General features: G+C 45.2%; 40 protein-coding genes, 1 pseudogene and 1 other annotated feature. Of the genes and pseudogenes, 9 read left to right on the top strand and 32 right to left on the bottom strand.

Annotated elements, in window-relative coordinates:
* Positions 1-192: 192 nt before the first annotated feature.
* The 12 genes from B5G33_RS18330 to B5G33_RS18275 form a co-directional block, all read right to left on the bottom strand.
* Complete coding sequence (locus B5G33_RS18330; RefSeq protein WP_087418675.1) at positions 193-1,341, bottom strand: MucBP domain-containing protein; 1,149 nt, start codon at positions 1,339-1,341, stop codon at positions 193-195.
* Positions 1,338-2,117 carry a hypothetical protein gene (locus B5G33_RS18325; protein WP_087418674.1) on the bottom strand — a complete coding sequence of 260 codons (780 nt, stop codon included), beginning with the start codon at positions 2,115-2,117 and terminating at the stop codon, positions 1,338-1,340. The genes B5G33_RS18330 and B5G33_RS18325 overlap by 4 nt, the downstream gene beginning before the upstream one ends.
* 25 nt (positions 2,118-2,142) lie before the next feature.
* Entirely contained in the window at positions 2,143-2,772 is a 630-nt protein-coding gene (locus B5G33_RS18320) for a hypothetical protein (protein ID WP_087418673.1), read from the bottom strand.
* Positions 2,769-3,266, bottom strand: coding sequence for a signal peptidase I (locus tag B5G33_RS18315; RefSeq protein ID WP_087418672.1), 498 nt, complete (start codon positions 3,264-3,266; stop codon positions 2,769-2,771). Before B5G33_RS18315 ends, B5G33_RS18320 begins: the two co-directional genes overlap by 4 nt.
* Positions 3,267-3,302: 36 nt before the next feature.
* A complete protein-coding gene (locus B5G33_RS18310; RefSeq protein WP_087418671.1) occupies positions 3,303-3,905 on the bottom strand; it encodes a TasA family protein in 603 nt (200 codons plus the stop codon).
* 39 nt (positions 3,906-3,944) lie between these two features.
* Positions 3,945-4,628 (bottom strand): SipW-dependent-type signal peptide-containing protein, encoded by a 684-nt coding sequence (locus B5G33_RS18305; RefSeq protein ID WP_087418670.1) that lies wholly within the window; start codon positions 4,626-4,628, stop codon positions 3,945-3,947.
* A gap of 48 nt (positions 4,629-4,676) precedes the next feature.
* On the bottom strand, positions 4,677-5,171 hold the full coding sequence (locus B5G33_RS18300; protein WP_087418669.1) for a signal peptidase I: 495 nt from the start codon (positions 5,169-5,171) through the stop codon (positions 4,677-4,679).
* A gap of 41 nt (positions 5,172-5,212) precedes the next feature.
* Entirely contained in the window at positions 5,213-5,791 is a 579-nt protein-coding gene (locus tag B5G33_RS18295) for a hypothetical protein (RefSeq protein WP_087418668.1), read from the bottom strand.
* Between the two features lie 14 nt (positions 5,792-5,805).
* Positions 5,806-10,344, bottom strand: a complete 4,539-nt coding sequence (locus B5G33_RS18290; protein ID WP_158229653.1) for a SpaA isopeptide-forming pilin-related protein — start codon at positions 10,342-10,344, stop codon at positions 5,806-5,808.
* Positions 10,334-10,531 (bottom strand): hypothetical protein, encoded by a 198-nt coding sequence (locus tag B5G33_RS18285; protein ID WP_087418666.1) that lies wholly within the window; start codon positions 10,529-10,531, stop codon positions 10,334-10,336. Before B5G33_RS18285 ends, B5G33_RS18290 begins: the two co-directional genes overlap by 11 nt.
* 210 nt (positions 10,532-10,741) lie before the next feature.
* Positions 10,742-11,218 carry a hypothetical protein gene (locus B5G33_RS18280; protein ID WP_087418665.1) on the bottom strand — a complete coding sequence of 159 codons (477 nt, stop codon included), beginning with the start codon at positions 11,216-11,218 and terminating at the stop codon, positions 10,742-10,744.
* 21 nt (positions 11,219-11,239) lie between these two features.
* Positions 11,240-12,493, bottom strand: coding sequence for an AfsR/SARP family transcriptional regulator (locus tag B5G33_RS18275; protein WP_087418664.1), 1,254 nt, complete (start codon positions 12,491-12,493; stop codon positions 11,240-11,242).
* A 291-nt stretch (positions 12,494-12,784) separates the two neighbouring features.
* Here B5G33_RS18275 and B5G33_RS18270 point away from each other — a divergent pair, with 291 nt between their 5' ends.
* Genes B5G33_RS18270 through B5G33_RS18240 form a run of 7 tightly spaced genes read left to right on the top strand, consistent with a single transcriptional unit; the run spans position 12,785 to position 17,690 of the window.
* Entirely contained in the window at positions 12,785-13,741 is a 957-nt protein-coding gene (locus B5G33_RS18270; RefSeq protein WP_087418663.1) for a transglutaminase domain-containing protein, read from the top strand.
* 44 nt (positions 13,742-13,785) lie between these two features.
* The gene (locus tag B5G33_RS18265; protein ID WP_087418662.1) at positions 13,786-14,835 is read left to right on the top strand and encodes a type II secretion system F family protein; all 1,050 of its coding nucleotides are present in this window, start codon (positions 13,786-13,788) and stop codon (positions 14,833-14,835) included.
* Between the two features lie 12 nt (positions 14,836-14,847).
* Positions 14,848-15,177, top strand: coding sequence for a hypothetical protein (locus B5G33_RS18260; protein WP_087418661.1), 330 nt, complete (start codon positions 14,848-14,850; stop codon positions 15,175-15,177).
* 3 nt (positions 15,178-15,180) lie between these two features.
* Positions 15,181-15,684 (top strand): DUF4860 domain-containing protein, encoded by a 504-nt coding sequence (locus B5G33_RS18255; protein WP_087418660.1) that lies wholly within the window; start codon positions 15,181-15,183, stop codon positions 15,682-15,684.
* Positions 15,681-16,130: a type IV pilus modification PilV family protein gene (locus B5G33_RS18250; RefSeq protein ID WP_087418659.1), complete on the top strand. Its 450-nt coding sequence runs from the start codon at positions 15,681-15,683 to the stop codon at positions 16,128-16,130. Before B5G33_RS18255 ends, B5G33_RS18250 begins: the two co-directional genes overlap by 4 nt.
* Positions 16,127-16,573 carry a hypothetical protein gene (locus B5G33_RS18245; RefSeq protein ID WP_087418658.1) on the top strand — a complete coding sequence of 149 codons (447 nt, stop codon included), beginning with the start codon at positions 16,127-16,129 and terminating at the stop codon, positions 16,571-16,573. Before B5G33_RS18250 ends, B5G33_RS18245 begins: the two co-directional genes overlap by 4 nt.
* Before the next feature lie 37 nt (positions 16,574-16,610).
* Positions 16,611-17,690 carry a type IV pilus twitching motility protein PilT gene (locus B5G33_RS18240; protein ID WP_087418657.1) on the top strand — a complete coding sequence of 360 codons (1,080 nt, stop codon included), beginning with the start codon at positions 16,611-16,613 and terminating at the stop codon, positions 17,688-17,690.
* Positions 17,691-17,725: 35 nt separating this feature from the next.
* Here B5G33_RS18240 and B5G33_RS18235 read toward each other — a convergent pair whose 3' ends face one another.
* From B5G33_RS18235 to B5G33_RS18195, 11 genes and pseudogenes are all read right to left on the bottom strand, one after another.
* Positions 17,726-19,282, bottom strand: a complete 1,557-nt coding sequence (locus tag B5G33_RS18235; RefSeq protein WP_087418656.1) for a GGDEF domain-containing protein — start codon at positions 19,280-19,282, stop codon at positions 17,726-17,728.
* Positions 19,283-19,352: 70 nt separating this feature from the next.
* Positions 19,353-21,053: an amino acid ABC transporter ATP-binding/permease protein gene (locus B5G33_RS18230; RefSeq protein ID WP_087418655.1), complete on the bottom strand. Its 1,701-nt coding sequence runs from the start codon at positions 21,051-21,053 to the stop codon at positions 19,353-19,355.
* Positions 21,050-22,801, bottom strand: a complete 1,752-nt coding sequence (locus B5G33_RS18225) for an ABC transporter ATP-binding protein/permease (RefSeq protein ID WP_087418654.1) — start codon at positions 22,799-22,801, stop codon at positions 21,050-21,052. The genes B5G33_RS18230 and B5G33_RS18225 overlap by 4 nt, the downstream gene beginning before the upstream one ends.
* A 30-nt stretch (positions 22,802-22,831) precedes the next feature.
* The gene (locus tag B5G33_RS18220; RefSeq protein ID WP_087418653.1) at positions 22,832-23,230 is read right to left on the bottom strand and encodes a YbaN family protein; all 399 of its coding nucleotides are present in this window, start codon (positions 23,228-23,230) and stop codon (positions 22,832-22,834) included.
* A 184-nt stretch (positions 23,231-23,414) separates the two neighbouring features.
* On the bottom strand, positions 23,415-23,567 hold the full coding sequence (locus B5G33_RS21445; RefSeq protein ID WP_158229652.1) for a hypothetical protein: 153 nt from the start codon (positions 23,565-23,567) through the stop codon (positions 23,415-23,417).
* 112 nt (positions 23,568-23,679) lie between these two features.
* Positions 23,680-24,474, bottom strand: coding sequence for an ABC transporter ATP-binding protein (locus B5G33_RS18215; RefSeq protein WP_191386038.1), 795 nt, complete (start codon positions 24,472-24,474; stop codon positions 23,680-23,682).
* An 8-nt stretch (positions 24,475-24,482) separates the two neighbouring features.
* On the bottom strand, positions 24,483-25,421 hold the full coding sequence (locus tag B5G33_RS18210) for an ABC transporter permease (protein ID WP_087274672.1): 939 nt from the start codon (positions 25,419-25,421) through the stop codon (positions 24,483-24,485).
* 183 nt (positions 25,422-25,604) lie between these two features.
* The gene (locus tag B5G33_RS18205) at positions 25,605-26,630 is read right to left on the bottom strand and encodes an ABC transporter substrate-binding protein (RefSeq protein WP_087274595.1); all 1,026 of its coding nucleotides are present in this window, start codon (positions 26,628-26,630) and stop codon (positions 25,605-25,607) included.
* 114 nt (positions 26,631-26,744) lie between these two features.
* The gene (locus B5G33_RS22795) at positions 26,745-27,095 is read right to left on the bottom strand and encodes a sterol carrier protein domain-containing protein (RefSeq protein WP_442856623.1); all 351 of its coding nucleotides are present in this window, start codon (positions 27,093-27,095) and stop codon (positions 26,745-26,747) included.
* A 348-nt stretch (positions 27,096-27,443) separates the two neighbouring features.
* A pseudogene (locus B5G33_RS22665) lies at positions 27,444-28,724 on the bottom strand (GNAT family N-acetyltransferase); the annotation flags it as partial.
* 166 nt (positions 28,725-28,890) lie between these two features.
* A complete protein-coding gene (locus B5G33_RS18195; protein ID WP_087418652.1) occupies positions 28,891-30,990 on the bottom strand; it encodes a sodium-translocating pyrophosphatase in 2,100 nt (699 codons plus the stop codon).
* Positions 30,991-31,219: 229 nt separating this feature from the next.
* On the opposite strand from B5G33_RS18195, the gene B5G33_RS18190 reads away from it, so the two are divergent.
* The gene (locus B5G33_RS18190; RefSeq protein ID WP_087418651.1) at positions 31,220-32,449 is read left to right on the top strand and encodes an MFS transporter; all 1,230 of its coding nucleotides are present in this window, start codon (positions 31,220-31,222) and stop codon (positions 32,447-32,449) included.
* 78 nt (positions 32,450-32,527) lie between these two features.
* Positions 32,528-32,786: a binding site (T-box leader), on the top strand.
* Between the two features lie 141 nt (positions 32,787-32,927).
* Positions 32,928-34,616, top strand: coding sequence for a carbon starvation CstA family protein (locus tag B5G33_RS18185; protein ID WP_087418650.1), 1,689 nt, complete (start codon positions 32,928-32,930; stop codon positions 34,614-34,616).
* A 24-nt stretch (positions 34,617-34,640) separates the two neighbouring features.
* Here the strand turns inward: B5G33_RS18185 and B5G33_RS18180 are convergent, their stop codons facing one another.
* The 9 genes from B5G33_RS18180 to B5G33_RS22100 form a co-directional block, all read right to left on the bottom strand.
* Entirely contained in the window at positions 34,641-35,975 is a 1,335-nt protein-coding gene (locus B5G33_RS18180; protein ID WP_087418649.1) for a D-serine ammonia-lyase, read from the bottom strand.
* Positions 35,950-36,594 (bottom strand): PD-(D/E)XK nuclease domain-containing protein, encoded by a 645-nt coding sequence (locus B5G33_RS22485; RefSeq protein ID WP_330396743.1) that lies wholly within the window; start codon positions 36,592-36,594, stop codon positions 35,950-35,952. The genes B5G33_RS18180 and B5G33_RS22485 overlap by 26 nt, the downstream gene beginning before the upstream one ends.
* Positions 36,591-37,676, bottom strand: coding sequence for an AAA family ATPase (locus B5G33_RS22480; RefSeq protein ID WP_330396742.1), 1,086 nt, complete (start codon positions 37,674-37,676; stop codon positions 36,591-36,593). Before B5G33_RS22480 ends, B5G33_RS22485 begins: the two co-directional genes overlap by 4 nt.
* A 76-nt stretch (positions 37,677-37,752) precedes the next feature.
* Entirely contained in the window at positions 37,753-38,625 is an 873-nt protein-coding gene (locus B5G33_RS18170; RefSeq protein WP_242974763.1) for a LysR family transcriptional regulator, read from the bottom strand.
* Between the two features lie 35 nt (positions 38,626-38,660).
* Positions 38,661-39,263, bottom strand: a complete 603-nt coding sequence (locus tag B5G33_RS18165; protein ID WP_087418648.1) for a hypothetical protein — start codon at positions 39,261-39,263, stop codon at positions 38,661-38,663.
* 101 nt (positions 39,264-39,364) lie between these two features.
* Positions 39,365-40,201 carry an SDR family oxidoreductase gene (locus B5G33_RS18160; protein ID WP_087418647.1) on the bottom strand — a complete coding sequence of 279 codons (837 nt, stop codon included), beginning with the start codon at positions 40,199-40,201 and terminating at the stop codon, positions 39,365-39,367.
* 181 nt (positions 40,202-40,382) lie between these two features.
* Positions 40,383-40,781, bottom strand: a complete 399-nt coding sequence (locus B5G33_RS22110) for an MATE family efflux transporter (RefSeq protein WP_242974765.1) — start codon at positions 40,779-40,781, stop codon at positions 40,383-40,385.
* Positions 40,782-40,832: 51 nt separating this feature from the next.
* Complete coding sequence (locus B5G33_RS22105; RefSeq protein WP_442856357.1) at positions 40,833-41,186, bottom strand: hypothetical protein; 354 nt, start codon at positions 41,184-41,186, stop codon at positions 40,833-40,835.
* Between the two features lie 74 nt (positions 41,187-41,260).
* A complete protein-coding gene (locus B5G33_RS22100) occupies positions 41,261-41,683 on the bottom strand; it encodes an MATE family efflux transporter (protein ID WP_242971393.1) in 423 nt (140 codons plus the stop codon).
* Positions 41,684-42,041: the final 358 nt, after the last annotated feature.

The raw sequence follows: 42,041 nt of genomic DNA, 5'->3' as shown, positions 1-42,041 counted from the left end.
TATAAACAGATAAGTAATTCGACAGCCAAAAAGCAGAAGTTCCGACAAGACAATTATACATATCTGTTTCTTATCAAAGAAGAATTTTTCCCATAGACACAGAAAATTTTACGCCCTCTAGTAAAAAGCCGTTAAAACCAGTACTTCTCGTACATCGTTTTAACGGCTTAATTACTTTTTCATTGCAGTTGATTATTTTCTGCGTCTAATGAAATAATAGATCGCACCGGCTGCTGCAACGACTACTACAACACCTGCTGCAACAAGGGGAGCAGGATTCATGCCTTTATCCTGGCTGCCTTCATCTACATTAATATCTCCCTGAGGCACATCTTCATCCTCTATCTCCGTGGTTCCTTGCTCGGTATCCTGGTTTTCATCCTGTTCATCCAGATCTGTCTGTCCTAACGGCACTTCCTCGTCTCCGATTACAGTAGTGCCTTCGTCTGTCTGTGTGCCAGTTCCGTCATCTGCAGCGGTTCCATTCTGATCCGCACCCGGCTGCGCTGCAGTACCTGTTCCGGTTGTATTATCTCCGGCTCCGGCTGCTGTTCCAGTACCTGCTGTTGTCTGTCCGGCAGTACCAGTTCCAGTGGTTGTTCCTGCAGTTCCAGTTCCTGTACCGCCTGTTGCTGTTCCAACTCCCTGATACTCTGTAATTGTTACATTATCTCCCGGTACTGTTTCCGTCCGTGTGATCGTATCACCCGGTGTCTCAATAATCTGTGTCTGAGGCGGTACCTCCTCTACATTTCTCGTATAAGTAAAGGTCATGGTGTTCTCTCCGCTGGTCAGGGTCATTGTCTGAGAACTGTCACCGGAAAGAGTATAGCCATCAATTGTCTCTGCCACATAGGGAACTACCTGATCAACATTTCCCTGGGCAGTGATCGGGGCTGCAACTTCTTCTCCACTTTCGGCATCAATAAATTCTATACGATATGTAACGCCTTCTACTAACGCTGCATAATCTACTACATATGACTCACTCTGATCGGCTGTGATGCTTTCGCCTGTCAGGAAAGAATCGTCTGTGTTTACAACATATCTGCCCTGATACTCCTCTTTTATCTGGACATCAGCGGGATTTGGAAGCTGTACTGAGGACCCTGCCGGGACTTTCAGTTTTACACTTCCTGTTCTTTCGCTGACAGAGCCTCCGGCTGCTTCACATTCCGCAATGAAATCTGCTGTAAACTCTCCAACTTTTCCCGGGCTGAAAGTAATATTATATGTTTGCTGCTCTGCAGCATAAATCTCCAGAGGCGCTGCTGCAAGAAATGCAGATATGGCAAAACAGGCTGCTGCTTTGCTGCCCCATACGAATTTGTTGTTTTTCATAGGTCATCCGCCTTTCTGCTTTTCTTCTTTCCAACTACAATAATGATTCCCAATGCTGCAATTCCTGCTGCTGAAAGAGCTAAGATCGGAGCTGTATCGCCTGTCTTTACTCTTCTTACAACACGAGTGACTACATCATCACCTTTCACAGTCCTGGTAACATATTCTGGGTCACCCTTCACATACTGGGGAATGATCTCTGGTTCTGCCTGAGGCGCCGGTGATGGAAAATCTACTCCGAATTCAAACTGAAAGGTTCCTAATGCATTCTGATAATCATTGGTGTTGGACTCTCCGTCCAAAGCAACCATCATTTCTAAGGAAGCTGTTTCCTGAGGCTGAAGGGTTGTAAGGAAAATCCAGCCGTCAATGGCCTCATTCAGATTGCCGAGACCTACCTCATCTCCGCCGATCCTGGCGCTGTTATCTTCCTCAGTTCCTCCGAAAAGGGTGTATGTATCATCCTTTGTATGGAGCTTCAGGGAAATATTATAAGCAGCCCCGCTGGCATTAACTGTCTCTTCAAAAGACTGGAGCACTGAAGGCTGAAGGTAAAACTCCACATCCCTGTCATCATTATTCTGAATGACTATTTCCTGGGTACGGCTCTCTCCCGGATACATATCGGAAAAGTTTTCTGCGAAATTTTCCATTCCCTGATACTGTATCGCCTCTCCATTGAAGGAGACATTAAGTGTTCCTGCTGCAAAAACAACCGTATTCATACTCAGCAGCAGCAACGCAGTTATTATGATAAATGTTCTTAACTTTTTCATGCTGTCCTCCTCTTTTCTGATACGGTTATTCTTCAATGGCAATAATCGTGCCGTTTTCATCTATATCTGCCCCGATACCCCATTCTGAAAGCATAGCATCTTCCGCGGCATAAGTCTGCACTGCGTCTACTTCAACTTCCAGACCGATTCCTTTATCTGCATACGAGTTATCAAGATCGGCTTCAATCTTCAAAGATTTCAGGATATCCACAGGTTCCGTTCCAGGTTCAATGGGATTGCGGTAATAATATACGGAAGTCTCACCACCATCTCTGGCATTCTCATCTTCCAGCCATTCTCCATTGACTTCCAAAGAAATCTTATCAGTATCCTTACTGTAGTCTTTGGTCAGTTCACTGCTGTCTGCCCCATAGTCACCCCAGTACTTCCGGATCGTTACCCGGGCGTAAAGCGGAGTATCCGCTGTATTTTCAATCTTGATATCCTTGTCAATCACACCACCGGGCATGGCATTTTCCAGATAAAGATTACCTTCCACAGCTCCGCTGCCTGTCAGTTCAATGTTTAACGATCTGGTATTGATATCCTGCCGAACATCTTCTCCATTTACCTGAATAGCTGCTAAAGAACCACCTATGATTGTTGTTGTAATGAGAGCGGCTGCCACGCCCATAAGCATATATTTCTTCTTCACTTTCTACTCTCCTTTAACTTTATCTTTTCCGCTGCCTTCCACAGTATAAAAGCCAGAAGGAACACCGCTATACAAGCTGTGGTTCCAATTCCTGTACGAAGGATTTGGGAAAATCTGCCAAGCCAGGGAAGCATACCTACTACCCTTCCCTCAAGCTGAGAAAACCGTATTGGTTCTATATCTGCTGAGGTGTTGGCATCTCCTTTGGTGATAAACTGCTGTTTTTCAGTGTCAATTTCTGTTACTCTATGGGTCGTGGTCACATCTGTACCTGAACCCATACGATATGTTATTACATCCCCAACCTGAATCTCTTCCGGGCTGGCAGGCTTAACATAGACTACACAACCCTTTGAAAACTCAGGCTCCATGCTCTCTGTCAGGATTCCGTAAATCTGGAATCCCAACAGCTTAGGCACAGTAAGGGGTAAGGCCACCAGAATGACCGCTGCCATCAAAAGAATTCCCATAAGATTTAAAATTTTTGACAGCATATGTACGGTTCCTCCCTGGTATCACAGTTTTATTACTTATTCATTGTATGTCTCGGCAGTGATATCTTCTCCTTCAGAATTAACCCATCCTGTGATTACACCATTTGCTTCTTCTGGTGTAAAGTTATCTGCCTGGATAGCTTCTGCGGTAATACCGATTGTAAAAGTTTTATCGGTCATTTCATTTCCCCATTCTTCAGGAATAGTCACTGTATCAAAAAGTTTAAATTTCTGATCTACGCCTGCTTTTCCTACAGCGTACTGGTAGTAATAATATCCATCATCACTTAATACCCAAAGAGAATCATCAATATTGATTCCTTCTAATAACTCAGCATCCCAGTTAGGCTCTAAGCCGTTAATCTGAACTTTAGCTCTTAAATAGCAGCTTTCGGAATCAGCTTTTACTGTAATAGTTGGGTCTTTTGTAATGGTCTGGTTTGGTGTTACATTCTCGATTGTATTGTTTTCATTTTCTGCACTGAAAATGGGCTCGTCTAAGTCAATATCCACATGCCCCATTGTTACAGTGTTTAATGTGTTATCTGTATCTGTGAAGTAAGCCAGTGTTGCTCCAACTCCTACAACACCTACTAATGCTACAGTACCTGCTAATGCGATAATTCTTTTATTTCTCATAACTTTATTCTCCTCTTAAAAATACAACTTATTTTTAGTTTACTGTGCCACATAACCTAATAATTTAAGGCCTTCTGCCTGAGCATCAGCAATCTCAATGTTAGAAGCCTGTACGGCTGAAGATTTGACAACAATATCACTTAACTCCTTAGTTGCATCTGTCAAATCGGTTGCAATATCAACATTTTTAAACAAAGCGATCAAATCCTGAGGATCATCACTCTTTCTTACCACTTGGGGAGTATTTGCCGTTTTATCCCAATATACATAATATTTAATTGTATATGCTCCATCAGCGTCACTTCCGGCTGTTTCTATTCCGTCTAGTGCTTTCCATGAATCACTTATAGCAGTAATTGTATTTTTTGCATTATTATATGTCTTAATGCTTGCATATACATAACAGTCTACAGAATTAGCTTTGATTGTAATAGTTGGGTCTTTATACACATCAGCTCCTGGCTGAAGATCTTTATACTGATTTCCAGCACCATCTTCACCTGCTACCACTTTAGCTGCATCAAGATCCTGGTCATATCCTCCATTTCCATCGGTTTTAACACCTGACTCCCATAATTCCATTTCAATTCCCTGTTGTGCCATAGTAAAGGTGTTTGTCAATTCATTTGTACTGTCGTTGAAGTATGCCAGAGTACCGCCAATTCCTACAACTGCAACTAAACCTAATGCTGCAACCATGCTTAATACTTTTTTGTTTTTCATAACCTTATTCTCCTTGCTTTTATTTTTTATAAATGGCCTTTCGGCCAATTATTTCTTTTTTTCTTCCTCACTGCTGAAAATATCCGGCAGGAAGTTAAGAAGTATGATAACAATTAAAATACCGCATCCCACTGCTATACCCAAAGGAGTCTTGATATATATGCTGATGTATCCAAGATACGGCACATGATATTTTACTTGCCCCACTACATTGGAGTAGGGAACCGGTGAGCCGTCTACGTTGTCGTTTGCATCACCTTTGGTTGTAAATGTCTGTTCTTCCTCGTTGATTTCTGTAATCCTATGGGTCACTCTGGTGTCTTCTCCCAACTGATATGTGATAACATCTCCCACTTCCAGTGACTCGGGATCCACCGGTTCTGCATATACAATGGAACCCACAGAAATCTCTGGCTCCATACTGCCGCTGAGGACTGCCAGGCTTTGCATACCCAGCAGCCTCGGCACAAGCAGTAATCCCGCAATTACCAGTAATCCGATTATCAGAACTCCCAGAAGAAAATTACAGATTTTCCGAAACATATGGTTCTTCTCCCTTCTGCCCCATCCTGTATGCCAAGAACTTAGTTCGTACCTTTAAATTTATTCCATACTTTCATAGCTGCATCCTGGTTATATGCTCCATTTACTAATGCAGATTCACCATCTACAGACGCTGGAGAAGCTTCCTGGTAGAGAGTTATAGAGAAATCAGGATATTTCTTTAAAAATGCTGTCCATTCCTCTAACGTCGATACTGTGCCAGGAACTCCGTTATTTAGAGTAACCTGTGTAAATAGAGCCTCGGTTTTTCCATCTACAGGCAGCACACCTTGATAATAGTAGAATCCATCTCCGCCAGCTTTCCAATTTGTTGTATCATAGTTTAATACAACCCCTGCATTTTCCGGTGAGATGTTAACTCGCATTCTTACGATACATTCGGAAGCCCCCGTGTTCTCTATGGAAGGAGCTTTCTTTCCGTTGATCCCTGTTTCCTCCTCAATCTCAGTGTCAATATTACTGCCGGAAAAGGTATTCGTTAATGCCTGGGTATATGCGCTGTAGTAAGCAATGGTTGCACCGGCACCAATTACAACAAGGAGGCAGACTGCAAGCAAAATTTTCTTATGGGAATTCCATACTGTCTTTAATTTTCTCATTCTCTTCTCCCTCCTTATTCATTTTCATTGGTTCCAGTTAACTCATCCGGAGTAATGACAACCTTTCCGTTTTCTATCTTGAAACGGTTCACAATAATATCATTGTCTGTGTCTGTACTGTTTCCAGAATGTTTATTGTTAACGCTTACCAAGCCGTTTCTGGTGTCAATACGGTCCCTGTCTCCATCCTTTTCTAGACCAATAAGCAATCCGTTTCTGACTATACATCTTAATGTATCGTCTGTGTTTACACTATAAGCCACATCGCCATGCTGTTTAAACTGTAAGGATCCACCATTTACCTCTTCTACGGTATAAGTACCTTTAGGAAGATTTTCAAAGGTTACTGTCTTGGTACCTGTCCCTGCTTTAATATCTTCTTCCGAAAATTTAACGCTTTCATACCAGGACTGTGTCTTACCCTCATAAGTCCGGGTTAATTTAAAGGTAAATATGGGTTCTCCCTGATAACCTTTCACCTCAGTTGGATCAATATGTTTCGTTACCTCAACTTTTCCTGCCACCACTTTGATTCCATACGTACCATCAGTAGAAACTGTAATAGGTCTATCATTATTATTAGCTGTCAACTCAGTTCCTACTGGTTCTCTATACGTTAGATCTCCGTTAATCTGGTTCTGACGTTCCTGAACAGTTTTTGATGTATACTCCACGGTCATCACATACTCTTCAACGTTCTCTTCAATACTCTCTCCTACTTTATCTATCACATGTTCTTCTAGGTTTCCCTTTGTAGCATCGAAAGTAAAGGTGAAGGTTCCGATAACGTCATTCGGGTTTTCCTGATAACTATAGTCTACAGTGGCTGTCATCTTATTAGGTTCTCCCTCCACTGGACCCCATCTTAAGTTATCCACGTTCAAATTAGGAATAGTTTTATCTCCATCCATTTTTAACGTTTCTAAGAGTTTCTGACTAATTCCCTCTATATCTGACGTATTCACTGGATTGATAGTATCTCCTAAAAAAACCTTATTTTCGGAATCCGCCATTTTCAAATTCAAGAGTTTTACATTAACCGTAGGCTTGGGGAATTCTGCTTTGCCCTTGTCTCCCAAGTCTATGCCTGATCCAGCCCCGTTGGTAGGAATCATATTTCCTCCGATGAAATCATCTTTGGCTTTAATCTTTAAGTCATATGCCCAGCCATGAGAATTGTCCTCACCTTTAGACGCTATTAAAGCTGCAGGACCTTTCCAAGTAATTATGGTAGTACCATCCTCATTATCATCATCAATGATTATACAATCTTCCTGAAGATCATTCTTGCTTTTGAGTTCCTCATTTTTTGTCCTTAGAGCATCTTTTGTCTCTTCTGTAAGCTCAAATCTGGCATCTATGACATCCACAATCTCATCTGCCTGAATACTCAAGCCTTCGGCTACATCACCAGCAATTTCCTCGAAAAGATCGGTAAGATCATCTGTCTCACTACTCGTATAAGCTTTTCCTTCTGTAGCTAAACGATTCAGATAAGCTGCACAGGAGATTTCTACCTCTTTTTCCCGTTCATCATCTGGGTCATCCCAGTCAAACGAATCTTTTGTAGCATTTCCATATGCTATGGTATAGTGAGTTGCAATTCCCTTAATCAGCTTTGCCTGTTCATAGGCATCTTCCGCAGTCGCTCCTCCTTCCCCACTATATCCAGGAGCACCGTCTGTAAAGGTTATTACATACTTAGCACTATTCTGTGCATCTTCACTTATCAATTCATAGGCATCTTCTAACGCTTCATTCAAATATGTAGAACCACCTGCATTTAAGTCATCAATACTATTTTTTATTTTCTCAGCTCCTAATTGCGAACGCCCCCAACCGGACTCATACTCCTGGCTAAGCGTAAAAAACTCACCTTTAGAGCTATTGGTAGAAAAACTCACCAAAGCAATCTCACTATTTGGTGATAATTCTAAAGCTTTGTCTACAAATGCCTTTGCCGCATCTCGTAGTTTCCCCATACTACCGCTCTCACCCATGGAACCTGATCGATCTAACACCAATACAATACTTGCATTCTGCCCCTCAGTTCCCTCTGTATGGGATAAGGAATCGGCTGTAAGGTGAATGGTATATTCTCTCCCATTTTGCTTATCATCTGTTACCCATTTATCATATACTAAGTTCCTTTCTATCTCTTCCTGCTGGGTATAATTGACAATCTGGTATCCATTCTCTCCAGGTGTGTATTCTGTTTCCCCGTCAGATAAATACATCTTGGCTTCCGCTGTTTCGTCATCTTTTGCTGTCACTTTTATAACCCAGGTATTCGAAGACGGAAGTATATAATCATTTGGTGCCTTTGTCTCCGTTAATGTATATGTACCCTCTCTCAGTTTTGTAAAACTAACATTTCCACTTTCGTTAGAAATAGCTGTTTGAGTTGTCCCTGTTTCCCGGTTTACTAATTCAAACTCTGCTCCTGGAAGTCCGATACCTTCACTATTAACCTTTGTAAGTTGAAAATCTGCCATAGGAACTTTTGACACTTCAACAATCTCTGCAGAAGGAAGTGTAAAGTTCATAGAACAGTTAGATTTTCCAGCCCCACGCTCCATATATAAAACAGTAAGCCTATGCTCTTGGTTCTTCTGCGCCTCTGAAAGTTGTTCCGGGCTACCATCTGGACCAACTATATAATCCCATAAGTCTACACTCGCTTCAGCTGCATTGTGAATACCACCCAAATCGATTACAACTGTTTCGCCATCTAAAACAACCCACAAATCGTCATCACCAGAGAAATTGTAATTTAGAGGTCCTATATAATCTCCTATCTTAAATGTCACATCATAACGCATTCCAAAATAAAGATTATGTTTCTTTCCATCATCTCCCGTTGTATTAGCGCTTTCATAGTCGACGCTAACATTATCTAAAGGATAGAAATTTGAACCTGCGGTGGCAACCTGAGTACCCCATCGGTCATTTACAGATACTAATGTATATGTATCACCTTCCTGGTCAAAATTCAGAGTGTAATTATTATAAAAATGTCTTAAATATCTTCTTTCTCCTCTAATCCATTGTGTAGCATCGCTATCTTCAAAGAATCCCGGTTCTGGATAGTTAAACTCCACATCTCCAGTTCCGCCATCAGTTACCCCTTTTAAAAGACCATGTACAACTTTAACATCTTCTCCATCACCCGGGTTGCCAGTCCAAGCATTTGCATCAGCCCCGTCTGTATAAACGTGATATTTATAATTCTCATAATTTTGATCTGCCGTACCTGCTGTTAATTTTTCTTCGCGATCGTTCGGTTCATCTCCCAACATATTAAAGGAATAATAGGTTTCCTCTCCCCAAGACCTGGTTTGCCCTGCTTTTACCGTGTAATCATAAAATTTAACTTGTCCTGAGATTTCTGATTCCTTGGGCTTATAGTAGATCTTAATCTCACTGTCCTGCGTAACCTGAATCATACTAAATTCATCTTTTGAAATCTCTTTCTCATTTACAACAACCCTGTCAACCTCCCAATTCGTTGCCTTTGCATAGTTATTAATAGTTTCTCCAACATTAAGGCTAAGATCATCATCTGAATATATTTTTTCGCCATCAAGGTTTAGATGTTGAATCTTGATTGTAACCGCTTCATCTCCCTCGTTCACAATGACATACGTTGAAAAATGAGTTGTATCAAATACTACCTGACCTTCTGTATCGACAGCCCCATTCATGTCTTCCACTGTCGTGTCATCCTTAAGATGTAGTACAGAAGCTTCCTGTCCACTGGCAATTTCCGGAGCATCTACAGTTACCTGTACGGTTCCTTCTGGCTGTACCTCGGTGTCTCCCACCATAAACTTGATATCATAGGCAAGAATGTTTTCAATAGAGAATTTTTCTTCTATGGCTTTTTCTTCCACTGCTTCCTCTATTTTGTCCATATCTTCCTGAGCTGTTATTTCACTCACAAAAAGGACTGCTTCTTCTGGAAGTGTTCCTTTAGGTGCTTTCACCTTTACTAAGGTATCTCCCACCTGTTGAGACCACTCCTGTTCCTCCAGGGTATTTGTATCCTGAGTTTCCTCCACATTCCCTGCGGCCTCATCTCCAGTCATATCCTCAAGATTCTCACTATTCTCTGTCCCCGTATTCTCGGCACTTCCTGTACTTTCAGCAAGTCCCTCTGTAGGCTCAGTGATGTCCGTAGGCGTCTCTCCCGTCACTTCCTCACCGTTTTCCTCCGGTACAGTTTCTGGCGTATTCTCTTCTGTCCCAGGTTCTTCTGTAATCATCTCTTCAGTCTCTGTCCCTGAAGTTCCTTCTGTCTGCCCCTGAGTTTCTTCTTGTCCAGGTTCTTCCGTTTGCTCTTCAGTCGGTTCCGGTACTGTCTCTCCCGTCTCCTCCAGAGCCTGTGTCTGAACCTCTTCGGTCCCAGTTCCTTCCTGGGAGGTACTCTCATCCTGAACAATTTCTTCCTGGGACTGGCTGGCATCGGCAGCCATAGTAAAGGTATTTGTTCCCAGAACAAGTGCCATGCACAGAATCAACGCTAACAGCCTTTTTGATTTTTTAATCTTCATGTTCTGTCTCTTCTCCTTCCTTTTTTTCATATACATCAAAAGCACTTTCTATCAGCTTGATCAATTCCAGAGTACTGCGGAAATTATGCCGCTGTCGTCGATCCACCCAGGTTACCGTCCCCTGCCAGGTGGCGTTTTGATGGTTCTGTATGTTCAGCAGAAATGTTTCCTGATATCGTTGTTTCATATTCTCCGCACCTCCTTTATCATATTTTCTAAATGTTTAGAAAAATTTTAGCAAATTACCCATTACTGAAAGCATTACCAATCCGCTCAGGAATAGAATTTTATGATTTATTTGAAAAATTTCTGCATACAAAAAAACAGAGGAAACATTTTTCACATAGCAAATGTTTCCTCTGTTTTTTGAACAGTCTTTTATTTTTATACTTCTTTTTCACCATTTTTCTCTGGTCTTTTCTCTGCTTTTCATAAACAATGCATTATCTATCAGTATCAGCAGTTCCAGAACGCTTTTGAACTTTTCCTCTTTCTTTTCTTCCACCCAGTATATTTCTCCCTGCCAGGTGGCGTTCTGACGGAATCTTACGGCAAGTAGGAAGGTAACATGTTCTCCTTTATTATTAAGAAGAGTCTCTGCATCTAAAAGCTTCCGGATGTCTTCGCTTTTCCCAGTATCCTGTTCCTCTTCTTTTGCAAAGCCTCTCAGCTGCATAGAGGACTGGGGAAAGGATATACGGTTATAAAAAGCTTCCAGGTTCCGGATCATCTGGACTATATTATCGAAGTTTTCCGGCTCCCTGCTGTAACGGCTGTAAATTCTCCCTCCGATCTCACCGTCCTGGTTCCTGTCAATACATAAACATACCAGATTCGGCAGTTCTCTTTCTAAAAGCAGTCTGCCTTTTTTCACACTTCCTCCCCTCCCTGCTGTTTATTTCCAGTGAAAATCATTTCCTCGGAACCGAATCCTCGACTGGTTGCTTTCTACCTCAGCCAGCGAAGATGCAAAATATTTCAGATAGTTTTTCCAGGTCCTGTGCTCCATGGAAAAATTATTTACAATCCTTTCAAAGATCAGTCTGCAGTTTTCCTTGTTGGTCCCCACAAGAAGGATCAAAAACTGAGAAGTGCTGTATTTTGTAAAAGAGTCGCCTTTTCGAAGACTTTTCTGGATTGCGTCATGGAGCGCTTTCGAATACTCTTCTTGTTTCTTTGTACTTTCAGCAGGTCTTCCCTTACTGTCTACCATAGTGATCACCATAAGGTAGGCTGACTGACCGTTTCTTTCCAGTATCCTCTGAAGAAGCCGGTAGCTGTCGCGGAAACTGGGCAGGCTCATATAAAGGGCTCCGGATTTTTCCTCTTCTTCCTTCAGCTTCTTTTCTATCTCTCCTGCCGTCTGATAGCTGCTGGTCATTTTGGCGCTCATCTCGTCAAAGAGCTTCATGATCCTGGAAGAAGGGCTGATACCCAGTTCTTCGAAGAACATTCTGGCCGTTTCCTCATAAAAGTCCATTGCTTCTTTATAACGGTCCAGGCCCATCAGAGCTTCGATCTTCATAGCCTGCCACTCATCGAAAGGATAGATCCGTACAGCCTCTGAAGAAATTTCCAGCATTTCCTCATAATTTTGTATATACTTCAGATACTCCCATACCCCTGACAGCGCTATAGAAAACTGCTTCTTATAGGCAACGCTGTTAATGATCACCCAGTCTTCACCGGACAGTTCCGGAAGAAAATCGCCCTGATACAGGAGACAGGCGTGCCTGAACAGCCGGTATCTCTCTGCTTCATTGGTCTCTGCTTCGCCTTTCTTTACATATTCTGAGAAGTCTATCACATCTACCCAGGTAGGCATAGGACTTCTCCATTTATAGATTCCATCTTCTATCTGTATATAATCGTAGTCCGGCAGGATGGTGTCTGCCAGCATTTTCTTTAGTCTGTGTACCGTGACCCGGAGATTATTGGCTGCATCGGAAACTTCTTCTCTTCCATACAGGTCTTCCAGAAGCTGACTTCTGGAAATGCCGCCTCTGGCTCCGCTGTAATGCAGAAGAATCTGCAGCAGTTTCAGTACTTTTGTAGCACTGTTCCTTTTAAAAGTCACAGGCCGGCCTCCATATACCATGGAAAACTTCCCCAGCATATAAACCTTTAAATCCGCTTTTCCTTCCTCCATAAATAACTCTCCATTTACTTTAAGACTCTCTATTTGATGACACTGAAGCCTAGACTCGGCTCCAACGTCTATCCTTAATGTTATTCTCATCGCTAAAAAAAGTCAATATGACATTTTGCTAATTTCCAATTTTTACCAATCCTGTTCGGTATTCTTTTTTCCTGACAAAATTTTTTTCTCACAGGAACAGTTTCTGTATTCTTTTTCTCTGAAACTCTTGTCACTTCTCTATAGAAAATGGTAAGATAATCTGGAATATATTAGTTATTAACTACAGGAGGAGGACTGCAAATGAAAAAGTCCCGGAATTTCCGGCTGATCTCCTGTTTTCTCACGATTTTTCTTCTTCTGGGAGGGTGCAGCGGCCAGTCCGCCTCAGCTTTGCCTCAGGATAAGAAAGAAAAAGCATCGGCTCCTTCTCAGGAGGAAAGCTGGGACAGCCAGCCCAAGGTTCTTACCCCGGAGGCCCCTGGTACTGTTCTTATGGGGAATTCAGCCATTGAAATAGATGTATCGAACATTTCCCAGGGCTATCTCATGGCCCGATATGTAGGGAATGCCGCCAAAGTAAAATTTTTTATTGAAACTCCCGACCAGGTCCGCTACACCTATGACCTGAAGCCTTCCCAGACCTTCGCCCCGCTGCCGCTGACTGCTGGAAACGGCACCTATACCCTGGATGTCCGGGAGCATGTGGAAGACGACCTTTATTCCAATCTGTATAAGGATACTGTGGAAGTCCAGATAGACAATGAATTTTCTCCTTTCCTCTATCCCAACCAGTATACCTGGTTTACAAGTGAAAGCCAGACAGTTGCTCAGGCGGCCAGTCTGACTAAGGGAGCTCAGGACGGACTGGAGGCTGTGGGAGCAGTCTACGACTATGTGATCAAAAACGTCACTTATGATGAAGAAAAGGCAAAAACAGTCCAGAGCGGTTATCTGCCCGATGTAGATGAAACTCTGGAAAGCGGCAAAGGGATCTGCTTTGACTATGCGGCCCTGATGACTGCCATGCTCCGTTCTCAGGGAATCCCCACCAAGCTGGAAATCGGTTATTCCGGAGAAGTATATCATGCCTGGATCAGTACCTGGCTTGAAGAAAAGGGCTGGGTAGAAAATATCATTGAATTTGACGGAGAAAGCTGGTCTCTCATCGATCCTACACTGGCTGCTGGAAACAAAGCTTCCTCTGTAAAGAAATATATCGGCGACGGCTCTAATTATACCGTCATGTATTCCCGGTAAATCCAATACCGGAAGCCGGATTTTTTTGAAAGGATGGTTGAAAAATGAAGAAAACTACAGGAAAAAACCTTTCTTCCGCTGAACTGGCCTCTTTCTGTTCTCAGATCTCTTCTGTTCTGAAGGCCGGGATTTCAGCTGGGGAGGGAATTGCCATTATGCTGGAGGATACCTCGTCTTCCCAGGAGCGTGAGATTCTGTCTGCCATACAGGAGACACTGAATTCCACCGGGGTTTTCAGTCTGGGACTGGAAGACGCAGGGGTATTCCCCCAATATATGCAGAACATGGTCCGGCTGGGAGAACAGGCCGGACGTCTGGACGAAGTCATGGAAGCTCTGGCAGTTCATTATGAAAGAGAATCGGATCTGGCCGCTGCTCTGAAAAGCGCCGTTACCTATCCCTGTATCATGATCGGTATGATGGTGCTGGTAGTGCTGGTGCTGATCACCAGAGTCCTTCCTGTATTCGAACAGGTATACGCCCAGCTGGGACAGAGCATGCAGGGTCTATCCAGAGGCCTTCTGGATATGGGCCAGGCTCTGAACCGATATTCCCTGGTACTGCTGGCCGTACTGGTACTGCTGGCCCTTCTCTGCCTCTACTTTGCCAAAACTTCTTCTGGGCGAAAGCAGGCGTCTGCGATCTTTTCCAGACTGCCTTTTACCAGGAATTTCTCAGATAAAAAAGCCTCCTGCAGATTTGCCAGCGGTATGTCTCTGGTCCTGAAGAGCGGTCTCACTCCTGAAGAGGGAATGGATATGGCTGGAGAGCTTACAGAAAATTCTCTGTTCCGTGAAAAGATCAGTCAGTGTAAAAAGCTCCTGGAGGAGGGAACTCCTCTGGCTCAGGCTTTGTCTCACTCAGGGGTCTTTACCGGAATGGAGGCCCGTCTTTTGATGGTAGGGGACAGGACTGGATCCATAGATGACGCCATGGAAAAAATTGCCTCCCGCTGTCAGGACGAGCTGGATGATGCTATGGGAAACGCCGTTTCTATTATTGAACCCACCCTGGTGGCTATTCTTTCCATTGTTGTGGGCCTTATCCTTCTGTCTGTGATGATGCCTCTGATGGGAATTTTGGCCGGAATATAGGAGGGCGCTGCTATGAAACGATTTGTCACCCAGAAGCAAAGATCACCCATCAGGAGTTTTATTCTGTCTCTGTGCGTCTTTCTTCTTATTATGTTTTTTTTCCTTACAGGCCTTTCCTCATTGTCCGGGGTTTCAGGCCGGGAGGAGGAAGATACGCTCCGGCAGGCTCTGGTAGAAAGTGCCGTCCATTGTTATGCTTTGAACGGCTATTATCCGGAAAGCCTGGAAGCTCTCACTGAGGACTATGGGATCACTTATGACAGCCGCCGCTTCCTGGTGGATTATCAGCCCCAGGGAGAAAATCTCATGCCTGAGATCACTGTTATCCGGAAGGAGGAATAGGGATTGAACCGATATTTCCGAAAAAGCCACTCTATTGACCTGATTTTTACGATTTCTCTTTTCTGTGTATTTGCCTTGTCCGCTCTTGGAGTGACAGCGGCAGGAGCTGTCCTTTATCAGAAGACAGTCACTCAGGAAAGACAGGATTATAACCTGTATACTGCCCTTTCCTATCTTGAGCAGAAATTAAAAAGCTGTGATCAGGAAGGAGGGATATCTCTGGCTAAAGGACCAGACGGAAATGCTCTTTGTCTGAGCCAGAATGTCAATGAGGTTCCATACCTTACCTATATTTATGTCTATGAAGGCCATTTAACAGAACTTTTTATACGGGAGGACCAGGAGCCCGATTTTTCCGGAGGGACACCTCTTCTGGAAATAGATAGTATGGAGCTGGAGCAGACTTCCACAGGACTGCTCCGCCTGACTCTTACAGAAGACGGAGGAAACTCTCAGACTTTATGCTGGCAGCCCAGTGCTTCTGAGACAGGAGGGGAGACGTCATGAGAAAAGCCCCTGCGAAACGTTCCAATCTTTTTCTGCTGGAACTGATATTGGCTATTTTTTTCTTTGCTCTGGCAGGCGCCGTCTGCCTGCAGCTTTTTGTTCAAGCCAGGACCCTGTCCCAGCAGACCCACGCCCGGAATCAGGCTCTGGTCTGCGCTAAAAATGTATCTGCTCTTTTTGAAGCCGGTAAAGGGTCCTTCTCAGAAATCCTCCGGGAATATCCCGACGCCCAGCAGAGAGATTCCCTTCTGACAATTTATTATGATGAAGAATGGCAGCCCTGCACTCTCGAACAGGAAACCTACCTTCTGACCCTTACTCTTTCGGAGAGTTCCTGGGAAGAACATCTCCTGAAGGGTGAAATCCAGGTAACAGATAAAGAAGAACCCCTGTGCACTCTGGATGTAAGCTGCTATATTCCTTTAAAGGCTGGTGAAGGATCATGAAAAAAAAGAAAATTTTTCCTATAGTAAATGCCGGGACTGCCTCAATCCTTACAGTATTTGTGATTCTGGCCATGGTAGCTTTTGCTCTCCTGGCTTATATGAGTGCTAGAAGAGGCGCTGTATTCTGCCGGCAGTCTGTCCAGGAATCCCAATCCTATGAAGAAGCAAAGGCTCTGGCACTGGAAGAGATTGCCTCTATTGATCATGAACTCCATCAGGCCTATGAAGCAGGTACCTTTGAACAGCTCCTGGAAGATCAAACCTATGATTTTTCTATTCCTATTGAAGGGGAAAAGGCCCTTCAGGTAACTCTGGTCCCGGTTTCTCCTGAAGAAAATGAAGGACAGCTTTACCGGGTTACTTCTTTTAAACAGGTAAGCACTGGAGATTGGGAGGATAAAAGCTCTCTGAACCTTCTGGATCCCAACGCTCTGTCTGAGTAGCAGGAGCTTAAAAGCCCCAGAAAGGATTGGCATATTTATGAATGAAACAATAAAAAAAGAAACTCAGGAAATCTTAAAGGAGATTTCACTTTTAAAGGCCTCAGATATCTTCGTTGTTGCAGGCCGTCCCCTGTCCTATCGTTTAAATGATCAGATCCTGGAGTATTCCCAGGAACGGCTTATGCCGGAAGACACTATGGGATTCATTGAAGATATCTATGCTCTTGCATCCCATCGCAGCATGGCGTCTCTCACCGAAAAGGGAGACGATGACTTTTCCTTTGCTATCCCGGGGGTCAGCCGTTTCCGGGTAAACACTTATATGCAGCGTGGTTCTGCTGCAGCGGTGATCCGCATTATCTCTTTTACTCTTCCATCTCCCCAGGAGCTGGGAATTCCGGAGGGGATCATACATCTGGGAGACTTAAACAAAGGCATGGTCCTGGTAACCGGAACTGCTGGAAGCGGAAAGTCCACTACTCTGGCCTGTATCATCGACTACATCAATAAACATCGCGAAAAACACATTATCACTCTGGAAGATCCTCTGGAATATCTGCACCGCCATGAAAAGAGCATTGTCAGCCAGAGGGAGATCACCACAGATACTGTCAGCTATATTTCTGCTCTCAGGGCCTCTCTCCGTCAGAGTCCTGATGTGATCCTCCTGGGGGAAATGCGTGACTATGAGACTATGCAGGTAGCCATGACCGCTGCGGAGACCGGACATCTGATCTTCTCTTCTCTCCATACTATAGGAGCAGCCAATACCATCGACCGTATTATTGATGTATTTCCTGCCAATCAGCAGAAGCAGATCTCTGTCCAGCTTTCCATGGTGCTCCAGTGCATTATTTCTCAGCAGCTGGTTCCTTCTGCTGACGGGGGACGTATTCCGGTCTTTGAGATCATGACCATGACTCCTGCTCTCAGAAATATGATCCGGGAAAGAAAAATCCCCCAGATCGAGGGACAGATTTATAATTCTTCTTCAGAGGCTATGTGTTCCATGGATTCCAGTCTTCTGAAACTCTTCCGGGCAGGGGCTATCACCAGGCAGACTGCTCTGGACTATGCCTCAAATCCGGAAATGCTCATACGAAATCTGGGCCGCTGAAGACAGTGTCCTGAAAACACAGGAAGAGGAGAAACTCACCCTGCCAGGTAAGTTTCTCCTCTTCCTGTATTTTTTGCTTTATATAAAGCCTGATCTGCTTTTTGATACAGCGTCTGGTAAGTATCTTCCGGAGCGGCTACTGCCGTGCCGGCACAGAACTCTGTTTTTACCATTTCTCCCTGCTGCTCCAGGAGCACCGGACAATCTCTCAGTTCTCTGATCCTGTCCTTCAGTTCTTCCTGATCTTTCACAGCAAGGACCGCCATAAATTCATCTCCGCCGATCCTTCCTACAAAACCGCAGCTCCTGAAGATTTCAGAGAGCCTTTCTCCTGTTCGGATAAGGACCTGATCCCCGAAAGGATGGCCGTATCTGTCATTGACCTTTTTAAAATTATCCAGGTCAATAAGAATCATGGCCATCTGCCTATCCCTGTCTTTTTTCTTCAATTCACTCTCGGCATATTCCTGGATGCCTTTTCGGTTCATGACACCGGTAAGATAGTCCCGGCTCATCTCTCCTTCCAAAGTCTCCAGCTCCTCTTTCTGTTTCTGGATATTAATGAGAAAACCTACGCCGGACCTGGCTTCTCCATCTTTGCCATACTGGAAATACAAACGGAGCAGATACCACTGGGTACTTCCTTCCTTGTCCGTCAGCTGGATTTCTTCTTCAAAGATTTTCTTCTGTTCCATGGCTTTTTCCACTCCATTCAGAAGTTTCCCTTTTTCCTCCGAAGTCATGCATCTGGTCTGCTCAAGCCATTGCAAATCATCTGTGATCTGGGTATCTTCGCCAAACTTATCTATCCATTTTGCAGAGAAAGAAATCTGTCCTTTTTCAATATCCCATTCATAGATGATATGATCCATTTTATCCATGAGCAGACGGATTTTTTCCAGGCTCAGGCTCAGTTCCTCTCCTTCTTTTATCAGCTGCTGATTTATCTTCCGGATTTCCCTTTGCTGAGACAGTTCCTTTACCTTATACCAGTATCTGGCCGAAGAAGCGATCACTGCCATCCCCCCGGCTACGGTCACATTGATCAGGCCGCCGAACTGAATGTAAGGAAAGGCTGCCAGGGAAAAAGCCAGGGATGCGCCGCCGTAAACACTGAGAGCGTAAATGGGCAGCGCCTGAACAATAATGGCCGAACCCATGATGCAGGTCACAATCACCGAAAGGTTCCATCCGTCCTGGGCTTTTGTAATATCGTAATAGTTCAGCATGCAGTTCCAGACCACTCCCACAGCGCAGTATCCACCCTGAAGGAATATCTGCCTCTTTTTCCACTGCTTCTTTCTGAATATTTCCTGGGCCGCCAGAAAGCCCAGATTGATCAGAAGAAATGTACAGTAAAAAGCAAAATAAATCCGGTTATTCAGTGTCTCAAGTCCGCTTTCAGACCCCATCAGAACATGAAAGATATTGACTGCCTGCACAAGGGCAGCCAGAATACTGATCACAGTCATCAGACGCCGGTTATTGTCAAGAAGCTGTTCCCAGAAACTGTCTCTTATCTCCTCTGGTACACGTACCAGTATTTTTAGATTTTCCACAAGGTTTATCCATGCTAAATAAAAACTTTCCATTCCAATTCACCTGTGTTCTATGATAGCATGAAAAAAGGATTGCACGCAATCCTTTTTCTGAATACCTTCTCTATGAAATTCTTCCATTGTCCATAGTATAGACTTTGTCAGCCAGATTCATGGTGGATTTTCTGTGGGAAACCAGCACTACCGTCTTCTCCTGGCAGGAGTCCTTCAGAGACTTCAGGATAATTCCTTCGTTCAGGGAATCCAGATTACTGGTAGGTTCGTCCAGAAGGAGGAAAGGCCCGTCATGGAGAAAGGCTCTGGCCACGCCGATCCTCTGTTTTTCTCCTCCTGAAAGGGTATCTCCCAGTTCTCCCACCTCTGTTTCATACCCTTTTGGAAGGATCATAATAAAGTCATGGATAGAAGCCTTCTTCGCTGCCTCTATGATTTCCTCCCGACTGGCCCCAGGCTTTCCTATGGCAATATTATTGGCAATGGAATCATGGAACAAATGAGTTTCCTGGGTCACATAGGATTCTGTGTTCCTGAGCTGTACTGTAGGAATCTGCCGTACATCCGTTTCTGAAAGTTTCACAGCCCCCTGGTCCACATCCCAGAACCGCATCAACAGTTTTAAGAGCGTAGACTTTCCGGAGCCGCTGGCTCCATGGATTCCGATGATCTTTCCCTGGGGCATTTCAAGAGAATAGTCTTTCAATATTACTTCATCCTCATAGGCAAAGGTCACATGTTCAGCCCTGGCTCCTGTAAAGGCAAAAGCCGCCGGATGTGCTTCCCCTTTATCTGCCCCCTGTAAGGCCTCTGAAGAAATATTTTCCGGGATCTCTTCTACCAGAGGCTCTTCCTCCAGAATGGAAAGGACTCTCTCTCCGCTGGCCAGGGTCTGATTCAGGTTGTTAGACAAACTGGACAGGGCTGTTACCGGGCCGAAGGAACCCATCATAGCAATAGTACAAGTGAGGATTCCTCCAAAGTCCAGTTCTCCCTGCTGTCCCAGATACAGGGTAAAGAAAAGCATTCCAAAGGAAAAGGCCAGGATAGCCAGTGTGGTAAAGGACCTCTGAGAGCCTTCCAGACGGCTGAGCCCCTTCTGGAGATTTCCCAGTCTGATGGAACGTTCTTCCATTTCCCGTTCCCGTTTCTCTCCCTGTCCGTATTGAATAGTCTCATCCAGACCTCTGAGAGAGTCCAGGACAAAGCTGTTCAATTCGCCAAAACCGGTACGGAATTCCATTCCCCGGTTTCCTCCTCTTTTCCCGTTCCACAAGGGGATCACTGCTCCTACCACCACATAGGCAGCCAGGGCAAAGAGTCCCGCCAGGATATGATAGCTTCCTATAAAAATTACCATGATCAGAGAAGTGAGGAAGGCAATGGCAATAGGGGAGATAGTATGAGCATAAAAGACCTCCAAAAGCTCGATGTCTGTAGTGATAATGGAAATCAGATTTCCCTTATCTCTTCCCTCCAGCTTTGCCGGGCAAAGCTTTCGCAGAGCAGCAAAAACTTTATGGCGGATGATCGCCAGCAGTTTAAAGGCAATAAAATGGTTGCAGTATTGTTCCGCATAGTGAAGGATCCCCCTGAAGACTGCCAGGATTCCCATAAGCAGGAACAGGTTCTGGCCACTTCCTTTCAGGATCGCCTGGCCTGCCAGGATAGTCAGGAAAATGGCGCAGAGGTATCCCAGAACACCTAGGAGAATAGCCGCCGTCATAATGTGGAGCAGAGGCTTTACAAGGCCGATAAGCTGAGCCATGATCCGAATCCCGCTTCTTCTTTCTTTTTTTGCCCCGGTCATCCCTTCTCCTCCCTTCCATACATTTCCAGATTTTTCTGTGTTTCATAAAGTCTGCAGTAAACGCCTCTCCGTTTCATCAATTCCTCATGGGTTCCTGCCTCCCGGATCTCCCCCTGGTCCAGAAGGTAAATCCTGTCAGAAGCCGCCACATTGGACAGTCTGTGGGAGATAAGAAGGACAGTTCTGGTCTTGGCCAGTTCCCGGATCACTTCCATGATCAGATCCTCGCTTTCCGCATCTATGTTTGAAGTAGCTTCGTCAAAGATATATACCGGGGTGTCATGGAGAAGAGCTCTGGCAAGGGCCAGTCTCTGACGCTGGCCTCCGGACAGATTGGCTCCCTGTTCCAGAAGTTTTGTCTCAAGTCCCTCCTGAGCATCTAAAAATCCCAGCAGATTCACTCTGGAGAGCACACTCCTCATTTCTTCCACTTCAGCCTCAGGCTTTGCCATCTGCAGATTCTCTGCCACTGTTCCCTTAAAAAGGTAACTGTTATGCCGTACAAGGGTTATGTGGTCCATCAGTTCCCTTTCCTGGATTTGGGCCAGGGGCTTTTCTCCTATATGGATTTCTCCCTGATAGCCCTGAAGCTTTCCGGTAAGCAGACCGGCAATGGTACTTTTCCCACAGCCGGACTCTCCTACCAGAGACACAAAGGAACCTTGGGGAATAACCAGGCTGACCCCTTTCAGGATTTCTCTGTCCTCTTCGTAAGAAAACCGTATATTTTGCAGTTCTATATCAAAGTTCTCCGGAGACATTTTCTCTTCTCCCTTTTCTGGTTCCTCCAGATCCAGGAGATGAAAAATCTTGTCACTGGCTGTCATACCGTTCATGGCAATGTGGAAAAAGGATCCCAGAAGCCGCAGGGGAATAAAAAACTCTGAAGCCAGAAGAATAATGGCAAGGGTCCCGGAAAAGTCCAGTCTTCCTACAAGAAATTCGCTGACAGCCACGATCATCCCCACTGCCGCGCCACCGTAAGCTACAATGTCCATAACGCTGGTAGAATTTAGCTGCATAGTCAGGACCTTCATGGTTATCCGTCTGAATTCCTGAGCTTCCTGGTCCATCTCCTCTGCTTTCTGCTCATCTGCCTGATAGATTTTCAAAGTAGTCAGGCCCTGGAGGTTTTCCAGGAAGCTGTCTCCAAGACCTGTATAAACACCCCAGTATCTGCTCAGCAGTTTTTTTGCAAATTTCTGTACTGCTACAATGGATATGGGAATCAAAGGCACACAGATCAGTAATACCAGGCTGGCCTTAAGGTTTACAAAAGATAAAATCAAAAAAAGAGTCAGAGGTGCCAGAAGGCTGTAAAAAAGCTGGGGAAGGTATTTTCCAAAATATATTTCCAGTTGTTCTACGCCTTCGGTGCTTAGCTGAACCACCTCTGAAGTAGATGTTTTCTCTTTATAAGAAGCTCCCAGCCTCAGGAGTTTTTCATAGATTTTCTTCCGCAGGATCCTCTTTACATCTACGCTGGCTTCATAAGAAGCCCTGGCCGCCATCCGCTCACAGAGAAACCGGACTGCCACAGCCAGAACAAGGAGGAAAACTGTCCTTCCCAGGGACAGTTCTCCCAGGGCCTGGGGCAGATTTTCGGCATCCACCACTTTACCCAAAAGCTCTGCAATGGAGAACACCGCAAGGATCTGAGCCAAAAGTGCGATCCACTGCCAGAGAATGTTATATACTATATATTTTTTTGCGTGAGACAGCAGTCTCACCAGTCTTGTCTTGATCATAAATATTCAGCCTCGTTTTTCTGCGGGAGATCAGGCAGATACACCTTCTCCCTCTCTTACTGTTTTAACTCTGAGGAAGAAGTACAGCAGATGGCATACCCATACCGCTGCCAGACAGATCCTTCCTACAGGAACATTGCTCATCATGAGAAATCCTGCCGCCATTACCAAGGTAACCGTTCCCACAATGGTCAGTTTTGTTTTCATAGTCATAGCCTTCTTCTGTACAAAAGATTCCAGATGTTTCTTATACAGACTGGTTCCCATGAACCAGTCGTGAAGTTTTCTGGAGCTTTTGGCAAAACAGAAAACTGTAGCCATATAAAAAGGTACTGTAGGGAGAATAGGGAGGACCACTCCCACAGTTCCCAGACCCAGGCATATAAAACCAAGTATCATCCAAAATAGCTTTAATGGATTTTTCTTCATATTTTTCCTTTCTACCTTGTTAGAGTTTCTTCCTTAAAACTTCTAAATGGTTAGTTATATTTAACTTATAGTCTTAAAAAAAGCGCGGCTTCATAAATGAGTTAGCTGCGTCTACCTTGTATTTATATACCATATTCCCATTATCTTTGTCAATATTTTTCTGCCTCACTTGTGATTTCATCAATCATAATACACAGGATAAAGTCTGTTTTTTCCCCATAAACGATTCCAACATCGTGCTGCACTTCGGAAGTTTTTCTCTCTCCCTCCTTTCCATCTCTCTTCTCTGGATTTCCCGGTCCTGCTGTCTTTTCTTCCTTCTCTCAGAGTCTTCCATTTAAATCTCCCCGTTTCGATTTTTTAAAAAGCCTGCTGTTTTAAGTCCCCCTCTTAAAACAACAGGCTTCATAATCATGTGTACAGATTACTCCGCACCTTATGTTATGGTATTATGCCAGCATCATTCTGTCATTTGCAAATTCTCCGCCGCTGACTTCTTCAAATTTAGCCAGCAGGTCGGATACATGTAATTTCTTCTTCTCTTCTCCCGCTACATCATAGATCACTTTCCCTTCGTGCATCATGATCAGACGGTTTCCGTGGGCAATGGCATCCTTCATATTATGGGTTACCATCATAGCTGTAAGACTGTGTTCCTGAATGATCTTATCAGAAATCTCCAGTACTTTCGCTGCGGTCTTTGGATCAAGAGCCGCTGTGTGCTCATCCAAAAGAAGAAGCTTTGGTTTTTTAAGTGAAGCCATCAGCAGGGTAATGGCCTGCCTCTGTCCTCCGGAAAGCAGTCCCACCTTTGTGGTAAGACGCTCCTCCAGTCCCAGATCCAGTTCTCTTAATTGTTCTTTATAGAACTCTCTCTCTTTTCTGGAAATACTCCAGCGGAATCCTCTGCGCTCTCCTCTTCTGGCGGCAATAGCCATGTTTTCCTCAATGGACATGGTAGAGGCAGTTCCTGTCATAGGGTCCTGGAAAACTCTTCCCAGATAAACGGCTCTCTTATGTTCCGACAGCCGGGTAATGTCCACTCCGTCTACGATTATTTTTCCCTGGTCGATGGGCCAGACCCCGGCAATGGCGTTCAGGGTCGTAGATTTTCCCGCCCCGTTTCCACCGATAATAGTCACGAAATCCCCGGGATTCAGATTCAGATTTACTCCGTCCAGAGCTACTTTTTCGTTAATTGTTCCTATGTTAAAGGTCTTGTGAAGGTCTTTGATTTCCAGCATATATCCCATTATTTTGCCATCCTCCTTCTTACCAGATATTTTCCTTTGAGATAAGGTGCCGCCAGGAAACAGGTCACGACTACTGCTGAAAACAGTTTCATGTAGTCAGAGTCGATTCCCAGCCACATTACCAGAGCATAGGCAATGTAATATAAGATAGCTCCCACGAAAACGGATGCCAGTGTATAGGCAAAGGCAATTTTCTTTCCTGCACAGAGCTTTCCGAAGATGACCTCACTGATGATCACGGCGGCCAGGCCGATAACAATAGCGCCACGTCCTGCATTTACATCTGCTGCTCCCTGATACTGGGCATATACGCCTCCGCACAGACCTACCAGGCCGTTGGAGATCATCAGGGCGATAACTTTGCAGAAATTTGTATTGATGCCCTGGGCGCTTGCCATCTGAGGATTACATCCTGTGGCACGGATAGAAGCTCCAAGCTCTGTTCCGAAAAGCCAATATACAATAGCCACAAGGACAAGGCATCCCACGATCAGGCCGATGAAAAACAGATAACTATTATCAGATGTCACATAACGGGCAGAAGCTACCAGGCCTTTCTGTCCGATTCCCATACTCTGATTGGCCTTTCCCATGATTCCCAGATTTACAGAATAAAGAGAAATCTGGGTCAGAATACTGGCCAGGATCCCCGGGATTCCCAGGGCTGTGTGAAGAAAGCCTGTTACAAAGCCTGCGGCCATTCCTGCCAGGAAGGCAAAGATCAGAGACAGGGCAGGGTGCATGCCTCCCTGTATCAGCATTACCGCCACGGCTCCTCCTGTAGCCAGTGAACCATCTACCGTCAGATCTGCAAAATCCAGGATCCGGAAGGTGATGTATACCCCCAAAGCCATAATTCCCCAAATAAGTCCCTGGGCCGCATTACCCGGGAGAGACCGCACCAGAGCCATCGGGTCCAGTGCCATCAGCATTGTCATAGTCATGTCATTTATTCCTTTCCAGTGTATTTTTATGTTTTATCAATTTATCACATTTTTCAATACAGCAACAGAGGCCGCCGCATTAAACAAAATGTAAAAGTTTAATGCGGCGGCTCCCTGTCTGTTCTCAGACAGTCTGCTGCCTGCTTTAGCCGGCTGCGGCATATGAAAAACAATTTATTATTCTGTCTCGATAGCTTCGTAATCTTCCGGAATGGTAATTCCTAATTCTTCACAAATTGTAGGATTATACATTTTGGTTACTTCCGGAGCAGTCTGAATTTCCATAGTAGAAATATCCTCGCCTTCTGCCAGAACCTGATAAGCCATTTCGCCAGCTGTGTATCCGATATCATAGTAGCTGATTGACAGAGTAGCAATTCCACATCCGGAACAGATTCCCTGCTCTCCTGCGATTACAGGAATCTTTGCAGGCATACATACGTTATTTACAATCTGTGTATTGGATGCCATAGTATTGTCTGTAGGAATATAGATCGCATCGCAGGTTTCAATGGCGCTGGTCACTACTGTCTGGATTTCATTGGAGTCGGCTGCAGTATATTCTTCGTATTCAATTCCGTCTTCTTCCAGAGCTTCCTCAAAAAGCTGTGCCTGGTACTGGGAATTAGGTTCTGCAGAACAGTAAAGAATTCCTACTTTCTTGGTATCCGGCAGCAGTTCTAACAGCATATCCTCCTGCTGATCAATAGGGGCCAGGTCGCTGGTTCCGGAAACATTTACTCCGGTAGCTCCCGTCCAGTCATCAATGCCAAGAGCTGTAGCATAGTCTGTAATAGAAGTTCCCAGGATAGGGATATCTGCCGTTGCCTGGGCTGCTGTCTGTAAAGGCAGCGTAGCGTTTGCCAGGATCAGATCTACATCTGCAGATACAAAGTTATTAATAATGGTAGAACACATAGCCTGCTCGCCCTGAGCATTCTGCTGATCAAATTCTACATTTCCTTCCCCGAAAAGTTCTGTACAGGCATCCATAAATCCCTGGGTAGCCTGATCCAGCGCATCGTGTTCCATCTGCTGGCAGATACCTATGGTATAAGTTTCGCCGCTTCCTGATGACTCAGAAGACGCGCTTTCCTCTGTACCGCTGCTCTCTGAGCCGGAATCAGAACTTCCTCCGCAGGCAGTCATTGCCATACCCATGGTCGCTGCCATCATGATCGCCAATATTTTCTTCAACTTCATTTTCATTTCCTCCCTGTTGCTTTATCACGAAAAACCGTTACGCTTTACTGCGCAAAAGTTCTAATGGTGCTATTATACACCCCAGGGCTATATTCGTCAACTTGAAATATATTTTTATACGATCTCGTCCAGCCAGATTCCCTGGATCTTCTGGATCTTATCTAAATCTGTTCTCATCTCTTCCGGCATATCCGGCCACAGAGTCTCTGCTTCTTCGCAGCCAAACATCCAGGCAGTTAAATCTCCGATATCTGCCTTCAATGTCCACAGCCTCTGGGCTGCCTGCAGCTCCTCCTGGCCTCCGCCCATGCTCAGACTGCTTCCATTTTCATCCAGGCTCCAGAGAAAGCTTCCTTCGTTTTCAGGAATCAGCTTGTCCTCTATTTCCAGCCGAAGAGTAAGAACCCCTGATTCCTTAAGGCTAAAAACAGGGAGAAACTCTCTTACAGATGTGATCCTTCCCATAATTCCCTGGTTTTCTTCTTCCCGGACATGCCATTTTTCCTCTGCATACAGAAGTACATGTTTTTTCTCCTGGTCTTCTGCAAAGGCCTGAAGGCCCTGGATCTCTCCGCTGCTGTCCCTGAGGAAATACAGCTCTCTCTTTTCACTTTCCAATTCTTTTTTCATTCGGCGTACATAGGCTTCGTCACGGCAGGTATAGACCTGGCTTCTCTTTGAAAGCCACTGTTCCATATATGCTCCGGCAGCCTCACAATCTTCCCGGCTCTCTGACACCAGGATCTGCTCCAGCTTCTCCCTAGCATCAGAGACCAGCTGCAGCTTCTGTCTTTTCCAGATAAACCGGAAATCAAAAGGACGGTAAATGGCCTCTGCCGCAGGCATCAGGAAAGTAAAAGGCCTCCCTTCCAGGTTCATGTCTCTTAACGCCCGGGTCAGCACCTCTCTCATATATCCCTTGCCTCTTTGGCTCTCTTCTGTGGCAACTGCCACGATATAGTCGGCCATCCCCGATTTCTCTCCTATATGGACTTTATAAGGATTTCTGTGAAGCATGGAGACGATCCTTCCTTCTTCTTTTTTCACCAGAATACGGTTGTCCCTGGTCTTCTCCTGATAATAAAAGTCCAGATAAGCATCTGTATCTTCCGGAAAACAAGATTTCCAGAGAGGAATTGTCTCTTTCTTTTCTTCCTGGGGAAGATATTCCGGCAGGTTTTCTGAAGCTGTATTCTCGATTTCTTCCGCCCATTTATAAGATTTTTGTCCGTCCAGAAGCTGTTCTACCAGATATTTTCTTGCAAAGTCTGCCGGATTATAGGACATCTTGGCCTTTCTCAGTCCCTCCAGTCCCATATCGTCTTCCCGGTTCACCCACTGGACCTCCGGGAATTCATGGAGCAGGAACATCTGATTAATAGCCTGATAAAGTCCCGGGATTTCCGGGTTGGCTTTTTCAATATGGATCACCGCCATATCCTCGATCTTGTTGTAGCTTCCCACAGAGAAGGCCTCTAACTGTCCATCTACATAAATTCCTCCCATGTGGATGTTCAGCTCACAGCAGTTTCTCAGAATGTCGTGGATTCCCCGGACTTCATAGTCTAAATGCTCCTCCTGGTCCTCGCCTTTCTGGATCCTCCAGCGGTCCAGGAATTTCCACATGTCATCTTTGTCATCGCAGCCCAGAGTCCTGTATTCAAATCTTCCCTCATACTGGCGGAGAAATACATTCAGCCGGTTCTTTTTCTTATGAAGTTTCTTTCCTGAGAGTTTCCGCAGAGATTCTCCAAGATACAGGTAGTCTCTGGAATCCTCCTGCTCTTTTACAAAGTATTTCTCTTCCGGCAGGTTCAGATATTTTACCGCATACTCATCTGCCAGGTTGATCACAAGAGGATAACCCAGTTCCTCATTAAAATACTGCTCAATGGCATGGAATGCGTCCGGCAGGTCCTCCTCTTTACAGAGAGGCATGGCAGAAAAACATTTCCCGTTGTATTCCATAAGCCACAGCAATGCCCTGTTTTCCCAGATTGCATAACGGACATTATAAAATTCTTTCCAGATAAAGCTCTCCAGAAAAACACTGTCACAGGTGTTGTTTTTACGCATGTTATAATAGGGCATCATCAGAGGACTGTCCTCCACAGTGATTTCCTTAAATTCTAAATTCACGATTTTGTCTCCTTATATTTTCTTTTATCCGGCCCGAAACTGGCCAATTTTGGTCCATATTAGTATATCATATTCTGGACATTTTTCAAGGAGCTGCCGCAGCAGCTCCTCTTAAATTTTCTCAGAATATATGGAACTGTACTACCAGTGCCGCAAATACAATGGATACCATGGATAGAAGTTTGATAAGGATGTTAATGGAGGGTCCTGAGGTATCTTTGAAGGGATCTCCCACCGTATCTCCAACCACCGCTGCTTTATGCGCCTCGCTTCCTTTTCCTCCGTGGGCGCCGCCCTCGATATATTTTTTAGCATTGTCCCAGGCGCCCCCGGCATTTGCCATGAAAACCGCCATGAGAAAGCCTGTAGCCGTAGAACCGGCCAAAAGGCCGATGACCCCGTTATAACCCAGGATCAGGCCGGTGACTACCGGGGTAACAATAGCCAGCAAAGTAGGAAGGATCATTTCCCGAAGACTGGCCCTGGTACAGATATCCACACAGGTTTCATAATCCGCCTCTGCCTTTCCTTCCATCAGGCCTTTGATCTCTTTAAACTGCCTTCTTACTTCTATTACGATACTCTGAGCCGCCCGGCCTACAGAGGACATGGTAAGGGCCGCAAAGACAAAGGGCAGGCAGGCCCCGATAAAGATGCCGCACAGAACAGTAGGATTCATAATACTCATATCCAGCTCCACAGATGCCCCTCCTACTTCCTGTACCTTCTCCACATAAGAAGCGATCAGGGCCAGAGCTGTCAGAGCAGCAGAACCGATGGCAAAGCCTTTTCCTGTGGCGGCTGTGGTATTTCCCAGAGAATCCAAGGCGTCTGTCCTTACCCGTACCTCCGGATCAAGTCCTGCCATCTCTGCAATTCCTCCTGCATTGTCTGCTATAGGGCCGTAGGCATCTGTGGCAAGGGTAATTCCCAGAGTAGACAACATCCCAACTGCAGAAAGGGCAATCCCATACAAACCTCTGGTAGCTTCGATAAAACCTCCGGAACATACATAGGCTGCCATTACGCAGATGACCACGATCAAAATTGGAAGAGCTGTAGAAAGCATACCCAGACTCAACCCTCCGATAATAATGGTGGCCGAACCGGTGGCTGATTTATCTGCCAGATTCTGGGTAGGCTTATACGTATCTGAGGTAAAATATTCTGTAAAAAATCCGATCAGGACTCCTGCCAGAAGGCCAGCCAGAATGGCCAGATAAAAACCGATAAATTCTCTTCCAAGAACCAGCCATACTAAAGGAAAGGCCACTACTGCTATTAAAATAGCGCTGGTATTGGTCCCTCTCCGCAGGGCTCCGAGAAGAGTGCTCTGCTTAGTACTTTCTCCGGTCTTCACCAGAAGGCTTCCGATGATAGAAGCCAGAACTCCCACTGCCGCCAGGACCATAGAAATTACCACTGCGTTTACACGATCCACAGACTCGATTTTATTGAAAGCGATAACTCCCAGGGCACAGGCAGAAAGAATGGAGCCTACATAGGACTCATAAAGATCTGCACCCATTCCAGCCACATCTCCTACGTTATCTCCTACATTGTCTGCGATTACCGCAGGATTTCTAGGGTCATCCTCAGGGATCCCAGCCTCCACTTTTCCTACCAGGTCCGCTCCTACATCGGCTGCTTTGGTGTAAATCCCTCCTCCCACACGGGCGAAAAGAGCCATACTGGAAGCGCCCATTCCGAAGGTGAGCATGGTGCTGGTAATATCCTCTATGGGAAGTTTAAAAACCAGGCGGAGCAGAAGGTACCAGATGGAAATATCCAGAAGTCCCAGTCCCACCACTGTAAACCCCATGACAGATCCTGCGGAAAAAGCTACGTTCAGTCCTTTGTTCAGCCCCTGCTGGCAGGCAGCCGCTGTCCGGGCATTGGCTCTGGTAGCAATCTGCATTCCCACAAAGCCGGAAAGACCGGAGAAGAATCCCCCGGTAATAAAGGCAAAAGGCACAAACCAGGTAAGATAGCCAAAAGCCGCCATAGCAAAAAGTATGACGAACATACCTGCGAAAAAGCAGATCAGTATCCGGTACTGCCTCCTGAGGTAAGCCATCGCCCCATGGTGAATAGAAGATGATATTTTCTGCATCTGCTCATTTCCCTGGGGAAATTTCAGCACTCTCGCTGCCCGGCTGGCCCCAAAAGCCAGGGCCAGGATAGAACCGAACAAAGTAAGTAACGCTAATTGGTTGTCCATAAAAAACCCCCTTTCAAGATACTATAACTATGTGCCATTTGTTTATATTATACTTCGTATTCTGAGAAAAGAACAGTATTTTCTGTAAATAATAAGGCAGCGATATCGTTTTCATTATATTTGGGATACTTTACAGAACAGGTATATTTTTTTACATAGATTTGAAATATTTTATATAGAAATCCCCCGCCATCTATAGTACCATTACTATGAAGGAGGAAAACAAATTATGAAATTCAAACTGAATGCTTTAGAGAAAAAATGGATCTTGTATGATGTGGGAAATTCTGCATTTACCCTTTTAGTTTCTACCATCATGCCGATCTATTTCAATTATCTGGCAGGAAATGCCGGAGTATCCGACGTAGATTATCTGGCTTACTGGGGCTACGCCGTATCGGTATCTACCGTGATTGTAGCCATACTGGGACCTGTGCTGGGAACATTTTCTGATTTCCCCGGCTGGAAGAAAAAAATCTTCCTGACCGTCCTGCTTATCGGCGCCCTGGGGTGTGTGTTCCTGGGATTCACCTCATCCTGGCTCTGGTTCCTGCTGGTATTTGTCATCGCCAAATCCGCCTATTCCCTGAGTCTTGTTGTCTATGATTCCATGCTTACGGATATTACAGACAAAGACCGGATGGACGAGGTATCCTCCCACGGCTATGCCTGGGGCTATATCGGAAGCTGCATACCTTTTATCATCAGCCTGCTTCTGGTATTGTTCTATGAAAATCTTGGCATTTCCATGGAGCTGGCTATGGGCGGCGCCTTTCTTCTCACCGCCATCTGGTGGGTGTGTATGGCCCTGCCTCTGACTACCTCTTACAGGCAGAAAAACTTTACCCCTGTGACCAAAAGTCCTGTCTCCTCAGGTCTGAAACGTCTGGCCAGGATTTTTTCTGAGCTGAAAGAGAAAAAGAAAATCCTCTTTTTCCTGATTGCCTTTTTCTTCTTTATTGACGGGGTTTACACCATTATCGATATGGCCACCGCCTATGGAACCGCTCTCGGCCTGGATACCACAGGACTCCTTCTGGCTCTTTTGCTGACCCAGATCGTGGCTTTTCCCGCAGCACTGACCTTTGGAAGACTGTCCAGAAAAGCTCCGGCCTCCAGGCTGATCCTGATCTGTATCGGAGCCTATTTCTGTATTTCTCTTTATGGGATCATTCTCTCCAAACAGTATCAGTTCTGGATCCTGGCCGTATGCGTGGGAATTTTCCAGGGAGCTATCCAGTCTCTGTCCCGCTCCTACTTTGCCCAGATCATCCCGGAAGACAAATCCGGGGAATATTTCGGTATTTACGATATCTGCGGCAAAGGGGCATCCTTTATGGGAACCATGCTGGTATCCCTGGTAAGCCAGATCTCCGGAAGCGTGAATCTGGGCGTGGGCGCACTTTCGGTAATGTTTCTTATCGGATTTCTGATCTTTATAAAAGCAGACAAAATCTAAAAAAATCATAAAAATCTGATAAAATTTTCCTGTTGACATTCTGCTTTTTTGAGATATAATGATAGCGAATTGAGAAAAGCCAATGCGAAGAACAGGACAAGACTTCCCAGGCAGTTATGTTTTCAGAGAGTCTCCGGGCGGTGTGAGGAGACAGCATAGCCAGGGCGACTATCACCTGTGAGCAGTCAGGGTGAACGTGAAATCAGTAACCCGGACCGGAATTCCTCCGTTATAGGGAAACCTGTTAATTCAGCAGAAACTGAACGACGGGACTGAGAGACCGGTATATCCGGTAATTAGAAGTGGTAACGCGGAGATTATATCATTCGTCTTCTGACAGAGCAATCTGTCAGGAGGCGTTTTTTTATTTCTGCAGGCAATAGGCCAGGCTTCCTGTACAGGAACTTTCAGGCAGATGGACAGCGCCTGGGACGCTATTTGGCTTGGATCAGAAAATAAGCAAAGGAGACATGAAATTATGAACACACTTGTAATCGTACTCATCGCCGCCGTATGTCTGATCGCAGCTTATGCTTTATATGGACGCTGGCTGGCGAAAAAATGGGGCATCGACCCCAAAGCAAAGACTCCGGCTGTCCTTCATAATGACGGACAGGACTATGTGCCTACAGACGGCTGGACCGTATTTGCCCACCAGTTTTCTTCCATCGCAGGAGCAGGCCCTGTTACGGGAGCTATCCAGGCCGCTGCCTTCGGCTGGCTGCCGGTCCTTCTGTGGATCATCCTGGGCGGTATCTTCTTCGGGGCTGTCACAGACTTCGGGGCCCTTTACGCCAGTGTAAAAAACGATGGAAAATCCATGGGACTTCTCATTGAGAAATACATAGGCAAGACGGGCCGTAAACTGTTCCTGGGATTCTGCTGGCTGTTTACCCTCATCGTTATGGCTGCCTTTGCAGATATGGTGGCAGATACATTCAACGCCTACGTGGTAACAGACGGCGTGCAGACTCTCTCTGAAAACGCCACTGTAAACGGCGCTGCCGGAAGTATTTCCCTGTTCTTCATCCTCTTTGCCGCAGTCTTCGGACTGGTACAGAAAAAGATGAAGTTTACCGGCTGGAAAGAAGTGGTCCTGGGGCTGGTCTTTACGGTACTGGCTTTTGTATGCGGAATGAACCTTCCTGTGATCCTCGGCAAGGAAATGTGGATCTATATTGCTTTTATCTATATTTTCCTGGCAGCTGTACTTCCTATGTGGTTCCTTATGCAGCCAAGAGATTATATGTCCACCTTCATGTTTGTCGGCATGATCGCAGGGGCGGTCCTTGGACTGATCTTTGCTCATCCTTCCATGAACCTTCCTGCTTTTACAGGATTCCAGAATGAAAACCTGGGAACTCTTTTCCCCATTCTGTTTGTGACCGTTGCCTGCGGCGCCGTATCCGGATTCCACAGTCTGGTATCCTCCGGCACCTCCTCAAAAACGATTTCCAATGAAAAGGATATGCTGAAGGTAGGCTACGGCGCCATGGTACTGGAAAGTCTTCTGGCTGTCATCGCCCTGTGCGTGGCAGGAGCCGCCGCCAGCGCAGACGGAACCGCCGCAGTGGGAACCCCCTTCCAGATCTTCTCCTCAGGAGTCGCAGGTTTCCTGGAAATGTTCCACATTCCTGTATTTGTGGCCCAGAGCTTTATGACCATGTGCGTATCCGCCCTGGCTTTCACTACCCTGGATTCCGTGGCACGTATCGGACGTATGTCTTTCCAGGAGCTATTCAGTGTGGATGACATGGAACATGCTAAAGGCTGGAGAAAAGTCCTGTGCAACAAATATTTTGCCACTCTGATCACACTGGCATTTGGCTATATCCTGACACAGGTAGGCTACTCCAATATCTGGCCTCTCTTCGGAAGCGCCAACCAGCTCCTCAGCGCTCTGGTACTGATCACCCTCTGCGTATTCCTGAAAGTCACAGGCCGGGAACTGCGGACTCTGGTACCTCCTTTCGTGATCATGCTGGTGGTAACCTTTACTGCTTTGGTGCAGAGATTTATCGCTCTGGTCAATGCCTTTACAGCAGGAACGGGAGTATTTATGGTAGAAGGCCTCCAGCTTATAATCGCTGTGCTTCTGATGATCCTGGGCGTGACTATTGTAGTGACCTCCGGAAAGGAACTTTTGAAGAAAAAGGCAGCTGCCTGATCTTGGAAGTGATTCCTGTATAATTTACAAATTTTCAGCCTCTTTCATATAGTTCCTGCGGATTTCCTCCGGCACCAGGATTCCTCCTGTTGCCCACAGGACATGAACGGCTCTGTCCATGGAGTCTTCAAGATGATTTTTTCTCAGATATGCTTCAAACTCCGGACTTCCCCAGATTCCCACAGGACCCTGAAATCCTGCGCAGGCACTGGGTTCCAGGAAGATATTCTGGGTATCCAGCAAGTCTTTCATATAGCGGTACAGCTTTTCATCTTCCACAGTTACAGCTCCGCTTAAAAGAGGCTCCATAACTTTTCCCACAAAGGCGGAGGGCCGTCCTACGGCCAGTCCGTCTGCCTGGGTCTTTCCGGTAAGGCCCACATCTTCTACAGATATCCGGTCATGAAGCCCTGTAGACATTCCCAGAAGCATACAGGGAGCCTGGACAGGCTCTGCAAAAAAGCAGTGTACATGATCTCCGTAAATTTCTTTCAGGCCGAAAGTGATGCCTCCCGGCGCCCCGCCTACGCCGCAGGGTATATAAACAAACAGAGGATGCTCCTGATCCACGGCTATGCCGGCTTCCTGAAGCTGATCTGCGATTCTTTTTCCCGCAGTAGCATATCCTAAAAACAGATCTTTTGAATTTTCATCATCCACAAAATAACTTTTCTCATCCCGGGCGGAAAGCTTTCTTCCCTGTTCCACGGCTTTTCCATAGTCTGACCGATATTCCCGGACATCTACCCCATAGCTTCTCAGCAGATCTTTCTTCCACTGTTTTGCATCTGCGGACATATGTATGATCACCTTATATCCCAGAACAGCACTGATAATGCCGATGCTCAGTCCCAGATTTCCTGTAGATCCCACCTGAATGGTATAGTCTTTGAAAAATCTCTTTTTCTCCGGGTCACCCAAATGTTCATATCCCTCTCCCGGCTTCAGGAGTCCATGGGCTAAGGCCAGATCTTCCGTGTGCTTCAGCACCTCGTAGATCCCCCCTCTGGCTTTCACAGAACCTGCAATAGCCAGACGGTTGTCTTCTTTAAGGAACAGTCTGCCGCGGCACTTTTTCCCGTATTTTTCTTCCATCCGCTTTTTCATATAAGGGATTTCCGTAAGAGGGGACTCAATAAGTCCATTCCGCTCTCTGGTCTCCGGAAAATATTTCATGAGCAGAGGTGCAAACCGTTCCAGTCTTTTCCTGGCCTCTTCAATGTCCTCCTCTGTCAGAGGAAGATTCTCAGAGGCTTCCTGGAAAGGAATCTTCCCCGGGTTGATCCACAGGACTTCTTTTCCCTTTTTTATTTTCTCCAGCAAGGAATTGTCCTTAATCTGCATTTCCAAGTTTTCCATTCTTTTTCCTCCAGGCAATATGGGACATAATACGGCAGCTTTTCTGAAAGAAAGCTACTCCATAGGACAGCACTGTTTTAAATCCCGATGCCTCTATCTTTTTTCTATACTGCCTTTCCTGTATCTGTACCAGTGCTCTTTCGCATCCTCTCTCCAGTTCACTTTCCTTTCTGGAAACCTTTACCTCCAAAACTGCCGCCCGGCGTTTTACTTTGTCCTTTATTACCAGATCCGGTCTGCCCAGTCCGCTTTCATGGTTGGATTCTACTACATAACCAGCCCCGGAAAATAAGCCTGCCAGAAAGGCATGGTAAAAGCTTTCTGCATAGTCATGATAGCTTATGGTATCAAAAAGTAAATCCGAGATAAGCTCTGTCAGCTTTTCTGAATCCCCTTTCCACAATGCTTCGAAAAGTTCTTTTCTGTCACTATACATATTTTTTTCCTGCAGCCAGTTCAGCACGCTTTTTCTAAAAATATCCTGGATTTCCGCATTGGGAATCTTTAAGGTGATTTTATTTCTTTCCTGGGGCAGCTCTTCCTGTGTTTCCTCTTTCACCTTGGTAAGATAGCCGGTAAGATACAGCAGGCTCCAGAGATTTTCTTCTGTAGAAGTCAAAAAAAGTCATAGCTCACATTTTCATTGACAGATTCCCGGATGGCTTCGCCGTTCAGCAGCTTTTCAAATTTTTCTGTCACATCAAAATCCCTGCGTTTCAGGAACAATTCTATGATTTTATTGTCACTGGTATGCTCCCAAAAATTTTCCGGTTTTTTCACACCCTCTGTAAGAACCCTCTGCACATAATTCAGCACATCCCAGGGACAGTAGATTTCTATATTTCCGAATATATAGCCGTCATACCATTTGCGGACTGTTTCCTGACAGTCCTGGCATCCGGCTTCTTTTAAAAATTCAGCAACCTCCGGTCTAGTAAATCCAAAAAACTCGTCATAACGTATATCTGAAATCGTATCTGTTGTAAAGTTATTCGTTCCCGTAAAAATACTTTCCTTTGCAATGCGAAGGCATCCCGTGACCACGGCAAATCTCAAAGACTCATTGTCCTTCAATGCCGTACTCATCATTGTCTTGATCACTTCCAGCATCTTTTCATAATATCCATTGCTGCTGGCCTTTGCCATAGGTACATCATACTCGTCCAGAAGGAGTATCACTGGTTTTTTATAATATTCCTTCATCATTCTCATAAGGACAAGAAGGGAGCTCTGCACATCTGTAAAAGTCCCTGTCTGTTCCTTTAATCTGGTAAAAATCTGTTTGTATGCAGGGTTTACCCTGCTGCTCTCTTCCAGATACTGATGCTCTATGCAAATCTGAGAAAGAGTAAATTTCAGCAGCCCCATAGCATTTTCAAAAGTACTTCCGTCTACATCTTTAAAAGAGAGAAACAAAGTAGGCCACTGATTCATCCATTTCCGGCATAGTTCCTGATTCTGAGAAATCTTTAGGCCAGAAAATAAATATCTGCTGTCTTTTCGTATATCCAAAAAATTGTCCAGCATACTCATTCCCAAAGTTTTCCCGAAACGTCTGGGACGGGTAATCAGTGTTACTTCTGTTGCGTCTGTTTTCAGCAGTTCTTCTATCAGACCACTTTTATCCATATAGTAATAGCCGTTTTCCCGGATTTTTCTAAAATCAGACACGCCTACCGGAATCTTCAACTGTTTCAGCATACTACTCCTCCTTTCTATGCTAATCATAACACATATAGGAATTTCCTTACAGACAAATTTTCCCCAGACAAATACTTTACTCTTTCAAAAGTTTTCTCAATATCTCAGCAAACTCTTCAATGTAATAACTGGCATTCTCCTTCACCCAGAAAAGGCAGTAGTTCCGCTTTAACTGTTGTCCTTGCTCCATGACAGGCAGCCGTTTTACGCCTGTTCCGCAGGGAGGAAGAGTCCCTACCCTTTCAACAGGCAGAAATCCCCGGTTTCCTGCCACCATCAAACGGCCCTCCTCCAGATTTTCCGCAAATAAAAAACGTCCTCCAAAGCCCAGGGTATTTTTATAATAATCTTCTTCTATATTCTGCTGTTCTCTGGAAGATATCAGGATACAGGCCTGGCGCTTCAGTTCTTCCATAGTGACCGATTCCTGTTCCGCCAAAGGACTGCGGACAGAAAGTTCCGCATAGCAGCTGCATTTCAAAAGCTGAAAATTGGCATATTTATCGGAAAAAGCTCTCCTCTGATCTGTAAGGACCAGGTCGGCCCCGCCAAAGCGGAGAAGGTCATAGAGTTCCTCATGGGTCCCATTTACGATATGAATGGAAACCTCCGGATAAAGCCTGGAAAATTCTGCCACTGCCTGATGAAGCTCCTGGCCGCTGTAGCACCGCAGATATCCGATCTTAAGCTCCATCTCCTTATCCTTCCCTATGCGGAAAGTTTCTCTGAGGATATCCTCTACTTCATTCAGGATTCCCTTACTTTGTTCATAAAAATATTCTCCCGCTGGAGTAAGGGTAAACCTTCGGTTTTCTCTGTGTATCAGCTCTACTCCCAGTTCCTTCTCCAGAGACCGTATCTGCTGAGAAATGGCTGACTGGGAAATGTAGCACTGCTCCGCCGCCTCTGTAAAGCTGTTGCATTCCACCACGGAAATAAAATATTTCATCTGTCTGAACAGCAAAAAATCACCTGTCCTTTCCCCTATATCTTTTCATGATAAAGAACAAGTCCCCCTTTTCTCCTGTGTCCTGTATCCCACAGGCCTTTCAGGTCAACCCAGAAATATTTCCCATAAGTTACGATCTTTACCATACATTTATCTGCCTGTTTTTCATATCCCACAAGGAGAAACCAATGCCATTCAAACATATCATAGTCTGGATTTCTGTGACGGAGGGTGAGGCAGGGCATAGGGAATCCCTTGTCGATCTGCCCTATAACCGCCTTCTCTGCTATCTCCACAGGTTCTTCTCCGGACAGAGGCTCCATTTGGATGTCTCTGCAGCCCTGGTCTGCCAAAAATTGGCCATATCCTTCCATATAAATATCTAAGGTGTCAATACCGGACCACCTGGGACGGAGATAAGGTTTCATCTTCATTCCAAATTGCATATATTCTGTTTTTGTGATTTTCTGCCTGTCAAAAGGATACAGGTCTGTTCCTTTGTACAAGTCAAAGAAAATACAGCTGTCACATGCTGTGACAGCTGCACATCCTCCCAGGCGCATCATCCGGTCTGAAAACCATTCCTGACTGCCTCCCCAGACCTCTTCTATTTTAAAATATTGAAGTTCTTTCTTCATGCAGCTGTCCTTTCAAGAATATTAAAAATATACTTTTCATATTTTATCATATTCTCAGACAGTTGTCACAGAAAACTCTTTCTTTCCCAAGTTCCTTTCTCTCATGATTTTTCTGGCTTTAATGGCCCGTAAAAGTAAGACGCCGTGGCTCCGCCGTCGATGAGGAAATCCGCTCCTGTAATAAAGGCTCCTTTTTCACTCATAAGCAGCTCTGCCACATTTGCCACTTCATCTGCAGTTCCGGGACGTCCTGCCGGGCATTTGGCAAACATATTTTTGTAGAAATCTCCTCTTGGGCCGTTAAACTCATCTATAGCAAGAGGCGTCACTATAATTCCCGGAGAAATGGAATTTATCCTTGCGCCCTTTTCTCCCCATTTTACAGATTCTGCCATCACACGTTTCTCATTACATCTCTTTGCCAGCTGATAAGCATGAAGAGTATCCCGGATATTTTCCGGCTGAAGAACTGCCAGGTCCAGCAGTTCTTCTGTTGGGGTACAGGCCAGCAGCTCATCTTCTTCAGGTGTAAGGGCAGGCATCCGATGTCCAGACTGACTGGAAATGGTCACGCCCACGCCCCCTTCTTTGATTACCCTTCCCGCTTCTTCCAGCAGCACAGCAGTACCGTACAAATCCACCTTCAAAATGGCTTCCACAGGAGCCTGGCTGGGAGAGACTCCGGCAGCATTTACCAGCATGGCAATTTCTCCATATTCCTGAGCCCTTTCTATAAGTTTTTTAATGGACTCTCTGGAAGAAAGGTCCATTTCCATAGCCTCTGTATCAAATCCTGCATCCTTCATGATCTTTGCAATAGTCTGGGCATTCTCCGGCTTCTTGTCTCCGATAAGGATTTTCATTCCATGTCCCATTCTCCTTGCAATAGCCATACCGATCTGACCTGCTCCTGTTAAAATCATTACCTCTTTTTTCATGATGATCCTCTCCTGTCTCAAAATACTTTCAGATAATATGTTCTCCTCTGTACCAGCTTCTATTTTATGCTCATTTACCAATTTATCAATTTCATTTTCCGGCGTTATAGATAAGTAAAACTTATCTGAACCATTACAGTCTTTAAGAATGGCTTTTTACCCTAAACCATAGACAATACTCTCATTTCCGAGAGCAGTATTCATGGGTTCTAATGATAAAAATAATGACCAGAGTAATCCCTTCTGCCGCTGCTGCAGAGGCCCACACCCATGTTTCTCCCAGCAGAACCAGTACCAGGAATATGGCTGCGGCCTTAACAAGGATTCCCCTGCTTACAGCGATAATATTGGATTTCCATGTCTGTTTCGTTGAATAATAGTAAGCGGTAAAGATCAGATTCACTGCCATAAACACAAAGGATATAGCAAATATCGGCAGCGCACCGGAGGCCATCTCTACCAGCTCAGGTTCACTGTTGAAGAGTCTCACAACCGGAATACGGAAGAGAGCAAGAATCCCGTAAATCACCACAGATGCCCCCAGATTAATCTTCATTCCTGTCCGGAAATCTGTTTTCAGCTCCTCTTTGTCATTTTTACCAAAAGCCTGCCCCCATAAAGGCTGAAGTCCCTAGGCCACGCCGGATAGAACCCCATTTGCCAGAGAATAGATAAAACTCAGTACACTGAAAGTCGCCACACCCATATCCCCCAGCGTACCAGCCAGTACCCAGTTATAGCAGAATGCAGTGACAGGCGTATTCAACTGGGAAAAGCACTCTGGCACACCACGGTTGCATATTTTTTTAACTAATGCAAAGGAATGTGTAAATTTACCGATTCGCAGGTCTCCTTTTTTCCGGATAAAGTGACTGATCAGGATTACAAAAGAAAGGACCTGGCCCAGTCCGGAGGCGACTGCTGCTCCCATGATCCCCATCTTCATAGGGAAAATAAAAAGCCAGTCCAAAAAAATATTTGCCACAGCCCCTGCGCACATTCCCCCAAATGCCAGGCCCGGAGCGCCGTCATTGCGGACAAAAATGGCAAGACAGTTACTCAGAAGGAAAGGAATTGCAAATGCCGTGTAAAAAATAAATACTCTTTTGCCAGAGGAAGTACCCTTTCGCTGCTTCCGCACAATCGTGCAATCTGCTCCGAAAACGTCATTCCTATGATCAAAAGCAGGATAGAAAGCAGGAAAGTCAGCACCAGGGCAGTCATAAACGCATCGTTCGCCCCTTTCTTATCTCCCCGGCCCAGACGGATGGCAATCACCGTCGAACCTCCCATGGCGAATAAAGTAGAAATGGCTACTAATGCAGTGATAAAGGGTACTGTAATATTAACTGCAGCCAGAGCCAGGGCTCCCACTCCCTGTCCTACGAAAATCCCGTCCACAATATTATACAGATAGGTAACGCACAGTCCGCCTGCCGATGGAAGTATGTAATATAAAATCTGTTTGCTTCGTGAATTCATAATAATCCCTCCTGGTAAAGTCATGTGAAACCAGTATACACTGTATAGTTGCTTGACAGTCAAGTATGTAGAAGCATAAATTCCGTTGACTTTGAAAATCACTGGTGTTACAATAAAAAGCGCTTGTCAGAGGACTTGCAATCAATAAGATTGTTGAAGTGGGATAAGACCATTACTGGTTTTGTTCCACTTTTTTCATTGGATTTTAATGTTCCAGTGTACTTAGTTCCTCTGCAGAAAAGTAGAAAGCTTCCTGTATACTTTAAATCAAGGAGTTGACCAAAGAAAATACCTCAAGTAAATTTAGATTATTACTGACCTGGCGAGTTGGTAAAATCTAAAAACACAAGAGGTATCT

Source organism: Blautia sp. An81 (assembly GCF_002161285.1).
Classification (GTDB): Bacteria; Bacillota; Clostridia; order Lachnospirales; family Lachnospiraceae; genus Blautia; species Blautia ornithocaccae.
The sequence above is the reverse complement of the archived record's forward strand: the minus strand, read 5'-3'. Positions and strand labels throughout refer to the sequence as shown.

Bases quoted from the DNA above. Each gene is read 5' to 3' on its own strand.
- B5G33_RS18250 (WP_087418659.1), top strand. From the start codon at position 15,681: ATGAGAAAAGCCCCTGCGAAACGTTCCAATCTTTTTCTGCTGGAACTG.
- B5G33_RS18240 (WP_087418657.1), top strand. From the start codon at position 16,611: ATGAATGAAACAATAAAAAAAGAAACTCAGGAAATCTTAAAGGAGATT.
- B5G33_RS18290 (WP_158229653.1), bottom strand. From the start codon at position 10,344: ATGAAGATTAAAAAATCAAAAAGGCTGTTAGCGTTGATTCTGTGCATG.
- B5G33_RS18215 (WP_191386038.1), bottom strand. From the start codon at position 24,474: ATGCTGGAAATCAAAGACCTTCACAAGACCTTTAACATAGGAACAATT.
- B5G33_RS18315 (WP_087418672.1), bottom strand. From the start codon at position 3,266: ATGCTGTCAAAAATTTTAAATCTTATGGGAATTCTTTTGATGGCAGCG.
- B5G33_RS21445 (WP_158229652.1), bottom strand. From the start codon at position 23,567: ATGGAAGACTCTGAGAGAAGGAAGAAAAGACAGCAGGACCGGGAAATC.
- B5G33_RS18325 (WP_087418674.1), bottom strand. From the start codon at position 2,117: ATGAAAAAGTTAAGAACATTTATCATAATAACTGCGTTGCTGCTGCTG.
- B5G33_RS22480 (WP_330396742.1), bottom strand. From the start codon at position 37,676: ATGCTGAAACAGTTGAAGATTCCGGTAGGCGTGTCTGATTTTAGAAAA.
- B5G33_RS18245 (WP_087418658.1), top strand. From the start codon at position 16,127: ATGAAAAAAAAGAAAATTTTTCCTATAGTAAATGCCGGGACTGCCTCA.
- B5G33_RS18295 (WP_087418668.1), bottom strand. From the start codon at position 5,791: ATGAGAAAATTAAAGACAGTATGGAATTCCCATAAGAAAATTTTGCTT.
- B5G33_RS18275 (WP_087418664.1), bottom strand. From the start codon at position 12,493: ATGGAGGAAGGAAAAGCGGATTTAAAGGTTTATATGCTGGGGAAGTTT.
- B5G33_RS18165 (WP_087418648.1), bottom strand. From the start codon at position 39,263: ATGAAGAAAGAACTTCAATATTTTAAAATAGAAGAGGTCTGGGGAGGC.
- B5G33_RS18180 (WP_087418649.1), bottom strand. From the start codon at position 35,975: ATGGAAAACTTGGAAATGCAGATTAAGGACAATTCCTTGCTGGAGAAA.
- B5G33_RS18170 (WP_242974763.1), bottom strand. From the start codon at position 38,625: ATGAAATATTTTATTTCCGTGGTGGAATGCAACAGCTTTACAGAGGCG.
- B5G33_RS18310 (WP_087418671.1), bottom strand. From the start codon at position 3,905: ATGAGAAATAAAAGAATTATCGCATTAGCAGGTACTGTAGCATTAGTA.
- B5G33_RS18265 (WP_087418662.1), top strand. From the start codon at position 13,786: ATGAAGAAAACTACAGGAAAAAACCTTTCTTCCGCTGAACTGGCCTCT.
- B5G33_RS18260 (WP_087418661.1), top strand. From the start codon at position 14,848: ATGAAACGATTTGTCACCCAGAAGCAAAGATCACCCATCAGGAGTTTT.
- B5G33_RS18195 (WP_087418652.1), bottom strand. From the start codon at position 30,990: ATGGACAACCAATTAGCGTTACTTACTTTGTTCGGTTCTATCCTGGCC.
- B5G33_RS18305 (WP_087418670.1), bottom strand. From the start codon at position 4,628: ATGAAAAACAAAAAAGTATTAAGCATGGTTGCAGCATTAGGTTTAGTT.
- B5G33_RS18225 (WP_087418654.1), bottom strand. From the start codon at position 22,801: ATGATCAAGACAAGACTGGTGAGACTGCTGTCTCACGCAAAAAAATAT.
- B5G33_RS18190 (WP_087418651.1), top strand. From the start codon at position 31,220: ATGAAATTCAAACTGAATGCTTTAGAGAAAAAATGGATCTTGTATGAT.
- B5G33_RS18210 (WP_087274672.1), bottom strand. From the start codon at position 25,421: ATGACAATGCTGATGGCACTGGACCCGATGGCTCTGGTGCGGTCTCTC.
- B5G33_RS22795 (WP_442856623.1), bottom strand. From the start codon at position 27,095: ATGGGAAGGATCACATCTGTAAGAGAGTTTCTCCCTGTTTTTAGCCTT.
- B5G33_RS18205 (WP_087274595.1), bottom strand. From the start codon at position 26,630: ATGAAGTTGAAGAAAATATTGGCGATCATGATGGCAGCGACCATGGGT.
- B5G33_RS18230 (WP_087418655.1), bottom strand. From the start codon at position 21,053: ATGACCGGGGCAAAAAAAGAAAGAAGAAGCGGGATTCGGATCATGGCT.
- B5G33_RS22100 (WP_242971393.1), bottom strand. From the start codon at position 41,683: ATGAATTCACGAAGCAAACAGATTTTATATTACATACTTCCATCGGCA.
- B5G33_RS18330 (WP_087418675.1), bottom strand. From the start codon at position 1,341: ATGAAAAACAACAAATTCGTATGGGGCAGCAAAGCAGCAGCCTGTTTT.
- B5G33_RS18160 (WP_087418647.1), bottom strand. From the start codon at position 40,201: ATGAAAAAAGAGGTAATGATTTTAACAGGAGCAGGTCAGATCGGTATG.
- B5G33_RS18300 (WP_087418669.1), bottom strand. From the start codon at position 5,171: ATGTTTCGGAAAATCTGTAATTTTCTTCTGGGAGTTCTGATAATCGGA.
- B5G33_RS18220 (WP_087418653.1), bottom strand. From the start codon at position 23,230: ATGAAGAAAAATCCATTAAAGCTATTTTGGATGATACTTGGTTTTATA.
- B5G33_RS18185 (WP_087418650.1), top strand. From the start codon at position 32,928: ATGAACACACTTGTAATCGTACTCATCGCCGCCGTATGTCTGATCGCA.
- B5G33_RS18285 (WP_087418666.1), bottom strand. From the start codon at position 10,531: ATGAAACAACGATATCAGGAAACATTTCTGCTGAACATACAGAACCAT.
- B5G33_RS18235 (WP_087418656.1), bottom strand. From the start codon at position 19,282: ATGGAAAGTTTTTATTTAGCATGGATAAACCTTGTGGAAAATCTAAAA.
- B5G33_RS18270 (WP_087418663.1), top strand. From the start codon at position 12,785: ATGAAAAAGTCCCGGAATTTCCGGCTGATCTCCTGTTTTCTCACGATT.